Origin of the sequence: Alicyclobacillus fodiniaquatilis (assembly GCF_042678105.1) — a bacterium.
GTDB lineage: Bacteria > Bacillota > Bacilli > Alicyclobacillales > Alicyclobacillaceae > Alicyclobacillus > Alicyclobacillus fodiniaquatilis.
Genome location: NZ_JBHUCX010000013.1, coordinates 26,329 through 82,759 on the forward strand (window position 1 = coordinate 26,329; position 56,431 = coordinate 82,759).

A 56,431-nucleotide genomic window follows, 5' to 3' on the forward strand; every position below is an offset into this window, starting at 1 on the left:
AGAATGAAATTTATGCATGCTTTTCAAGCTAAATAAATTCTTGCGAGGCTTGCACATTTTAAAGTGGATCAAGTATTGGCGCCAGTTGAGCAGAGCATCAATTGCTTCAGAAAAACTGAACATGTCGCATCATTTGGCGATGGAGCCGGGGGTGAACGTGATCAGTCAAAAGATGAAAACCTTTTCGGTGAAAGCGGGTGTTAAATTTGCCAATCAAACAGGAGACACCAATGCGTGAGCTTCTTTTAATATCACAACAAGACAACGTAGCCACAGCGTTGCGCGATTTGAGCGCTGGCGAGGATGCGCGCTTTTTTGTGCAGGGAGAGGAGCAGTGTATTGCGATTCACGAGGCTATCCCATTTGGTCATAAAGTCGCCATCACAGATATCTCGCCCGGTGAACTCATTGTCAAGTACGGGGAAGTCATCGGTCGGTGTACGCAGGCGATTGCTGTAGGGCATCATGTTCACATTCACAATGTCGAAGGCATTCGCGGACGTGGCGATTTATCACAAGGAGATGAAACGAATTGACCGCCAAAACATTTATGGGTTATGTGCGCGCAGATGGATCTGTCGGGACGCGAAATCATGTTTTGGTGTTGCCGTCTGTACTGTGCTCCTCGGTGGTCTGTGAGCGCATCGCCGAAGCGGTAGAAAATTGCATCGCTGTGACGCATCAGCACGGCTGTAGTCAGATTGGCGCTGATTCAGCGCAAACGACACGGATGTTGAAAGGACTTGGCATGAATCCAAATGTTGCTGGCGTGCTTGTGGTCAGCCTGGGCTGTGAAGTGGTCGATGGGGAAGCGATGGCGCAGGTAATTGCGCAGTCAGGCAAGCCCGCGGCATTTATTCGCATTCAGGATGTCGGTGGCTCTGTCAAGGCGATTGAAGCAGGCATCAAGGCGGCCAATGCCATCAGTCAACAAGTCAAAGCGCTACAACGAGAGTCGGTGGGCATCGAACATTTGCGCCTTGCCGTAAAGTGGGGAGACGGACTCGACGGTTTTTCAGGGGCAGCGACAGATTTGGTCGAGCTTGTACGAGACATCTGCAGCGCAGGCGGCGGTGTGTGCATGGGGGAGTTGGAGAAGGTGATGCACAGTGTGGAGGACACCAAGATTCCAGCGCTTGAGCAGCTTCGCCAGCAAATGACGAAAAGACAAGAACTGCTCATCAATGTTGCTGAACCTGCTATGCAGCGTGTGCGCGCCTACGCGCCGACACTTGTTGCCCCAGCCTATCCGGATGTGTTTGACATGCCCATTGCCAGTGTGCGCCAGTACGCGGAACAGATAAGCGGCGGCGGGTTGCAATTCATGGATTCACCGTGCAGTGACGTGGAATGTATTTCTGGGTACGCGGCAGGCGGCGCGAATGTCGCTTTGTTCTTCAGCGATGGCGGTTCGCCGGTGGGCAATCCGGTGATGCCCGTGGTGAAAGTATCAACGGCAAATGTGGATGAAATCTGGCGCGATCACGTCGATTATACAATTTCATCCGTCGACGGACAGGTAGATGGAGCATCTTTGTTTCACCATTTGTTGAAGGTGGCATCTGGTCAACTGACCGCTGCGGAACTGCTTGGCCACGAGGAGTTTGCCATTCATCGGATCGGCATCAGCCTATAAGTGAATGTGTGGCCTTTTGGTGATGTTTGGCTGATGGGATGCAACTGGGGAGGAAAGTATGATGATCGATCACTTTATGGGATACGTTCGCCCAAATGGCGCAGTGGGCATACGAAATCACGTCCTTGTGATTCCGACGAGTGTGAATGCGAATCATGTGGCGATGCGGATTCAGAAACTTGTATCGGGGACTGTGGCATTGACGCATGAACATGGTGGGATACAGGATGCGGTCGATGCAGTGCGGACATTTCGCATTCTCGCGGGCGTTGGATCAAATCCGAATGTCGGCGCCGTTTTGGTTGTTGGTGTGCGCGAGGAGGATACCATTCCTGCTGCGGCATTGTCCTCAGCCATCGCAAGCACAGGGAAACCGATACGCACCATTGTCATGGAAACGTGCGGCGGGACCATTCGCGCCATCGAACAAGGGATTCAATTGGCGCAAGAACTTGTGCGCATGATCAAAGACGAAACGCGCCAAGCAGTTGGTGTGGAGAAATTGATCATCGGCAGTAAATGCGGCGGATCGGACACCACTTCGGGGTTGGCGTGCAATCCGGCGCTCGGTGAAGCGATGGATCTGATGGTGCAGGCTGGCGGGAGCGTTGTTTTCAGCGAGACGACGGAGATCATCGGCGCTGAGCACATTCTCGTACAGCGCGCGAGATCAGAGGCTGTGGCGGACAAATTGCTCTTTTGTGTGAACCGGTTTGAGCAGGCGGTAGCGCATGCAGGCGCTGATATGAGAGGCGGCAACCCATCGCCAGGGAACATCGCAGGTGGGTTGACCACGATTGAAGAAAAATCGCTTGGCTGTATCAGCAAGGCCGGAACGGCCACATTGGAAGGCGTGGTTGAGTACGGCGAGCCGATTACAGGAAAGGGCCTATTTTTCATGGATTCGCCCGGCAATGACATTGAGTGTGTATCGGGGATGTTGGCATTGGGCGCACAACTGGTCTGTTTCACGACAGGGCGCGGCACACCGACAGGCTCCCCCGTTGCGCCGGTCGTCAAGTTGTGTGCCAATCCGAGAACATCGCAGAGAATGAGAGACAACATTGACATTGATTTAGGGGATGTGTTATTAGGGAAGACATCGATTGAACAAGCCGGACAATCGATTTACGAGTACATCATCTCTGTCGCCTCTGGAGACAAAGTGAAGGCCGAGATTCTCGGGCATCGGGAATTCAGCATCAATCGCGTGGCGGTCAGTCATTGACCGCTGCTTCCCAATCGGTCGTGAAATATTTTGATGGCCCATGAATTTCTTTTTCCTGCGTCAAGACAGCGAGCGTAGACTCTTGTTTTACGGTCGTAAACGCATCGCCTGCAATCAGCGCGCCGTCTTGGTCGCAGAACAGGGAAATGTGCCCCGGTGTGTGTCCAAGCGTGTGAATCCAGCGCCATTGGGGCAAGTTTGGCACACAGCCATCCGCAGGCAGAGCTTGGACATGATCACCGAGAGCTATGCTGTGATGTGGATAGAGGGGCGAAATCAGGGCCATCAGTCCGCTCCGCTATTGCAAATTGTTTCTGCAAGCGATATGATGAGATTCGTGCAAAGTTGATTAAATTAGTCATGTATAGATTCAACGCTGTAAGAAGGTGAGCGTTTGTTCGTTCGCAAGCAAGTTGAACAATTGGTGAAGCAAATCGCATTTCCAACAGAGTTAAGCGATAAGGTCATGGCGTTATCTTCGGCGAAGCGGTTCGGGTTGGAGACTTGTGTGAATGAAGTCATGTCTGGCGTTCAGTTTTCTTCTGACGTGATATTTCAGGCAATTTGCAGTCTCGAAGGAGAGCTCTGGATTCGCGCCGATGTATATGTCAGAATAGGGAAGGCGATGCGGCCTGTCGTCTTGTTTGATTCGACAGAACCATGTCAAGACATGAGTTCGAATGACGTTGTCAGCATGTTATGCGCAGTGATCGAAGAAATTGAATTGGAGTTGACCACTTTGCGCAGCGAAGGTCTAGAAATTGCGACATGTGAAGATTTACGCCAAGCATGGTGTGCAGTCGATATAGAACAAGATGTAAGCAAAATTCAACATTAGGAGTCGTGATGGATTCATGTCGAGAAGAACCGGAGCTAAACATAAACTATGTCGTACAGTTGGACAACCATTGTGTGGGTCGCCAAAATGCCCTGTGCACAAGCGTCCTTATCCGCCAGGCCAGCATGGCCCGACGAAACGCACGCGTCGCAGCGAGTATGGCACACAGTTGCTTGAAAAGCAGAAACTGCGCCATATCTATGGCGTACAGGAAAAGCAGTTCCGCAAATACTACGAGGAAGCTGCGCGCCGCACGGGCATCACGGGTGACAACTTGGTCTTCTTGCTGGAGACGCGGTTGGACAACGTCGCATATCGTCTCGGCTTTGCCCAGACATTGGATGGCGCTCGTCAATTGGTCAACCACCGCCATGTGACTGTGAACGGCAAAAAAGTGGACATTGCTTCTTATCATGTTAAGCCTGGTGATGTGATTGGATTGACAGAGCGCGGCCAACAGATCCCGGTCGTGCGCGAAAGCCTTGAAAGTCGTCCAGCATCGGCGCCTTATTTCTCATTTGACGCAAACACGAATACAGGCGTGTTGGAGCGTCTGCCAAATCGGGAAGAGGTTCCGATTGTGGTCAACGAGACGTTGATTGTCGAGTTTTACTCTCGCTAATTGATAGACTGTATCACAATACAACGCAATCGACTGTTGAAGCTGCCGAACGCTGTTTGGCAGCTTTTGTTTTTAGGGCGTATAGATATGCGCTACAATACTAGTTGGACTGTCGGTTGCAGTATTGTCGCTATCGTTTAGACACACAAATCAATCAAAGTGGCGCACCATCAAAGCGCGCCAACGGAAGTTTCATCCACGATGTGGATGAGCGTCTAGAGCGGAAAATGGGAGGATGGCACATGGCACAGGACTGGGGCAATCGAGATGTGGCAAGAAATTGGGATGCGAAGGGGAGCGAACACAATCCGTCTCGCGGCGAACAATTGGATATTTTAGTTACCCTTTTGGAGAAGATGATGCGGCCAAACACATGGATGCTCGACTTGGGATACGGTTCTGGCCAAGTAGAGAAGTTGATCTTCGAGCGTATTCCACAAGCGCGCATTGTCGGAGTGGATGGCTCACGTGAGATGATGAACATCGCCGCTGAACGTTTAACTGCCTATTCGGACCGATTTGAGTCCATACAGTACAACTTGGCGGATTTCCCTTCTCTCATCTTGCCTTCACATCCTTATCAATTTGTCATCGCCATTCAGTCGCTGCACCACTTGGCGCGCGAGGATATGCAAGCCGTCTATCGCCGAATTTACGAATTGCTTGAGCCAGGCGGCGCATTTCTCTTGCTTGATCGGATGCGTGTGGAGAATGCGCATGTCTGGCAGGTCCTGCACCATGTCTGGCAGCGTCAGGATGCTCTGTACCAATCCACCGTGGCAGAGCACGAAGGCGAAAGTTTTGCGGATCATGAGCGGATCGTGCTTGGACGCGGGGATTATCCGGTACTGTTGGATGAGCATTTGGCTTGGTTGAAACAAATCGGCATGGATGCCGTATGTGTCCATTTGCACGGCAACCGTGGGCTGGTTGTCGGCGTGAAGCCTGAGTAACACGAGCGCTGGTGGAGGATGGTCAAATCAAAGCTTGGCCATCTTCTCCGCCAAACGGCCAATGACTGCTTCCGTGGTGAATTCGACTGGTGGCATGAAATGCGCGTCGCGGTTGCTGAGACATTCTAGGATAGCAGAAGCGATGCCTTCCTGATCGTGGGGGCTGACCACGTGATGACCGTATTTGCGCAAGATGTCGGATGCGGTGCCTATGAGGTCTGTGATGCCCAAAATGGGTTTTCCCGCGCCCAAATAGTCAATCAGCTTGGATGCGAGAAACGGATTGATCCCGTTCGCCGAAGGGGCGTCAATCAGCAATAGGACATCTGACTCGGCCATCCGTTGTAAACTCTCGAAATAGGAAACCTTCGCTTGTTGGACGGGTAAGGGAGATTTGGCCAGCATATCGGTGAATTTCTGCTCGACATTGCCGAAAAAACGCACTTGGATTCCATCCGCCAGATGCGGTTGGCGCGCAATGACTTCGCGCAATCCAGCAAGAAACGGAGCTGGTGACCGCTTGCCATAAAAATCGCCAAAGTAGGCAAAGGTGACGGGCGATTTGCCGTCGGCGGGCTTGTTTCTCTTTGCTTGAAATAGTTCTGGTACGTAATGATGAGGTAAGAGCAAACTTTTTCTTGTGATGTCATTTGTTTTGTATGTATCAGTATACATACCCAGTATTTCTTTGGTCGGAAAAATCAGAACATCCGCATGCTGAATGACACGGCGTTCCCAAAGACGATCATACGCTTTGCGGAATGGGCTGTGATGTTGGTGGTATGGGTTGTTGGTCCACGGATCACTAAACTGGGCAACCCAAGGCTTGCGCAATTTCTGCCTGATTTGATATGCAAGAATATGGCTCGCTGCAGGTTGGGAGCGGCTGTAAATCACATCGCAGTGCCGGAACAGCGCAAAATTTGCGCGGGCTTGCATCGTCCACAGATACGTTTCATCAGCAAAGTAGCCCACCCCTTTTGTCAGCGCTTTGCTTGCAAGCGCATTCCAGGGTTTCCACGCCCGGCTTTGGACGACATGGACGTTTGCGGGCAGGGACATTTGCGCATCGGTTCGATCCCGCCTTTGTCCACGGGCTGTCAAGACATCTATGTCATAGTGAAGGCTCAGTTCACGTATGGTTTTCCAGACGAGGATGGACTCTGCATTGAGGACCGGGGGCATATGGTATGAGACGAGCAAGATTTTCTTTTTCATGATTGGAATGTTCCTGATATCCCCCATGCATCGTTTGAGCTGTTCAAACGAAACGGTGAATGCGGAACATCGGGAAACGCTCCCTTCAAAAAAGTTCGATAGACCGCCATGTGTGATGCGTCCCGTACCAACAGCGTCATGAGGATGCCAGTCAGTCAAGGCATCGCGGATGGGCGTTGCACCAGGGTGCTGATTCATTTACAGGGTAGCATAGATTCTATGACATAAAAATATCATGTGTAATTTAGGTGATAATAATCTAATGAACAAAAGAGTCATTTCCATCATGGCTGCGGGCCATCTCATCAATGATTTTTTGAATGGCGTACTGACCGCCATTCTGCCGTTACTTGCTGTTCAATTCAAATTGTCTTATGCCGAGGTTGGTATTTTGACCATGACTTCGAGCGTGTCCTCATCTTTGGTCCAGCCGATATTTGGCTATATTTCAGACAAAAAAGGTAGCCCGTGGTTGCTGGCATTCAGCGCCTTGGCATTGGGCTTGGGGCTGGTGTGGATTCCATTTGCGCCTTCTTTTCTGCTGTTGCTGCCAGCAGTGGTGTTGAGCGGCATCGGTTCAGCCGCGTTTCACCCGGATGCGAGCCGGGCTGTCTATTTTGCAGCAGCGGATAAACGTGGTTTGGCGCAATCTGTCTTTCAGGTTGGCGGCAATTCGGGGATTGCGCTCTCAGCCTTGGCGCTGTTGTTCCTCGGGCATGTGGGGATGAACGGGACCATCTGGTTCATGTTGCCGAGCGTGTTGTCGACAGTGATGATGATCACGCTGGCACGTTGGTTTTCCACACGTTTGTCCGAGTATCGGAAAAATCGGAGTGCGGCGACGTCTGCTGCAGCCAACCAGGGGAAAGCGTCGAAGGGTGGACTCACATTATTGGTTGCCGTTGTGACTGTCCGGTCTTGGATCACCTCTGGCATCACCACATTTGTTCCGTTATACGTCATACATTTCTACGGGGTGCTCACAGCCAATGTTTGGCTGTACACGTTTATTTTCTTGTTGTTCGGCGCTTTTGGCACCATGGCAGGTGGACCGATGGCAGATAAAGTCGGTCAGCGCAATGTCATTCGCATGTCGATGATGGTTTCCACCCCACTCGCTGTGCTGTTGCCCTATCTACCGCAGTCTTTGCTTCTGGTCGATCTCGCCGCGCTTGGCTTTTTCCTGTTGTCGACCTTTGCCGTTACGGTCGTGTACGGCCAGGAGATGTTGCCGGGCAATATCGCCATGGTTTCCGGTCTGTTGATTGGTTTTGCTGGCGGCGTAGGTGGGATTGGCACGATGCTGCTGGGGGATTTGGCAGACAGCATTGGCCTGCGCTTGACGCTGGAATGGGTTGTCTGGATCATGCCTTTGGCGGCGTTGTGCACACTGTTTCTTCCTATGGATAAACACCGTCGTTGGCAGCCGCCTTTGGAGCAACGCCCTACAGTCGCAAAATAAGTCATTTTGAACAAGGTGCTGATGAGCGTGTATGTAACTTGGATAGTAATTGGTCTGTGTTTGCTGCTGGCGGTGTTTTATCTGACCGCCGTCCTGCCGACAAGGTGGCTGAAAGTGGAGCGTGTGCGCATTCCGCTGGGAACTGGACTGAAAATCCTCCAAATCAGCGACTTGCACGTAGAACGCAATCGCATCCGTCCGAGCGCGCTAGCGGCAGTCATCCAGCGCGAGCATCCAAATTTCATCTGTCTCACGGGAGATTACTTGGATAAAGATTCATCTTTTGTCCTGCTGGCGCCTTTCTTGAAAATGATTCAGAGCACACAAGTCCCCGCTTATGCGGTGTTGGGCAATCACGATTATTTCCTGCCGCAGCCATCCAAGTTGAAGCGCCTGCTCAACGAGTTTGGCATCACGGTGCTGGTCAATCAGACGGCGAGATTGGACAAAATCAATCTGGTGGGCATCGACGATTTTGATTCGGACCACAGTGATGAAGCGGCGGCGTTTCAAGCGGTTGAAAAAGGGAAGCCCATTGTCGTGATGACACACGATCCAACCATCACGCTTTATATGAAACAGCGATTTGACTATCTGTTTGCTGGGCATTTGCATGGAAAGCAGTTTAATATCCCTTTTTTGTTTCAACTCAAAAATATGGGGCCTTTAGCCGCTTCAGGCGTTTACAAAGGCGTTCATCAAAATGAATTGGGGACATTTTATATCTCCAAGGGCGTCGGTCAGTCCGGATACAATTTCCGGTTCCTGGTCCGCAGTGAAGTTACCGTGCATGAGCTGTAGATGCTAATCAGGAAATATTGCGATTGAGCAGGAATGAGGAAGACGTACAGTGTTAATCACGAACTACAAAATACTGAACCGCTTTGCGAAGAAAGGGCAGATTCTGTTTGTCGGCTCTTCACTCATGGAGCAGTTCCCAATTCACGAAATGCAGCACACGTTGGCTTTGGAACGCATCATCTACAATCGTGGCATCGGCGGTTTTGTGACAGCGGACTTACTGCAGCACATGGAAGTGTGCATCTTCGAATTGGAGCCTACAAAGATGTTCATCAATATTGGCACGAATGACATCGCTTCAGCTGACGGGGATTACAGTCTATCGCGGCTCGTTTCCAACTATGATAACATCCTGACACAAATCTCGGGGAGATTGTCCAACTGCAAGGTGTACGTGATGGCCTATTATCCCGTGAACGCAGATGCTGACTTCCCGGGTATAGATGTAGCGCAAAAGTCGCTACTCTTTAAGACGCGCACCAATTCAGCCATTCGCGAAGCCAATGAGGCAATCGAGGAACTGGCTTTGCAGCATGGTTGTGAGTTTATCGATGTGAACGAAGGACTGTTTGATGAGCAGGGGAATTTGAGAGCGGAATATTCCGTCGATGGGATTCACATGTGGGCAAATGGGTATGCCGTGATTCTCGGCAATTTGTTGAAGTATTTGTAGAACACGTTGGAATAAGGAGGGTGAGAATTGCCACAGACGCATTCACGTATCATTGCCGGACGCAGGTGCATCTGGTTGACGGAAAGACTTTGGGACCTTGTCAAGGAATTGCCCGTGAAAGAAATTGAAGTCAGTTCGATTAAAGAGTTGGATCAAGATTGCTGGTTCGGAGATAGGCATATTCCAACCGTTCGAAAAGTGGCCGACCATTGTAGGCGTATACTGGAAGCGGATCTTTCTTATCCAATCATCCTAAATGCCGATGGATATTTGATGGACGGTGGACACCGACTTTCGAAGGCCCTCATTCAAGGGGCGATTCGAATAAAAGCGGTACAGTTTGAAACCATGCCTGAACCAGATCACATTGAGCCGTTAAATTCAGGAGAAGTAATATGATTTTTTTTGATGTCGACGAGACGTTATTGGACTTCAAGGCGTCAGAATATCTCGGAGTTAAAGCGCTTTTTGAAATGTATTGCACTCATTTTGATCACAATGAGTCAGCATTTTATTTCCAATGGTGTGAGATCGGAAAACGACATTTTACTAGATATCTGTCAGGCGAGTTAACATTTGAAGAACAGAAAATAGCACGAGTCAAAGCGCTATTCGGGTTGGTCGGCCTCAAACTGAATGACACGGAAGCACTAGCGATTTTCAATGTGTACCTCACTCATTTTCAGGATAACTGGAGACCTTTTGACGATGTGATCCCCTGCCTCAAGGAACTCGAAGGTCTACGCTTAGGGGTCATAAGCAATGGAGATTTCGATCAACAGAACTCGAAGTTAATCAAGATGGGCATCAGAGATTGTTTTGAGTTGGTCGTCACAGCTGGAGATGTAGGCGTAGCGAAACCGGATGTAGCGATTTTTCAAACTGCATGCGGACGTGCAGATGTATCGCCAGATAATTGTGTCTATATCGGCGATAATTACGTCAGTGATATATTGCCTTGTGCGCAGATAGGTATGAAAGGCATATGGCTGAACCGTAAAGGCATTATGGAACATCGCTCTGAAGATGTTCTGCAAATCCAGAATCTTTCAGAATTGGCGAGTTACTTATCATGTTATTATCCATGATCTATGCAGTGGTTCCCAAAGCAGGTATTGGATGAGGGTCTCTGCGGTGAAAAACAGTGTCAAGTGCACATGAATATGATTCTTATTTGATGAATGGTCGTTCAACATTCCTAGTGCCTGTTTCACTACAAGCAACAATCAATCTTGTGAACTTTATATGACTTGGAACGACTTCGCCTGATATTCAATGTTTTTTAAAGGTGCAGGGAATAGGGTGGATTCATGGATCAAATTCCAACATTGCATAGCAAAGGAGCCGAATCATGAAACACTTGGTACGTATGGGGCGAACTTTGATTGCTTACTGTATGGGGAATCCAGTAGCACTTGCGATTGCACAATTTCAACAAACCTTAGAGAAGATTCGCTATTCAGGAAGCGAAATATGGACGATGTCTGATGAGGCAGGAATCGTTCAGAAGGATAATCGATGGTATGTGTGGGTGAAAAAGTACATTAACAACGACAAAATAGAAGGTAAGATCTATGAAAACTCAAGTGTTCTCGATGTTTTTGACACGTTGAATTTCGTCATGCCATGGTTGGAGGCTGCGGAACGCATGAGAATTGTTCGTCAAATGAGACATGTAAATTGTTTCGAATGAAAAAAATAATGACTCAGGGCGACACGATGAATATTCGCGCGCCTGGGGAGTTGGTGATGTACGAATTGGCATGTAGTATTTTGTCTTGAACAACTGGTGAAACTGTTCGTAGCACCACGAGACACAAAAGGAACTAGGGCTGTAAATGCCACTGGTTCCTTTTGTTTTGTTCAATAGCGCGATACCCGCTGTAAGACCGATTGTTCGTAATTGAGAAGAATTCTCGTAATCACCATTGAGAAGAATGGAAATTTTTGAGGAAATATGCGGAGACCTATTGGGCTCGTATTTTTTATGAGCCAAGATAATTGGACGAGTGATACTGCGTTTTACATCCGGAATTTGGATTAGAATATGTTTTTTCACGTCTTGTTAGCGGTACCCTGGTTAAAGCAGATCGGATGTCATTGAGAGGATTTGCTACAATATCGAACAGACATGATTGTATGCGTATGTGTTCACCACGAAGGGTGATATGATTAGTACATTTAAGTAGAATGGGAATTCGGAATGAGCGTTTGGGAAACTTCTACAACACGCTGTTCAATTTATTTCTTCTATGTGGTTTGCACTGACCTCTCGCGTGCATACCATAGTCCATTTTTAAACGAGCATTTAAAATCTATCAAGGATGGTGAAATTGTGAATATTTCAGTAAGCAAAGTAATTCGTGGCTCCTTTGAAACCTCTTTAGGCGTATTGCTGATAACTGCAGGGTTTAGCGTATTCATGCCCACCGCGCTAGCAGGTACATTGGCTGCGCCGCCCGTAGTGAACGGCTGGGTGCAAGTTTCAACACTCAATCAACTGGTGTACATTGACGAGAACCAGAGTAGTGTGATTTCAGCAGGATCGAATACTACATATTTGAATGCCCACATTGAACTCATGAACGATATTGACCTTACGGATTATTCGGGGTGGTTGCCGTTTGGTGGTAATTCCTCCGCTCCGTTCGGCGGCGTGTTCAACGGCCAAGGATTCACCATTCAAAATCTTACAGTCAATAATACTACTGGCAATGAAGCTGGTTTGTTTGGTTCAAACACAGGCACGGTAGAAAATATAGGCTTGGTAAACGTGTCAGTCACAGGCCCCGATTTTCCATCACCGGGTGATGAAGTCGGAGGGCTTGTGGGCTTACAAATAGACGGCGTGATTCAAGACGCATATGTCAATGGGGTGGTACAGAACGATTCTTACAGCGGTGGGAACGATTTCGCCGTATCGGTTGGTGGGTTGGTTGGAGAAGAGGATGGTGGACTCATCCAGAATGCGTATTCCACAGCCACGGTAAGTCAGGGAACGGATGACTATCTTACTGGCGGAACAGAGGATTTTGGTGGGGCGGTCGGGTTGGTTTCCGGAGGAACGATGCGGGATGTGTACGCAACTGGGCAGGTTTCGACCGGCCAAAGAAACAATTATAGTGGTACCGCAGTTCATTTTGGTGGATTGGTGGGGGAACTGGGGAACGGGAGCATCAACAACTCCTATTTCGATACTGACGCGACGGGCCAGAGTCTTGGAGTTGGCAACAACAGCTCCGCATCCGGCGTGACCGGAGAGTCGACACCGGTCATGCAAACGGAATCCACTTATACATCTGCTGGGTGGGATTTTGTCAAAACCTGGGGGATATCATCGAGCATCAACAATGGATATCCATATCTTAAACAACCAACCGCCGTGACCAACGGTGGCGGAGGTCCTGTTCCTCCGTTCATCAACACGGTTTCTTTCATGGAGGATGCAAAGGTCGGTACACCATACTCGGCTCAACTCGTTACAACTGGCGGAACACAACCTTTCACATGGAGCGTGACCAATGGCGCCCTACCTCAAGGATTAACCTTAAGCAATCAAGGGGTCATCTCTGGCTCTCCGATTGGATTAGGCGGTCAGTATACATTTACTGTACAAGTGACGGATGCCAATCATTTAAAGGCAACACGTCAGCTCGTGCTGACGGTGGATGGCCCGACTTCGTACCCTTCAATCGCGACGACGAGCCTCGCGCCGGATACGGTAGGGCAACCGTATGACCAGACGCTTATGGCAACGGGCGGAACTGCGCCGTACGAGTGGCACATTGCACAGGGAACATTGCCGACTGGACTCAGCTTTAATTCGAACACGGGTGAGATCACTGGGGCAGCGACGACGAGTGGAGTATCCAATATCACAGTACAGGTGACAGATGCAGGCGGAATGATTTCAACGCAGACACTTCCGATAGATATTATTAAGTCGGATGAACGTGAAATTGTGTGGAATGGCCAAATTCAAAATGTACCCGCAGTTGTGGGTAACGAGGGTGGAACGCAGACGACGTATATGCCGATCTGGTACGTGATGCAGTGGCTGAAGTCGATGGACATTCAGAGCACGTGGAATGGTCATCAGTGGCAAATGACGAGTTCGTCGCAGGTGGACTTGACGAACGTGCAGGCGGGATCGGGAAACACGAGCATCTACCTGAACGGGACGCTGGTGCAGAATGTAAACACCAAAGCAGTGGTCGATCCGTCATCAGGTAAGCCGACCACATACATGCCGATTTGGTACGTGGAGCAGATTCTGAACCAAGTCGGTCTGACGAGCACATGGGACGGCATGACGTGGACGGTGACTCCGTCGAACAGTTAATGTGTTACGTTTTGAATAGCAGGTCTCGCTTTTGTGAGACCTGCTATTTTATGAGGAAATCCAACAGCAAAGCCACTTGGACAAACGGATAGGAATACTGAATAAGATGCGTTTTGAACTATGGAAGGATGGTGCTTTAATTTTGCAACTTGATGATTCAAAATGGGTGTTTTCAGTAATCATCGAAGAGGGCAATAAATGAGATCCTTACGATCTGATTGCAGGTGGGGCACCTGACGCCATATGTATATAAAGAAGTCAATGCTATTGTGTTTCTTTGAGATCCTTAGCTAAAGTCCCCCATTACCTGTATAGTTCAGCGATGAAACAAGTGCACAACAGCATCAAGCAATATCCATATACCGAGCAATCCAAGGACAATGCCTGCTAAATTGCGAAGTGGCGTTATTAGCTAATCTTAGCATATACTTCATCTTCTACCCTGTAGTCTGCGAGCAGTTGGTCTGTGTTATTTATCTGGTTTTCCAATTCCCAGTCAATGGTTCTTTGTAGACCTTCGAAAAACGACACGGTCTCCTTAAAATCCAATTCGGTTCGTATGCGATCAGAACTAACGACCCAATGTTGTTCCATGCGAAAATCCCGAAGCATGTTTTCCGGCAGGAAGCCTGAATCAACTTCGACGATCTGACCCGTCCAACCCAACAGTTTGCCTAGAGCAACCACCCGCTCCATAGTGGCTTGTCCCCAATCAGACTTTCTACTTGAGGCGTATTAACATCATGGCGACTAAACACAAGGACGTTGTGACCAAGTTCTATCAGTCTTTCGACGATGTAAGTCGCTATAAAACCTGTTCCTCCAATGACTGCGATACGCATTCGCCCACCTCCTATCCCGGAGTATAATTCTAAATAATAAAACATCATAGGAGGCAATATGTCCTTGTTAAACTTAAGGACACGAATCTCCAAGCGTAAGCCCTTCGAAAACAAATACATGCGACAAGGTGTATATATGCTGATCAAACACGGCCTTGTGCCCCGAAATCACTGGAACAGCCAGAGGTAGACGAGTGCAAAAATAGCCAGAACTGTAAGTCTTCAAAGGACAAATGTCCTTCGCCGACTCGCGGCTCTGGCTATGTTATTCAATACACGTTTGTTTAAGAAGCCCTGGATTTCTCTGCCGGGGTTGATCCATCAACATACGCGTTTCGTCCTGCCCCCAAGCCAGCGAGGATGGTGAGCACAACGCAAACGAGCAGAATGATTAAAGGAACGGTCCATGAATTGGTCGCATCAAACACAAAGCCAACCAGTACAGGTCCGACTGCAGCCAGCAGATAGCCGATGGATTGAGCCATGCCCGACAAATCCGCTGCTTGTTTTGCGCTGGTCGTCCGCAGGCCGAGCAGTGTGAGCGCCAGGCTGATGCTTGAGCCTTGACCAATGCCAATCAGGATGGTCCAGACCACAGCGAGCGCGATGCTCCCGCTGACGAGCAGGCCAGTGATACCTATGAGATAAAGGATGCCTAGGCCCAGCACAATGCTTTTTTGGTTCGGCAGACGTCCCGCGAGCAGCGGTGTGATAAACGTTGCAGGCAGACTGACGACTTGCATCAGGCAGAGCATCCAGCCTGCCGCGGAAGCGCTCATGCCATCATGTGTCAGGATATCCGGCAGCCAGGCGATGGTCGAATAAAACAAGAATGATTGCAGCCCCATGAAAAAAGTGACTTTCCAGGCCAATGGTGAACGAAGGATCGACTTTTGCCCATGATTGACGTGTGTGATGAGATTGGCTTTGTCGTGAAAACGCAATTGCGGCAACCAGACGATGGCGGCAATGATGGCAATGGCGGCCCAAACCACAAGCGACTTTTGCCAGCCGAGGTGCAATCCCGAGGCCAACGGAACACTGACGCCAGAAGCAAGCGCAGCAAAGATGCCCATGGAGGTTGAATAAATGCCGGTCATCAGTCCCACCTTGGTCGGAAACTTATGCTTGACCAGGCTGGGGAGAAGGACGTTGCAAATCGCCACACCAAGACCAATCAAAGCGGTGCCGATAAACAAGGTGGCGGCGTCGCCGATGGATCGAACAAAAACGCCGATCATCAGCACGATGATGCCCAGGAGAATGGTGCATTCGTTCCCCAGGCGATGGCCAATGCGGGGGGCGAGTGGTGACAGTACGGCGAATGCAATCAACGGCAGGGTGGTCACCAGGCCTGCGATGCCGTTGGAGATGTCGAGATGAATGCGGATGGAATTGATCAATGGGCCAACAGAAGTAATGGCTGGCCGCAGATTGAATGCGACAAAAATGATACCGAGTAACAGCAGCCAGCCGACATTCGGCCTGTTGGTATCAGAAATGGTTGTTTGTTTTTTCACTTTGTGCAGATCCCTTCTCTTGATGTGCAAGTGCGTTCTGTGTTGTCTGAATCAGATTGTTGACTGCATCCTCTGCAGCTTTGGCATCTTGTGCGGCTATGGCTTCGACGAGCGCGCGATGGTTGCATGTGTGCTGTTCGACAAACTCTATCACGTCAATGGCCGGACGGATGGTCAGGTAGATGTGTTCAGACAAATGTTTGTACAGGTCGATCAAGATGCTGTTGTGCGCTGCTTGTGCGATGGCGAGGTGAAAATCGATGTCTGCCTGCACCCACAACTCGGTGTTGTCGTACCGCTGATTTCGCGCTTCGAAGCGTTTTTGTATGATGGCAAGATCTGCGTCTGTCCGCCGCTGGGCAGCTAGACTGGCAATTTCCCGCTCAAGGCAACTGCGCACTTCCATGATTTCCGCCGTGCTCGAAGCGCCGAGGCGCCGCAGCATGGCTGCCTCAAACGGACTGGATGACCGCACATAGGTTCCGTCTCCTTGTTTGGCTTCCAGTATTCCTGCATGAATGAGTGCTTGCACTGCTTCACGGATGGTATTGCGACTGACACCGAGTTGCTCGACCAACTCCGGCTCTGGCGGAATGCGCTCCCCAACACGCCATTCTCCGGATACAATCAACAACTCCAACTGTTCAATAATCTGCTTGGCCAACGAGGATCGCGTCGTCTTTTGTAGTTTCATATGAACCTCCAAACATCGGATGATTGGACTTGTGCATTGTAGCATGTTATCTCCGGGGTGTCATTCTATCTTGCGTTGGACAAAACGTTTCATCCGTGTTGGCCAGCATACCGATGGTCTCGCATACATCCAAAGTCGTAGAGGATATACGACACTTGGCAGGCGCTGTGGATCTGTTCAATCAGTTAGCCTGAAAACAGAGCAAGCAGCGAATTCAGAGGAGGTTGCTCATAGATGGCCAACAAGCGTGATCGGATGGAAAATGCGCCTGTCATTTTGCTTACGGGTGGGAGTCAGGGACTCGGTTTTGCCTTAACGGCTGAATTGTTGCAGCAGGGAGGAGCAGTCGGCTTTTGTGCGCGTACGGCCACTGCTGTCGAGGCGGCAGAACAAATGCTAAAACCGTTTGGTCCGGTGACTGGGCTAGTCGGGGATATTGCTGATTCAGCTTTCCGACAAGTGTTCGTGGCAGAGACATTGGCCCAATACGGTCGTATTGATGCCATAGTGAATAACGCGTCTACACTTGGTCAAGTGCCTATGCCGCACGTGCTGGAGAGCACTGTGGAAAATGATCGCGATGTATTTGAGGTCAATGTCTTTGCACCGCTCGCTTTGCTCCGCCTGGCGGCGCCGTTGATGCAACGGCAAACGCGAAGTCTGGCGCTCACCATTTCCAGCGATGCGGCCATTGGCGGATATCCTGGCTGGGGAATATACGGTGCTTCCAAAGCAGCTATGGACTTACTCCATCGGACGATGGCAGCAGAGATGCCTGATTTTCAAGTTTACAGTGTCGATCCCGGTGATATGGCTACGGCAATGCACCAAGCGGCTGATCCGGACGCGACTGGACTGAGCGCACCATCGATGGTAGCCAAACAATTGATGCCGTTGTTCGCGCCACTGTTTGGCGAGCAGGTTTGGCCGTTTCCTTCTGGGGCGCGGCTGCAAGTGCAAGATGGCAATCTCGTGGAGGTGAGTCGCTGATGACGATGCATGTGAAATCCGGGGGAACAACAGCTTGGAATTTGTCGCTCGATTTGCCACAGCCGCCCAATGTGGCGACACATACGCCTGAAACACGTGGGTTGTCGCGAGATGAAGTGAAATTGATGGTGCTGGACAAAGTGTCTGGCGAGCGACAACATGCCACTTTTTATCAATTGCCGCAGTGGCTTGATGCAGATGATGTGGTCGTAGTCAATCATTCACGCACCTTGCCAGCCAGTTTGCCGGTCAGACTGGCCACAGACGGACAGGGCATTCGCATTCATCTGGCTGGTCGTATCACGAAAAACCTGTACATTGTGGAGCGGCGAACTGTCGCGGGCGCACCAGATGACACACGATTTGCAACGGGGGAGCAGTTGGTGATTGATGATGAAGCGTTACAGATGCTCCATCATCAATCACTTGAGCAGTCTACAAAGCCACAGGGCAGCGTTGTCTGCACCGTAATCGGCCATTTTCATCCACATAGCCGCTTGTGGTATGTCGAATGTGCATTCGATTTATGGCGCGTGGCGGAAATCATCGGGCAGCCTATCCGCTATGGATATTTGCGAGAAGCACCTGACATTGAGGCGTTTCAAACGATTTTTGCCCGTGAGTTGGGTTCAGCTGAGATGCCCTCTGCAGCCCGACCTTTCAGTGAGCGGGTGGTCGCGTCATTGCAGGCGCGCGGCGTCAAACTGGCTGGGATCACGCTGCATACGGGAACATCGAGTCACGAGGTGACGGGTAGGCTCACAGATCATCCGTTTTTGCCGGAATGGTATCATGTCAGTGCAGAAACGGCAGCGCTTATCAATGAGGCAAACGCCAACCATCGGCGGGTTATCGCCGTTGGGACGACGGTCGTGCGCGCGGTGGAAAGCGCGACATTGGCCAATGGCGAGGTTGTGCCAAAAGCGGGCTGGACATCGCTTATCATCACGCCGGAATCACCGCCACGGGCTGTGACGGGGTTAATGACAGGTTTGCACGACAGTGATACAAGTCACTTAGCGATGTTATATGCTTTTACGACGCAGGAAAATTTGCGCAGCGCCTATGCAGAGGCAGTTGCAAAGGGGTATCTTTGGCACGAATTTGGCGACGCGAATTTAATTTTGTAATGATATGCTGGTGAGACAATGGGATGAAGGGAGTGGCATGGCGTCATGGAAGAACGCGGCTTGTCCAATGAGGCAAATCGGCTGATGGTGTTCAAGGAAATTGCCGAGGCGCTCAATGAGGCGAACGATGTGTCTGCCGCAATGGAGGCGATATTGCCGAAACTTGGGGAAGCGTTGGGGTTGAAGACCGCTTGGGCGTTTCGCTATGACGCCTGCCGCAAATCATTTGTCGAGGTGGGCGCAAGCAAATTGCCGCCTGCGCTTGCCTGCTGCAACGAGCAGCCTTTGCGCACAGGTTGGTGTGAGTGTCAGGAGCGGTTTGTCCATGGGAACCTCAATGAGGCTGTGAATATCGTGCGCTGCAGTCGTCTGCGCGATGCGCAGGGAGACACATTCGATTTGCGGTTTCACGCCAGCATTCCACTCTGCAGCAAAGATGAGCCGTTGGGGATTCTGAACGTAGCTGCGCCGGGAAGAACGGTATTCACCGCCGAGGCGCTTTCCTTTTTGGAAACCGTGGGACAACAAGTCGCTGTGGCGGTCGATCGCGCCCGCATTCTACAAAGTGAGCGCGCCAGGGCTTCAAGTTTGCACAAACTGGCTTCCGTCGCCTCAGCCTGGACACTTCATGCCGCGCCGAAGAAATTGTTGCAGCAAGCCGTTGAAGCGTTTGTGGAAGCGTTCCATTATCCTGCTTGCGGCATCGTCACGATGCTGGGGACGGAAGGGGACAATCAGGACATAGAGGTCATCTCAGTAGCTGAATGTTCAGACTCAGCGCAGGCGCACGCCTATGTCTACGAAACGGCCGAGATCGATAAGGCGCTTTCTTCCGTGTTGCTGGCAGAGGCGAAAAGCGTGGTGTCCATGCCGTTGCCCCTGACCCACTTTCACGTTCGTATGGAAAGTCCGCTAGCGCATGCGTTTGATTGGGTGGATGAAGAAGTTCTGCAGACATTTGCCTGGCACTTGGCTGCTGCCTATGTGAATGCCCAATTGTATGCGCAGGGAATGCATGACGCCCATTGGCGTGAACGGCGCAGAATCGCGGCAGATTTGCATGATGCGGTCAGTCAACGGCTTTTTTCCGCGCAACTTCTGCTGAGAACGGCTACAACGCAAATGCCTGGCATCGAGCAATCAGAGGCAGTGACGCACACGCTTGCGCGAGTGACGACGCTCTTGGCAGAAAGCCAGGCCGAAATGCGCGATTTGATTCGTACGTTGCGCCCATTGGCAGAAGGCGCAACGTTGCTTCAAGCCTTGCGCAAACGGGTGAGGACGCTGGAAATGCAAACCGATGTGCGCATTTTGCTTGATGCACCGGATGAATTGGCGCATGAGCCCAACGCCAAATTGCGCGCTGCCTTGCTTGCCATCGCGGATGAGGCATTGCATAATGCATTCAAGCACGCTGCTGCCACGACGATTGTGGTGGCGGTAAGGCTAGACGGGTTGCGGCTTTCCTTACAGATACAGGACGACGGGATAGGTTTTGTGCAAGTGCGCGCGCAGCGCGGATTGGGTCTGCGGACCATGGCCGAACGGGCGGAAAGTGTCGGCGCGCGTATGAATCTCTCATGCACACCAGGTGTCGGGACAAGTGTGTGTGTGGACGCCTTATTGATGGACGGCGATACGTGATGGGCGTCTCGCGTCCATAAGATATGCCAGTCGAAGCATCATCACAGTGCACCGAGGGACTGCTATTTAGGCTAAATTCGAGTAAACAAGTGGGTGAATTGGATGCCGGAAACCACGATTCGCGTTGCGATTGTTGACGATCACCCTGTCGTCCGCGAAGGGCTGCGCGCTTTTCTGCAATTGGCGGAGGACATCGAAATTGTCTGGGAAGCAGAGAATGGTGACCATGCCGTGGCGATGGCTGAGCGGGCGCAGACAGATATCGTCATCATGGATTTGGTCATGCCTGGCGCCTGTGACGGCGTTGAGGCCATCCGCAGGATTCATGGGCAAAGACCGGATGTGCGCATTTTGGCGTTGACCTCGTTTCAGCAGGAACAAGCGGCTTTGGATGCGTTGTCTGCGGGGGCGATTGGCTATTTGCACAAAGATGTCTCGCCAGATTTGTTGCTAGGCGGCATTCGTCAAGCTGCAGCTGGACATATGGTGATAGAGGAGAACATTTGGGCTGCGGCGCAAAAAGCGGAATATGCCCGTGGTGAAGCAACATTGCCGATGGATGTCGCCAGTGAGCAGAGCAAACAAACCCATGTCGAATCGCTGACGCAGCGCGAGCGTCAGGTGCTTGCCGCGATGGCGGAGGGGCATTCGAACAAAGAAATTGGCGCGAAGCTCGGCATCAGCGAAAAAACCGTCAAGGTGCACGTCAGTCATATTATCGCGAAATTAAACGTGTTTGACCGGACCCAAGCCGTGCTGGTCGCCGTCAAGCTGGGCCTGGTCGATTTGTAATCTCTGGTCTCGCCATGCTGACATACCTTGGGGCGTAGATTAAAGAATCGAAAGTGCGGTTTACTTCATGCTAGCCCGTGCTGTAACAAAAGCTTGAATTCGATTACCTGAATTTGTCGCAACGCTTCGCCAAATGGATGATTTTCCTCTCCGAATGTGACGGCTTCGGTGACCGCATCGACAAAGGCGTTGGGCGACCATTTTGCCCATGACTTGCACGCTGGCCACAGTTGCGCTGCTTGTTGGTGCAGCGATGGGAAAATGGGGTGTTGGCCAACGCGGGCAAACCAATACTTGGCGTTGTCGCCATCCCCCTCGCGGCGATGCAGAATGGCGTGCCAGTAACTGCCGATGACCTGATGCATGTCTTGGACAATTTCGTGTGCTGCATCGAGATCGTCGTTCCAGAGTAACAGACCGGCGCGGGTCGCTTGGGCAACTTGTTCAGACGGGTTGCCTTCACCGATGAGTTCTTTTGACGAGATGTTGCAGAGCTTCTCGCTCAACGTTTCGTTCCAAATGCTTTCAGGATGCAGAGGAGGAGACGGGGTTCGCTGATTTAGCTCATCTGATATGTCTTGCCAAAGGCTCAACTTCGTTCACTCCATTCTTCAATATATAATACTAAAGGAAGCCAAAGAGGGAGCCAAGCCCATCCTCTGAATTTTCCGTGCGCAATCAAGTGTACATATGAAGGGAACTTGCCAAAGGGAGCTGGATGGAATGAGGTCAAGTTAAATGAAGAAAATGCGCAAACTGACCAAAACGCTCATGGTGATCGGCATCATCATCGGCATTTTTCTTGTCGTGAGCATCGTCACCATCATGGTTGTCGGGTTTATCCAGGGTTATCATCAGTCCAGTTGAACACATATGCTGAATCAGAATCACAGTGGGACTACCCAGCAGTGTACGGGCAGTCCCACTATCCGGGGGACATGTGAAAAATGCATCAGATTGAATGACGAATAGAAGATTTTTTCACAAGTCTCCTTAGGTCAAGCATCTTTACAGTCGAGTGTCGGCAGTTCAGCTTGTCCCCACTTTGCGCCCCAGCGCTTCATCTCTTTGAGCACACTGTGAAAGTCGACGCCTTTTTCGGTCAGTGAGTATTCAACGGTCACAGGCACCGTCGGATAAACCTGGCGCGCCAAAATACCGTTTGCCTCTAAGTGCCGCAGGGTGTCCGTGAGTGATTTGGGACTGATTCCGACGACGGATTTTTGCAGCGCGCTGAATCTTTTCGTGCCTGTATACAGCTCTTTCAGCACCAAAAAAGACCATTTGCCACCGATGATATTTAAAACGGTTTCGATTGAACAAGGGATGTATGCAGATTGAGTCTTCGAGTCCGTCACAGGTTCTTTCACCAGATCACCTCTCGAATTTTGTCCTTGCGCTGTGCTAGATACATAAGTGATGGGAATATAGTCAGTATACTACAAGAAACTATCTACAAACCAAGCGATTTCTTCACGTGCTAAATCAGCTTATATAGAATAACGATTGGCGTGATCAAGCGCCCTCGCCTTTTGCCGGTGAGGGCGACATTCTTGTGGAGGTGCATACGGTGGTACAGAGTATTCGTGAAACCACAACATTGAACAACGGCGTGGAAATGCCTTGGTTCGGTCTGGGTGTATTTCAGGCAAAACCGGAGGCGGTTGTGCAGGCCGTGCGTGACGATATTAATCCATGATTCCGAGGCTTCGTTTATACGCAAAGATCTCCTGGACAGCTTGCTGGTATCCACCCGCAGCGCGGAAGGAATCGCCAATCTCAACGCATGCCTGTCGCACGGACGCATCCTTGAGTACGCGCTCCACCGCCGCTCTGAGCTGATCCACGGTTAACCCTTCTTGGTTGAGGTGGATGCCTGCACCGATTTCAGCCACACGTCGCGCAATCAGCGGTTGATCGGCGTTTTGGGGAAGCACAATCAGTGGCACACCGTAGTAAAGGCCTTCACTCGTGCTGTTCATCCCACCATGTGTGATAAACAACTTGGCGTGTTGCAGCACTTCGAGTTGCGGAACGTAGTTGTGGACAGTGAAATTCGGAGGAATGTCGCCCAATTCTGCTATTTGGGTCTGTCTGCCAACGGATAGCATGACCGTGTACTTTGTGTTCGCAAATGCCGCAAAGCAGAGCTTGTAAAAATCCACTGCTTGATTGAACACTGTGCCGAGTGATATGTAAATCAGGTTGCCCGTGTCTATATGAGAGAAATCAAATTGACCATGTGCGCGTGGGGCGATGGATGGTCCAACAAACTTGTACGAGTCGTCGAAGTTTTCCCCACCGGGTTGGAACTGTTTCGATGTGTAGACGATGGTTAGGGGTGCGGGATTGCAGAAAACCTCGTAGGACGATCCGATTTGCACATTGTATTTCGCTTGTACGCTCATGACCAACTGCTGAAACTCCTGCTGCGCACGTTCATTCATGTCTGCGGGAATATGGCGCGAGAGATGATCTCTCAGACTGTCAAAGTTATCTTGTTGAAAGGCAAAGCTCGTACATGAATTGATGGCCGGCAAGCCGAGTATTTGGGCAAGCAAACGTCCACAGCCGAACATCGAGTCATGAATGATGTAATCAAAGTGCTTTCCTTTTGTCTGTTCCAGGACACTGGGAATGACGATGTCGGCAGTGCGCAAAAGTCCTCCCATTCGAGCCCAAAGCGTGCGACCTCCAGCAAGGAATGCCTGCAAAAATTTGTCCATATCATACGTGATCACTTCTGCCCCTGCCGCCTCGACGCGATCGCGAAATGCTTCTCCTGTAACGTAAACCACCTGTTCGCCACGACGGGTAAGCTCTTGCACCACGCCGAGCGTTGGATTGATATGTCCTTCGGAACCTGCGTTGATCAGCAAAACACGCGCCATCGCCATCACCTTTCATTTCTGTGATTTCATATTTGCAAAAATCGACCAACCTGCGGAAGCGCAAATCGATTTGTCTTCGTGTGTTTAGAATATCATATGGAATGAAACGAGTTGCGCAATGTACACGTCTAATAGATACGAGGGGGGAGTTCAATGAAGCGTCTTTTGCTTGGAATGAGTACGGCTTTGATTTTGTCGTTAGCAGGTTGTGAAACGAGTGGAACTGATGAATTCGATAAGGCCGTTACAAATAAAGGAGGTTCAAGTGATTTACCATCGTGGATGTTAATTTCGTCCAATGATGTATCTTCCATTGGCGTTCAAGGATGGGGACCGGGGGCAGATGGAAGTTTTGTAGTCAATCCATCTGCTGGACTATCAGCAACGCTTATCAATTCATTGGTCAATCAGCTTCCAAAAGATAAAGCTATCAAACCGCATGTGGTCGGGGAATCACAAGGTGGGGCTGACTGGTTACAAGTGAAATTGAACAATGGATCATCACTTACATTTGAAGGCGCTCCAAATGAGTCAAGACCGTTTCAGTACGGTATCACTTTCACGAACGCATCTGGTAAACAAGAAAAAAGTGCCATGATTAGTGACGTTACAGGTGTGGTTACATCGACAATTCAAAAGATTAGTAGCAAAGGTGTCATGGCGAGAGAGAAGAAACATTGAAAGACCTTGCGTGAGGAGTGTGGTCCTCCTTCAATTTCCTCATTGGCGTTCTCCTCGTATCGCAGACATGACATATTCGTATTCTACAAAAGTGCTGATTGGTGCCTTATAGACTCAAGAATGAGTAATAATTCACGTCAATATTGGGAAAATAACAATCAGCGGAGGTGAGGTCTATGAAAAAGCTGATAAAGCGGCTTAGAATCGCACATCACGATGTTGATGGTACAGATGCACAACAGTTGAGTGGTGTACAAAATGAGCCAATATACACGGACCTCACTGAAGTTGAGCGTTCCCTTCGGAAGCACTTTGACATGTGTTCAGACGTGTCTTTTCGCACGATTGAAACACCACAGAGAAATGCGAAATTTCTGCTCGTTTTTGTAAACGGCATGGTGGATACTAAAACGCTTGACGACGAGTTATTAAAACCGCTGATTTTCTCTTATTCTCCCCATTCGAGAGATCGGATTTACAGCCTTAAAGAGATTGTCGAAAAGGAACTTGTTCCAGTTGCTCAAGTAAAAACTGTTCGAACCGTGGATGAAGCGATTGAGCACATCCTGAAATCAAGTGTAGCCGTTTTTCTAGATGGTGAAAGTGTTGCTTTAACAGTGGACATGAGCGCGGGGAAAGAACGCGCCATTGAAGAGCCAAAAACGGAAGGAAATATCCGTGGTCCAAGGGATGGGTTTAATGAAAACCTACAGACAAACACAGTTTTGATAAGGCAAAGGATCAGTAGCCCTAAGCTCAAAGTGGAGTCGAGGAAAGTTGGAGAAATCACGAATACCAACATCGTGATCGTTTATATCATGGGATTGGTAAACGAATCGATTCTCAAGGAAGTCCGCCGCCGCCTTGATGGCATTAAAATTGACGGAGTTCTTGAGTCTGGATATATTGAGGAATTCATTGAGGACACCTCTTTTTCCCCCTTCCCTCAAGTGCAGAATACAGAGAGACCTGACGTTGTTGCAGCTGCATTACTCGAGGGGAAAATTGCAATCGTGAGCGATGGGACCCCTTTTGTTCTGATTGTGCCAATGACTTTCTGGTCTGCATTACAGGCGGCGGATGACCATTATGAACGGTTCCTCTATACCACAGCAATTCGATGGATCCGGCTCGCTTTGCTGATCATTTCGCTGACATTTCCGTCTTTTTATGTTGCGGCCACGACGTTTCATCCCGAAATGGTTCCGTATCGCCTCATTCTGAGTATCGCAAAGGCTCGTGAAATCATTCCATTTCCAGTGGTCCTTGAGGTGTTTGTCATGGAATGTATGTTTGAAGGCCTTCGAGAGGCAGGTGTTCGACTGCCCAAAGAAATTGGTTCAGCCGTCAGTATTGTGGGCTCGTTAGTTATCGGACAAGCGGCTGTGGAGGCCAGTATTTTATCCGCACCCGTGGTGATTGTTGTGGCTTCTACTGGAATCGCTTCTTTTGCCATACCTAGATATAACTTCGGGACATCAATACGGTTGTTGCGTTTTGGGGTTCTATTCATGGCCGGATGGTTAGGGTTTTTTGGAATCGCTGTTGCACTCATTGCAATTCTATCCCATATGGTTACCTTGCGCTCATTTGGCATTCCATATATGAGTCCGACTGCTCCAATCAGTGTAAGTAATTTAAAGGACACCGTGATCCGAGCGCCATGGTGGAACATGAAGTTTCGCCCGGCTTTAATATCAAATAATCGTCAAAGAGCTTCCACAAAAGGACGAGGCAAAAATGAAATATAGCAAAAGGTCACTTGGTTGTATGTTACGATGAAAAATCGCAGACATATTTCCTTCAGCGTATTCATGATAATGACGTGTTTGCTCGGTACAACAGGGTGTTGGGATAGCAGGGAACTCAATGATGTCGTTTTCATCATTGGCACAGGACTGGACAAAGTAGGTAAGGGGGCGTTCTCCGCCAGTGTACAACTTGCTGACTCGACGGTGCAGGCAGGTGAGGCTGGAGGAGAAGCAAGCGGTTCAACAGGATACAAAGTTGAAATGGCGAGTGGAAAGGATTTATCAGATGCATTAACAAACTTACAGAGCAAATTACCTCGACATTTAATTACAGGTCACAGACAAGCAATTGTGATTGGTGAAGCACTTGCACGCGATGGGATTGGCTCCTATTTAGATGAGTTCATACGGAATCCAGACAATTCCTTGCGTACAGATCTGTTCATTATTAAGGGAGATACCGCACAGGATTTTTTGCAAAATAAATACGCATTTGAAACCTTTTCTGCGCTAGCGGCAGGGAAAGAGCAAAAATTGGTTAGTACTTACGAAACTTCATTGCGCAATTTGCTGTTCGACGCAATGAATAATGCGACAAGTGGCACCTTACCTGTGATTGATACGGGTTCAGATTTGAATTCGATGGCAAGTAACAGTCGGGATCAAAGTAAGCCATCACCTGCATTTGCAGTAAACGGTACGGCACTTTTTAATCGTAAGCTCCAATTAGTTGGATACCTTCAGCATGAACAATCACTTTTGTATTTATGGGGTGTCAATAGATTACAACACATCACTTTGTCCGAACCTGTGGACTCATCGGGAAACCTTATCAGTCTGCAAATGAGTCACCTACATTCAAAGATTCACATCATGCCACACAAAGGGCATATGGTTGCTCAAATGACTTTGAGTGGAATTGGTCGAATTGTCGAGAATCATACGAAATGGAGACCATCTGAATTAAGGGATATCGCAGTCGTACAACAAAGACTCGATAAAACCGTGTCGAACAAGATGCAACGTCTAATCATCAAAACACAGGAACAATACCAAGCAGATGTTTTTGGCTTTGGTGAAAAAATTCATCAAACGTATCCTTCAGAATGGAAGCATATAAAGATGAACTGGCAACAGGAGTTCCCCAAAATCGAAATTGAGGTAAAAACACAGCTTACGATTCTGCATGAAGGGGAATTAAAGACTGGGGATATTTTTGTTGGTTAAATGACTGAATCAAGTGATGAGGAGACACGCCGTGAAAATCTCTGCTCCCCAACTGTTCTGGCTCATGTTTATAGGACTGTCGTCATTGAGTATTTGGCTTGTTATCTCGCCGACGATAGAGATTGCAAAACAAGACGCGTGGGTATCCATCCTGATTGCCATCCTGGTTGGAATGTTCTGCAGTGTTGTGATGTTAACGCTAAGTCTGCTGTTTCCAAATCAGACGATGATTGAATACAGTCGTGACATTGTTGGCTCGACATTTGGCACAATCATTTCCATACTGTACCTGCTCTCTTGGTGTATCACTGACGCAATTACATTACGCGGGATTTTGGATTTAATCCATCGGATTCTTTTTAATAGAACGCCAGTGTTCATGCTCGTCATTTTAATTATGGTACTTGTAGCCTATCTGACCTTTAGAGGCGGTATCGAGGGAATTGCTCGATTTAGTGAAGTGGTTGGTCCAATTATTTTGTTCGCCTTTTTCATTACATTTGTATTAGATTTGCCCAGCACGAAATGGGGCGCTTTGCTGCCAGTGATGACTGATAATGGACTTCCTGCGATACTAAAAGGCGCGAGTTCTTTTACTTCTGCTTTCGGGGTATCATTTGGATTATTGGCCCTTGTTCCCTTTATGGGTGAACAGAAAAAGGTTGTTAAACCCGCAATATCCGGACTATCTCTTGCATCCGTTGTCATATTGCTATCCACGTTCATGGTCATCGCCACATTTGGTCCTCATCTCGCTGCCGTCTTACTGGATCCGTATTTTTCAATGGTCCGCTTTATATCCCTCTACACGTGTATCCGAAACATCGACTCGGTCATTGTGTTTATTGCGATATTCGGCGCGTTTATATTGGTATCGCTTTATTTTTTCTTAACGTGTTATGGCATAGGTCAATTGTTTCGGATTCAGTCATGGAGAAGGACAATATGGTTCCTTGGCCCCATTGAATGTATCATTGCAATTCTCCCATCCAGTGATACTTTTTCATGGTTTTGGTATCCACAACACGTATGGTTAAATTATATGTTTCCGGTCGACATACTCGTTCTTCCGCTGTTGTTGTTGCTCATTGCTAAAATAAAGCTTTGGCGAAAGGTTCGACCATCTTCGTAAGCCGCGGGTTTACTTACGCTCGGATCGTTGCAAGGCGTTTGAGGGGATTCATTCTACATGTTTTGACTGGACATTTCACATCTATATAATTAGAATTATGTCTAATTAGAATGTTGTTAAAGGAAGGTAAGCGTGCAACTCGATAAATTGGTGAATTACCATAAAGCATTGGCCGATCCGACGCGCATTCGAATTCTTTTTTTGCTCAAAAAGGGGCCGTTGCATGGTCAAGCGCTGGCAGGGAAACTGGGTGTCTCTGCGCCGACCATTACACATCACATTGCCAAATTGCGAGCGGCCGGCGTCATCGACGAAAGACGGGACAAAAACACAATTTTCTTCTCCTTAAATGAAACATTGTTTAAGCAAAACGCTTTGGCCGTTTATGAGCGCTTTTTTAAATCATCGCAAGAGGGAGAGACCAATATGGAGGAACAGGAAAAGTTGCGCCATGCAGTCATTCGAAATTTCTTTACTCTGGAGGGCAGGCTGGTTCAAATTCCTTCACAGCGCAAGAAAAAATTGATTGTGTTTGAACATTTGCTGCGCGAATTGCAAGTGGGAAAGAAATACCCGGAAGCGGAAATCAATCAGTACATCGAACGATTTCACAGTGATTATTGCACCATTCGCCGCGAGTTTATCATTAATCACTATATGTATAGGGAAAACGGGATCTATGAATTAAACCCACCGGAAATGTGGGTGGATTGGCGGAAACTCTAGCAAAGCCGTTTGTATTACCCACCTGACAGGCACTGCTGTATGGATAGAAAGATGTTATAATTCATGGCGAGCTTGACAATTCCATGTCAAGAAACGCCAAATGAACTACGAGGCGGATTATTTCAAGGTGGGGAGCTAACTACTATCGTGGCGATGGACAACAATGGCACGCATTTGAGTGACCGGAGTGTGATTGAACGTTGGATATCACAGTTGTACCAAGCGACACAAACCTTAACGCGCGCGGATTCTCTGGCGGAACTACAAGTTGCGTTCCTGCGCACGTTGCCTTTTGAGGCTTCAAGTTACTATCGGATGGAGGAAAGTTTAGGATTGGCATTCAGAGAGGCTGTTCATATCGCTTCTCTCAATTCGTTGGAAGATACATATGCGGTAAATCAATCGTCCTATGCTGAAATATTGCTAGAGCGCGTTGGGTTGGATGATGCATCGCACATCATCTCTCAGGGCTGGGCACAGGCAAAAGTCAATTTTGAAATTGCGATACAGACACAGGTATTCGCCTGTAGTGCAGACGGTTGGTATACCGTTCCCATCATTCATCAGCAAGCGGTTACAGGGATGGTTTGTGTCTACACAGCCCGTCACTTTTTTGATGATGCGCAGTTTATCGATGCCTTTGCGTCCTATATTTCGCTGTTTGTGCGATTGCTGATGAAACATCAGTTGATTCAAACGGTGGAACGGGAAAATCAAGTGCTGGTCTGGATGCATGATTTGTCCCAGTTTGTGTTGCATGTCGAAAATGAGCAGCAGCTTTGGCTCCATTTTCGGGATATGCTGGCCGACATTGGCCAGTCCGTCGGCGGCGTGTACGTGCTTCGCAGCGAAGATCATTGGACGGTGGCGGATGTCTTTGGTATTCTGGCGCCATACAAGGAACAAATTGCAGTGGATATGATCCCGTGGATTGAGCAGCGGATCGGTGATCATTGGCGATCCCGCCGTTTGATATGGACACCACCAAACAAACGAATTTTGCCGCCGTATGTTCGGGAAGAATCATCGGCAGGTGCTGGTTTGTGCTATTACGTCGGGGATGAAACCACACTGTTTGCTGTGCTGACGCTGTATTTCGAATCTTCCGATGTCGTGATTAAACGATTGATTCCCAATCTCTTGGAAACGCTTTCTATGGCCCATCAAGTGGTTGCTCAAAGGCGGCGTTTGAAATATTGGGTCAATCATGATCCGCTGACAGGTATTTGGAATCGTCGTGCGCTTCATCATTTCATGGAAGTGTATTTCAGTCAGCCTTCTCCGCAGAGGATGTTGTTCATGTTGTGTGATCTAGATGGCTTCAAGGCGCTCAATGATTCTGCGGGACATGAAGCTGGAGATCAACTGCTCTGTCAGTTTGCTCATCATCTGCAAAGCGCTTTGACGGCCAAGGAACATGCGACGCGTTTAGGCGGTGACGAATTTGTTCTGGTTTTAGAACATGACAGATGGGACGTTGCAGCGAACGCGCGCATAGACGCCATTCTGCAAGCGTCGCCCTTAGCGGCATCTGGTGTGTCCTCCTCCGTGGGCGTGATCCTCTTACCAGATGAGGCGCATGATTTTTTCGCTTGCTACAAATTGGCAGATGCACGTCAGTATATGAGCAAGCGCAGTGGAAAAAATAAAATCACAGGCCCAGAATAAAAACAGGACATGTGACAGTCTTTCCATCACATGTCCTGTGGATGCTGTATTCAGCTGTATGCACAATGGTGTTTGAGCTTTAGAACATTCGGCGTACGGCCGAGATGTGCTTGTACCAATAGGAGCCAGGCTTCAACGACAAGTAGCCGACTTTGCCCAAACCGCCGCCGCATTGGATCATTTCACCGTTGCCGATGTAAATTCCGACGTGCTTCCCTTTTTCAAATATGACCAAATCGCCTGGTTGCATGTTGGAGCGTGCGATTTTCCAACCGACGGAATGATATTGCACCTGTGATGCACCGCTCATCTTGTAACCGAGCGCGTGATTGTAGACGTAAGCTGTATAGTTGGAGCAATCAAAACCGTATTGACCGCGGTCTTCATTGTGGCCCCATTCATATCGTGTGCCCAATTTGCTTTGCGCGACACTCAGGACGGCACGGAATTTTTGCTTTGCTGTAGCTGTGCGCGCCGCTTTGGGTTTGATGTTTTTATTGTACGTTACACCAGGTGGCAACGCCGTGGACGTCGTATGAGTCACCTGGGCGACGTCTGACGCTGTAGTGGCAGGCGCAGCAAAGGCAATGGACATGCCAAATACGGCTGTGATCGAGAAAGAAATCACCGCTGAAGCTATATGTTTAATTTTCATTATATCCTCCTAAGTGCCTCCGAGGTTAGTTGACGGGTTCGGACTGGAGAGCGCCCGTGTGGAATCCACATTCACCCCAAAAAAATAAAATATCCCCCGTACCTGCCATGCAGGATTCGGCTGTTTTGTTGTTGTCTACATAGCGTAACATGTCTATGCAGATTTTCATTATGAGAATGGAGGGCGAGATTACATTTTGTGGATGTTGCGGTGGTGGAGTCTTTTGATTACGTCATCGTGGATCCGTGTCTTGATCCCGTGAGGCTCAATCATGATTTCAAGGCTTCCTCGTTGAAGCGTATTCGGTTTGTGAATTTACCAATATTGGGTGAGGTGAATAGTCCGACACCATAGCCGCACTGCGCAAGCACGTGGGCCAAATATGCGCAAGTGGACCCTTTGCCATTCGTGCCGGCGACGTGGATGAACTTTACTTCCGTTTCGGGGTTGCCTAGCTCTTTTAACAAAAAGCGAATTCTCTGTAATTCTGGCACGACGCCGAAACGCTCCAAATTAGAAATCCATTCTATGGCTTGCGTGTAGTTCGTCAAATGTTGGTTCAATTGTGTTTTCGTCATCGGTAAAACGCCTCCCGCCGTGGAGCAGTTGTGCCACTCAGCGGCACAGTATCTTTAACTTAGATTACCATGCATGAACTGCTTACCTTTAAAATTCAAAAGAGTCGAGTCGTTTATCACAAAAGGTTCGTCTATAATGGAAATAGTTTTGGGAAGCGAAATATTTTGAGCCTTCAACAAAGCAGGACGGAAAGGGCTTTGTACAAATTCTCCACAGGGCTGATGGTGATTTATGTTGAAAGGGGCATATTTTTGATGGGAACACGTTTCACGCGTTCGGAAGTGCCGGTTGAAATGACTTGGAATTTGGCGGATTTGTTTCCTTCGGTGGAAGCATGGGAAACGGCGCTTGCGGAGGTGGCCGAACAGGCCTCCACGGTGACCGCATACAAAGGACGGCTTGGCGAAGGCGCGTCAGCGCTTCTCGACTGCCTATCTGCTCATGAAGCTTTGCAGATGCGCATTGTGCGCGTTGCGACATACGCGTCGCTGCGTGCGAATGAAGATGGGACAAATCCGTTGAATCAGGCCAATTCTATGCGCCTGGGCGCGACCATTTCGCAGGTGCGCGAGGCATTGTCCTTTATGGACTCCGAAATTTTGGCGCTGCCCGATGGCACGGTGGAGCGGTACTTGGCAGAGGAACCGTCTCTTCAGGCATTCGGCCGCTTCTTGGACGATTTGCTGGCATACAAGCCGCACATGCTCTCCGAGGAGACAGAGCGCGCGCTTGCCGCGCTCGGTGAAGTATTCGGCGCGCCACACACCATTTATCAGCGGAGCAAGCTGTCGGACATGCAGTTTGCGCCGATTGAAGATCCCGAATCTGGCGATATGCTGCCAGTCTCCTTTGCGCTGTATGAAGATCAATATGAACTGACAGCCAATACGGAGATTCGCCATAAGGCGTACGATTCATTTGTCAATACGTTGCGTCAGTATCAGCATGGCATCGCTGCGACATATGCCACAGAGGTCAAAAAGCAAGTCGTGCAAGCGCGGCTGCGCAAGTATGAATCGGTCACGCATATGCTCCTGCAACCGCAACATGTGACTATTGAGATGTACAACAACCAGTTGGATATCATTCAGAATGAGTTGGCCGTTCACATGCGCAAATTCGCGCAGTTGAAACAACGTTTGCTGGGACTTCCACAAATGAGGCACTGTGATTTAAAGGTGCCCATCGACGGCGGCTTTAATCCGGCCACCACATTTGCCGAGGCGTCGAACGTCATTCTCGAAGCGTTGTCGATTTTGGGGCCTGAATACACGGCCATCATCGAAACGGCGCTTGCGGAGCGCTGGGTCGATCTCGCTGATAATGTTGGCAAGGCGACAGGCGCGTTTTGTTCCAGTCCGTATGGCGTTCATCCTTATATATTGATGACCTGGACCGATAACATGCGCGGCGCGTTCATTCTGGCGCACGAATTGGGCCACGCTGGCCATTTCGGTCTGGCAAATCGCTATCAGCGCATCATGAATACACGCCCGTCTACGTATTTCATTGAAGCGCCCTCCACCATGAACGAACTGATCCTCGGTCAGCACATTCTGGATAAATCGGAAGATCCACAGATGCGTCGCTGGGTGATAACTCAGTTCCTGAATACGTATTACCACAATTTTGTCACACATTTATTGGAAGGCGAACTGCAACGCCGCGTCTACAGCTTGGCAGAGGCTGGAAAGCCGATCACGGCGAATGTGCTCTGTGAACAAAAAGGTGAGCTATTGCGCAATTTCTGGGGAGATACGGTCGAGATCGACGAGGGTGCAACATTGACTTGGATGCGCCAACCGCATTATTACATGGGCTTGTACCCCTACACCTATTCAGCTGGCCTGACGGCGTCTACGGCGATTGCGCAGTTGATTCGGGAAGAGGGACAACCGGCTGTGGATCGGTGGCTTGATGTTTTGAAGGCGGGTGGCACGCTTGAACCGCTGGAATTGATGAAGATGGCGGGCGTGGATATGACGACGCCTGATCCGATTCGCAAAGCGGTCGCTTATGTCGGTTCATTGGTGGACGAGTTGGTGCAAAGTTTTGCCTGATAAGGTGACAGGGCGCGTGGGGAACGCGCCCTGTTTCCAAATGAGCAACCATGGCTGCGGCCTCCTTACTCATTTGGCTGTTGGCTTGTGAATCAATCCCATCGCGTCATAATCCTCCATGCTGACTTCACCGTCCATCGGCAATTGGTGCGTCAACTCGTAGAATATCAACGCAAACTCCGTACTTTGCTCAAACCGCCCATCACACGTATCGCGCAGGTAGCCAGCGCGCTGCAACTGTTTTTGCACGAGTTGAACGTCTGCGCCGATGTCGCCATACTCCAATTTGCGGATGTGGTTGAGCGGGTTGCCTGTGATGATGACGGGTGTGCCGATCGGAATCATTTTGTACAACTGTTCTACATCTCCATTGCGCATGCGCACGCAACCGTGGCTGCTGTAGTGGCCAATTGATGCGGGACGGTTGGTGCCATGGATGCCGTAGGTCCCCCATGAGACATCAAGACCGAGCCAACGTGTGCCAAACCCTTTGCCCCAATTTTCGGCTTTTTGCACGATATGCCATGTGCCAATTGGTGTTTGGGTTTCTGGTTTGCCGAGGGCCACGGCAAACGTGCGATACAGTTTGCCGTCTTGATAAACCTTTAACATAGGAGATGAGAGATCAATGCGAAGTTCGAATCGCGACGGCTGGGTTGTATGGAGAGTGGTTTGAGCCTGCACGGGCAGCGCCCATGAGATGAGCGCGATGAATGTAAAGATGCACCAAATAGCGCGTAGATGTTTCGGCAGCGACTGTATCATCAGTGCCATCCCCCCAGATACAAACTAGGGTGGACTGGAACTTGTTTTTACATGCGTAGGGCACTCATTGTCGCTGGTTCAATGTTTGATAAAACTGGGTTCTTTTGTCCTTCACGTCTTGGGCCAGCGCATCGCGCAGATGCTTGGCCAACGCTGGGGATTTTCCACCGGTGGAGACCGCCAATTGGATCCCTTCATGCTGATGGACCGCTGGCAGGATGAAATCACACTCGTCTGGCGCATCGGCGATGTTGGCGAGGATGCCAGCCGCCTTCGCCGCTTCGCTGACCGCTTGATTGACGGATCTGTCATTGGTGGCGGCAAAGACCAGTTTTGCCCCTGCCAAATCCCCAGCTTGATATGTGCGGGGAATGTGGCGTATGACACCTTCTTGAACCCATTTGGTCAAGGTCTCGGTCAGCGTTGGGCTAATGACAGTGACGATGGCGTCGGCCCGCAAGAGACCTTGTACTTTTCGGGTTGCCACTTTGCCGCCGCCAACGACGGTGCAGGTGCTATCGACCAGATTGAGGAATGCTGCATAGTACACAAAAATTCTCCTCACTTTTAGCTAAAACATTGACAACTGATGTCTACAGTATTATATTCAGCGCAAGGTTAAAACCCAAAATGTTTATCGGAATTTGAGGTGAAGGTACAATGGCAACGTCTTTAGCAACGAAAGATCTGGTGCCGATTCTTGCAGAACAATTTGAAAATGCTACCCCACAAGAGATTTTGCGCGAAGCGTTAGATCGCATCCCGAATTTGACGCTGGCATGCAGCTTTGGTTCGGAAGATATGGTACTTCTTGATATGTTAATGAAACTCGACGTGAATGCCAACGTTTTTTACTTAGATACCAATGTGTTGTTTCAAGAAACGTATGATCTCATAGCAAAAGCGGTTGCCAAATACGGACTTCCGAACTTGCGTCAAGTGTTGCCGAAATTGACGCTGGACGAACAAAAAGAGCAGTATGGCGACCAACTTTGGGCGCGGGAACCGAATCAATGCTGCAATATCCGCAAGGTACAACCCCTGACACAGGTATTGACCGAGTATGACGGCTGGATTACAGGCATCCGACGCGATCAAGCGCCGACAAGAGCGAACTCCAAAGTGTTTGAGTGGGATGAGAAATTTGGTTTGATAAAAGTGAATCCGCTCGTTCGCTGGACCGAAGGTCAAGTTTGGAGATATATTAAGCAAAACGAAGTGCCGTATAATGTTCTGCATGATCAGAACTATCCGAGCATTGGTTGCTTGCATTGCACGCGTCCGGTGAACCCGGGTGAAGATCCCCGAAGCGGACGTTGGGCTGGTTTTGACAAAACCGAATGCGGGTTGCATCCTACAGGTTGATTGAACTGTCTAAATTGGGAGAGGTGAAACTGGTTGGCCGACGATAAGAAGTTGTCAAAAGTTGAACAAATCAAACTGGAAAGCGATTATTTGCGCGGCAGTTTGCCCGAAGCACTACAAGATGAGACAAGTCACTTTGCAGAAGAAAATATACAAGTGCTCAAATTTCATGGCGTCTACCAGCAGGACGACAGAGATTTGCGGCGGCAACTGGTCAAGGAAGGCAAAGAGCGCCATTACATGATGATGATACGCGCTCGGATTCCTGGCGGCGTGATGGACGCTGACCAGTATTTGCAATTCGATAAATTGTCCGAAACATATGGCAATAATACCATGCGCATTACGACGCGCCAGACATTTCAACTTCATGGCATTCTCAAGTCGAATTTAAAAGAGACCATCAAATCCATCAACGACGTGTTGATCACCACCCTAGGCGGCTGTGGCGATCAGGTTCGTAACATTGTCACCAGTGGCGCGCCGCATGAGGGGCCGTTTTATGACAAGGTCCGCAAGGATTTGTTGGCGGTGGTCGATGGCACATCAGCCAAGACAAACGCATATCACGAAATTTGGCTGGATGGGGAAAAACTCGACTTGAATGAGGAAGAAACGGTCGAGCCGATGTACGGCAAAACATATTTGCCACGCAAGTTCAAGATTGCCTTTACCTATGAAGGGGACAATAGCGCGGATATTTATTCCAATGATATCGGCATTGTGGCTCACCGCGACGGAGACGATGTGGCCGGGTACACGTTGGTGATTGGCGGCGGCATGGGACGTATCGCCAGCGATAAGAAGACGCACCCGCAATTGGCGCTGCCGCTGTGCTTTGTCCGGCCGGATGAACTGGTGAAGACATGCCAAACCATCGTCACTGTTCAACGCGATCACGGCAATCGTGAAGTGCGCAAGTTTGCTCGCATGAAGTATTTGATTGAAGCACGCGGCATTGAGTGGTTCCGTGAACAGGTTGAAGAACGGTTGGGATATAAACTGACGCCACCGCGCGAGTTGAAATGGGAAACTTCTCACGACCCACTTGGTCGTATTGAAGGCGTAAATGGCAAAGTCCATTTGGGCTTGTTTATCGAGAATGGACGTATTCGAGATACGGAAGAATTGCCTTTGAAGTCATTGTTGCGAGACATCGTGACAACATATCGACCTGGTGTGCGGATGACGACGCAGCAGAACCTGATTTTGACTGGGTTGACTGCGGAACAAGTCAGCGAGATCGAACAAAAGCTGCGCGGGGCGGGCTTCCCACTGGCTGGTGAACACAGTCCGGTTCTGTTGAACTCGATGGCTTGCCCGGCGATGCCGACATGCGGCTTGGCGATTGCGGAGTCGGAGCGTGCGCTGCCGTCGGTGGTTCGTGAGTTGGAAGGCGCGCTCAAAGAAATTGGCTTGGCGGATGAGCCCATCAGTGTGCGGATGACTGGTTGCGCAAATGGTTGCGCGCGCCCATATATCGCGCAGATTGGCTTTGTCGGCCGGATCATCGGCAAGTATGACGTGTTCCTTGGCGCAAACGTCGCTGGCACACGGCTGAATCAGTTGTATAAAGAAATGGTGCCTGTGGCAGAATTGGTGCCTACGCTGGTGCCGGTGCTGAAAATGTTCAAAGCGGAGCGGCAGCATGGCGAGTCGTTTGGCGATTTTTGCGCCCGTGTGGGCATTGAGGCATTGCAGGAGCGCTTTACACCAGTTTCATAAGTATCAGGAGGTGAGACGATGGCAAACGGTACAGTTTACTTGGTCGGCGCTGGTCCGGGGGACGCGGGGCTGATCACGCTGAAAGGCAGGCGTTGCCTCGAACGGGCGGATGCCATCGTCTACGATAGATTGGCTTCACCGCGCCTTTTGAGCATGGCCAGGCCGGATGTTGAACTGCATTATGTGGGGAAGGCGGCAGAGGATCACACCATGCCGCAAGAGGATATCGAGCGATTGCTCATCCGCTTGGCGCGCCGCGGGTTGAACGTCGTGCGCCTCAAAGGCGGGGATCCGTTTGTGTTTGGGCGCGGTGGGGAAGAAGCGAAGGTGCTGACCGAAGCGGGTATTGCTTGGGAAGTGGTGCCGGGCATCACTTCGGCGGTCAGTGTGCCAGCTTATGCGGGGATTCCCGTCACCTATCGCAATGTTTCACCTGGTTTTACGGTTGTCACTGGCCATCGATGTGTTGGACAAGATGATGTCGAGTGGGAAACCTTGGCGGCGACGGGCGAAACGCTGGTCGTCCTGATGGGCGTGCGTCAACTTGATGGTATCGTCCAAAGCCTTGTGCGCGCTGGCAAGCGATTGGACACGCCAGTCGCGCTCATCCGCTGGGGAACGCGCGCGGCGCAGGCGACATTGGTGGGAACGTTGGAAAATATCGTCGAACAGGCCGAGCAGGCGCGTTTTCGCGCGCCGGCCGTCATTGTCATTGGTGACGTGGTCAAAGCGCGTGAGGCGCTGTCCTGGTATGAATGCCTGCCATTGATGGGGCGGCGCATCTTGGTCGCCGCAAGCACGCGAGCGCAAGCCGAAGAGATGGCGCAAAGTGTGGAGGCCCAAGGTGCAGAAGCGTTGGCCATCAGTGTCGAGCAACTGGCTGCGCCGGACAATCTACAGTTGGATGCGTTGTTGCAGCAACTTGTGACATCCAATGGCCCGACGGGTCTGTACTTTCAGAGTGCGCTCGGACTGTCTTACTTTTTCCGTCGGATGAAGACGCAAAGACTGGACGTGCGCAAACTTCACGCGGTGTCTTTTGCGGTGGCCAATGAACGATTGGGCGAACAACTGCAGACATACGGACTGTTTGCGGACGCCATCGGTGCTAAGGCGCTGCAAGTGCAGGATGGAATACCGTGGTGGGTGGAAGCAAACACGTTTCAAGCTGATACTGCCAAAATTGGGCGTGTGCAAACGTTCGCGGCATATGAATTGGCTTCCAGCTCGTCTTGGCTTGCGCTTGCGCAAGCCTGGCTGGATGAGGGGCCAGTCGAAGCGGCTTGGTCGACCGCTGATGCCGCGCCATTGCTCACGGATCTGCTTGGTTTAAAGTTGCCGTCTGATACACGCCGCATTTCGTTTGACGAGGATGAGGGGCATAGCAGCCGTGCGCAGACGGCGATCGAGGTTGCGGCCCAGCTTTCGTCACAAAAGAGTACGGTGGTGCACGCCAAATGACCATCGGTTTACTGTTTATTGGCCACGGCACGCGCCGCCAGGCGGGAATTGATGAGTTTTTGTCATTTGTCAGCGCCGTGCGATCTCGTTTATCCAGGTCGATCCCGTGCGCGCACGCATTTCTCGAACTGCAAAAGCCTGATATTGCATCTGGCGTGGACGAGTTGATCCGGCAAGGTGTGACGTTTGTTGTTTGTGTGCCCTTTTTTCTGTTTGCAGCGGGGCATATGAAGGAGGATATCCCGTCAGAGTTGGCGACCGTCCAAAACAAGCATCCACATTTGTCGTTTTCGCTTTTACCGCCCTTCGGTGAGGCGACAGCGCTGGTCGATGTGGCGCTCGCTCGGTTGCAGGAACAGGGCGTCGAGGATCTGGGACACACCACAGCAGTTGTGCTGGTTGGTCGAGGAAATAAAGACGAAGAGGCGCAACGCGCCAATCAGGGCGTTGCACAGGCCATTCGCGCGCGCCTGCAGGGCGGTTTGGTCGAAGTCGGCTATCTGGCTGGTACGGGAGAATCCCTGGAAAATGTGCTCACCCGTCTCCGTGCAGACGGTTGGGGCCAAATTATGCTTTTGCCCTATCTCTGGTTTCAAGGCTGGTTGACAGACACCTTGCCGGATAGAGTGGAAGCTTGGCGCGACAACGCAGATATAGAGATTCACATTGCAAGCCATCTCGGCCTCCACCCGCTTTTTCTTGACCTCGTAACCCAGCGCGTGTCTTCGGCGCTTGTGCAGCTTTGCGATCCGGTCGTATCAGAGTAGGTCTGTCGGAAGTATACCTGCATGTCTCTTCCCCTCATGGAGATGGGGGGTTTTTTACGTCCCGTATTTTGCAGTGGCATATTTGTCCCCAAAACACCATTGGTGTTCTACAACGGCAATTGAAAAAATTCAATCTAGTTTCAATCTCCGTCCATTAGAATTTGCCTAAAGATTGGCGTTGGAGGTGGACGAAATTATGCCGATGGCAATGAACACAAAAGCGCTTACGTTGCCTCAAAGGCCGGAAAAAAGTCGTGATCACGGGTGGACTGTTTTGATTGACAATGGTGTCCCACTCCACCATTTTGAAGATATTATCGAAAGTCATCATCAATTGATTGACATCATCAAATTTGGTTGGGGCACATCCGTCATTTCGTCTACATTAAACGCGAAAATCTCTTGCCTGCAATCCCACCAAGTGGATTATTTTTTTGGCGGTACACTGTTCGAGAAATTTTATGTGCAAGGAAAAACAAAAGATTATCGGGCATATTGTCTTGATTACGGTTGTAAATACGTGGAGATTTCCAATGGGACAATCCCAATGCCGAACACAGAGAAGGCGCGGTTTGTCAACTTGTTTGCCAAGGATTTTCAGGTGCTGAGTGAAGTTGGGTTCAAGGACCAGGAAAAGTCGTTGGGACTGACGACAAAGCGGTGGATCGAAGCCATACAAGAGGATCTGCGATTTGGCGCGACGAAGGTGATATTGGAAGCGCGCGAATCTGGGACAAGCGGTATCTGTTTGAACGACGGTAGCATGCGCATGGATGTGCTGGAAGCGATTCTTGCCACGGATATTGATCACAACCACCTAATTTTTGAAGCCCCGAACAAAGACATGCAGACAAATCTCATTGAACTCGTTGGCGCAAATGTAAATCTTGCAAATATTTCCTTCGCGGATGTCATTGCCTTGGAGACCCTTCGTTTGGGGCTCCGGTCGGACACGCTGATGTTATTTGAAGAGGAGGAGGAAAACAGCTATGCGCGACGCCAACACGGTGTTCCATTTAGCCATTCCAGCTAGAGATCTGGATGAGGCTTTTGATTTTTATGTGAAAAAATTGGGGTGTAAACTGGCGCGTCGATACCATGACCGGATTACGTTGGATTTTTTCGGAGATCAAGTGGTTTGTCATTTGTCTGATCAGTTCGATGAAGAACCGCAGATGTATCCTCGGCATTTTGGCATTACTTTTTCAGAAAAGTCCCAATTTGACAATTTGTACAAGCTTGCCAAACAGCGAGAGGTCACTTTCTTTCGTGACTTGAGCACGCGATTTGAAGGGCTGATAGAGGAGCATTTGACGTACTTCTTGCAGGATCCCTCCAATAATCTGCTGGAGTTTAAATACTATTATGATCCACGTATGATGTACTAAAGACGGATTGCGAGTTCAACACACAGGCGCCAGTGGACACCTTAGCAGGTGTACGTGGCGCCTGTGATCTGTATATGTCTGTTTATCTTGGCGTGCCGAGTGAGTGAAAGTTGATTATTTGACGTCGAGGGAAAGATGGTCATTGTTTTTATCGTAACTGACGTACAGGTCGTGATCATCAAAATACCAGGCATCTTGTTCTTTGACAAACAATTCAATGCCGTCTTGCTTCGCGGCAAATGCCACATCATGAGGACGTTCAACAGACAAGGTGAGCGCAAAGCCAGGGTGCGCAGTGGAATCGCCATATCGCGTCATAATGCGCACGGCATCCCCTTGTTCGAGTCCGAATTCCTCTTTGAGCCACTGTATCGCCGAATCATTGATAATGATGTCCATGCGATTTCCCTCCAGTTGTTGACGATATCGCCTTTTTCTAAACGATAGCACAAGTTGTGCTGGTGTTACACGATGTGCGGCGATGATTTTTCTAGCGATGAATCGCGTTTCATCGTCATATTCTTCGGATTGGTCAAGCACCATTGCGTATACAGAAGATAGATGACTATACTAAAAAAACATGAATAGAGGGGGAACATAAAAAGGGCCATACGGTACGCGAACACCGAATGACCCCGTCTTATGTACCAAGCAGCAGTCGCCCGTTAAGGGGCTGTGCCTCGCCTGGGGAGATAGACCGCCGATCTTGTTACGGGAAAGGGCGGTCTATTTGTTTATCGTCAACATGTTTCCGTGGCCACATGATATACGTTGGCCTACTGCAATGATGAAAATAGAAGATGCCATGTCGGCATCTTCCGTCTTGGAATATAAATCGGCCTTCTTGGTGCCGCTCTGATTAACTTTATCTTCATGTATCTGCTCAGCTGGTGCGGCATTCTGCGCCGTGGTTCATTGTGCAGTTTTGTTACCACATATACGGTCCGCCGTACCCGCCATATCCACCATATCCGTAGCCACCATAATATCCTCCATATCCATAGTACGGAGGGCGTGATGCAAGTGCGCCCAAGGTCAGACCTGTCAGCGCGCCGAAGGCGAAGTAACCTGCAGGAAAATAGACCGTGTCCAAATCGCCCTCATTGGCTTGATTCAGTGTTCGAACATCGGCTTCTGCGCCTTGTGTGGAAGCATGACCTGTTTGCATCAAGTAGATGCCGCGACTGTTGACATTGTGCAGATAGCCCTGATATATGCGGCCGCTGACATGGTGCGCATGGACATGCTTTCCAACCAGTTTTTTCGCAACAGGGTACAAAGGATGTGCCATGCTGCATTCCCCCTTCCTTCATCCCAACATATGTCCGATGAAGTCTGGGGGAAAGGGCGTATGCCCTGGTGCGGGGCATCCCAAGCAAGCCAAATTAGGCGAAGACGATGGTCTTGTTTTCGTGGACAATGACTTTGTCGTCCAAATGCCATTTGACGGCGCGCGCCAATGCGGCGCGTTCCACTTGACGCCCCGTAATCCGCAGCGCGTGTGCGTCGTAGTGGTGGTTGACACGATGTACCTCCTGCTCGATGATTGGACCTTCGTCCAATTCGGCGGTGACATAATGGGCCGTGGCGCCAATCAACTTCACGCCTCTGTCGTAAGCCCGTTGATATGGGTTGCGCCCAATGAAGGCAGGGAGGAACGAGTGGTGGATATTGATCATCTTGTAGGGATAGTGCTCCAGAAAAGCAGGCGACAAAATCTGCATGTAGCGCGCCAGGACGATCACGTCGATATCTTGGCCCAAAAGCGCCAATTGGGCGGATTCGGCGGCCGCTTTATCATCTTTTGTCACGGGCACGTGATGAAAAGGCACCCCGAGCGGCTCGACGAGCGACCGCGCGTCGTCGTGATTGCTGATGACCATGGCCACGTCCGTATGTAATTGGCCACTTTGCCATTCCCACAAAAGTTCCTGCAGACAGTGCGTCTCTTTGGAAACAAAAATGGCCATGCGTTTGCGGCGACTCGCCGGGGCGTATTGCCATTTCATCTGGTACTGTTCCGCCACAAGCGCAAATTTGTCACAGAGCTCGTTTTCTCGATCCGGCAAGTTCGCCATGTCAAATTCGATCCGCATAAACAGAGTGCCGCCTTCGACATTGGTGGAATATTGATCTGAAGCGGCGATGTTTGCATCGAGATCGAACAGAAATTTGGCGACTGCTGCGACAATCCCTTTTTGATCCGGACAGGCTATCAACAGCCGGCCCCTTGTTACCTGTGTCATGAATGAAGCCCTCCACTTTGTCTGTTTGCTAAGATGCTAGCTAACCGAGTGCTACACGTCAATCGGTATGTGGTGCTAAAATGAAAATACGTAGGCCAAATCCACTTGAGTTTGCAAAACGTTCAGCTATTTTGAGCGGCGATGCGCAAGCGCTGCCATAGGAGGAATGCATTCTGCAACAGAATCCAGTCCAACTCGATATGCAGGCGTTGATGACTTCCATTCAGCAAGACAGATATCCTGTTTATGACCAATTGCGCAGCAATACACCGGTGTTGGCGGAACCGAGCGCGACTTCGCTGCGAACGTATACGACTTGGCATTTGACACGGTATGACGACTGCTTAACTGCGTTGCGGGACCCTCGTTTTGTGCATGAAGAGCGAAAATATCTGGCCCCTGAAGTATGCGAGGAGCCCGGCGAGAACATCTCATCGCTGACAAGTTCACAAAGAAATTGGATGTTGTTTAAGGATCCGCCGGATCACACGCGCTTGCGCAGTCTGGTTCAACGCGCCTTCACGCCGAAAATTGTCCAAAATCTTCAACCGCGCATGGAGCACATCACGACGATGTTGCTCGACGAGATGGAAGCGCAAACTGAGGTGGATTTGGTGCAGGCGTACGCGTTTCCGCTGCCTGTGATGATCATCGCCACACTGTTGGGTGTCCCGATGCAGGACCGGGAACAGTTTCGCGCGTGGTCAAACATTCTCTTTCAATCACTGGACTTCCTCGTCAGCGACACAACTTGGGAACAGGCGAGCCAGGCTGTGGACGCGTTGCGCGCGTATCTGCGCGATATCGTGCACGAGCGGGTCAAACAGCCGCAAGATGATCTCATTTCTGGCATGGTGCGGGCGCGTGATGAACATGGCAAGTTGAGTGAGGATGAGCTGCTGGATAACTGTATCTTAATGCTGGCCGCAGGGCATGAGACCACGGTTAATCTGATAGCCAACGGCGTCTATCTGCTCCTGCGAGAGCCAGAAGCGCTGGTGCAGTTGCAGCGTGACTGGACGCTGCTGCCTAGCGCAGTGGAGGAGATTTTGCGCTACGAATCGCCGATTCAAGTGACGACCAGATTTGTCAGTGAGGATGTCCAACTCGGCGATGTCACTTTGAAAAAAGGGGATTATGTCTCGCCGTGGTTGGGGGCAGCCAATCGGGATCCTGCCAAGTTCACCGAGCCAGACAGATTTGATATCACGCGAGATCCCAATCGTCACTTGGCTTTTGGCCAAGGGATTCACTTTTGTTTGGGCGCGCCGCTTGCGCGCCTTGAAGGGCAAGTCGCCATCAAAGCATACTTTCAGCGCTTTCCTAAATCCACTTTTGTTGGCGATCAGGCCTGGGCTTTTAAACCTTCTGTACTGACGAGATCTCTGGCGCATTTAAAGTTGAAAGTGGCGCCGTAAGCAATGCATCTGTAGCATAGGCGGGCCGAAATTTGTCAGATGGCCCGCCGCTTGTGATGCGAGGCGCTTCGTTTTACGCCTGTGTTTCTATCCCCATTGCGGCTTGTTGCGTTTTCGAGAGCACAAGCATTTTTGCCTGCGCGGATGCTTTCAGTTCGCCTGCCTGGTTGACCATGGTAGCCTCGACTAAAATCAAGCGCTTGTTGACTTTGGTTGGATGCGCTTCAATGCGGACGGTCTCGCCGACTTGCACTGGCGTTTTGAACGAAATGTTCAATTCCGCAGTCACTGTGACCAAATCCATGTTCAAGGGGACATAAGCGCAAGCTTCATCTAACAGGGCGCTAGTGATGCCGCCATGTTGCACGTTGGGCCAGCCAATATGGCGCTCTTCACAATGAAAACTTGCCCAAACCGAATCGCCGTCCGCGTTGAATTTTGCTTTTAAGCCATGCGGATTCTTGTCGCCGCAGACAAAACAATAATCATACCCCAAGTCATTCAACCTTCCTTTTGCCTAATGTTCGTCAATCTTGAAAATGAGGCGATACTTTGCCTACCGTCACAGGTACTGCCTTCGCTGGCGGTTTTTTGTGGCGAGGTGGAATAGGGGCCGAGATGGTTACCCCACAGGTTGTCCATCATGCAGTGGACGAGTCGTGTACGTGCTTCGCCATGACGGCTCCGCGGTAAACGTGAACGCGTGCTCGACAGGACGCGAATCTGTCAATATGTGTGGCAGGATGCGGGGGACCACTTCGGCAATGCCGAAATTGTGCTGTTCCGCAATCCATGCAATCGGCTTCCAGTCAAGAATGCCCTCGGTCACTTTGATGGGGGTTGGATAGACAAAGTCCGACGCCACCTTTGCCACATAGATGTGCATCCCGCCTGGATCACCTGTGAACGAACGCCAAGTGACAATGCCGCGATAAGAGAGTGTGTACGCTTCATCTGCAATGCCTGTTTCTTCATATATTTCACGGCGGGCGCATGCCAGAGGGGACTCGTTTGGTTCAATTTTACCGCCGACGCCGTTCCACAGCCCCAAATTTGGTGCTTTGATTCGATTGAGCATGAGCAGATGCTGATCCCTTTGCACGAAGCACAAGGTGTATCGCAGCACGACATTCATGTGCCAGCCTCCTGGATTTTTGTTTCAGAAGCAATCTTGCAATCATCCATCTCAACCCTAGCGCAAATGAAAGCAAAATGCCAACTTGAAAGTGCGGTAAAACGTGAGATGTGCAAGCGCGGGCATCTAGTTGATGAATGTGAGATAATAGCGTTAGAGGTTGGCGATGGGCCAGTTCAGAGGAACCGCAACCACTCACAAAGAACTGATAGTTCAGTGACTTTGTGCAACGTCCATTCGAAAAATTCAAAAACGAGGAGCATGTGACATGGAGTATCGCGTTTTTGGCAAGACGGATATGAAGGTGAGTGCGCTCGGGTTTGGTGGCGCAGAAATCGGCGGTTCGACAGACAGCGGGGCAGTCGAACAGCTTTTGGGCAGCGCGCTTGACGCGGGTCTAAACCTGATTGACACGGCAGCTTGTTATGGCAACAGCGAAGAATTGATCGGACAGGCAGTGGCGCATCGACGCAAGGACTATTATTTATTCAGCAAATGTGGTCACGCGTCAGGTTTGGCGACACAGGATTGGGACCCCAAGACCCTTGTAGACAGCATTGACCGCAGTCTCAAGCGCTTGCGCACGGACTACCTCGATTTGATTCAGTTACATAGTTGCAGTCTCGACATATTGAAGCAAGGCGACGTCATCGAGGTGGTGCAAAAGGCGAAGGAAGCTGGAAAAGTGCGTTATATCGGCTACAGCGGCGACAATGAAGCCGCACTGTACGCTGTGCAAAGCGGTGCGTTTGACAGTCTGCAAACGTCTATCAATGTGGCGGATCAAAGTGTGTTGGACAAAGTGCTGCCGGAAGCCAAGGCAAGGCAGATGGGTGTCATCGCCAAAAGGCCGATTGCAAACGTCGCATGGCAGCACCAAACGATCGATGAAAATGCGTATTATGCGCCATATTGGCACAGGCTGCAAGCGCTGAAATACGGTTTCACAAATCAAAGCGCCGCACAGAGCGTGGCGACTGCGCTTCGTTTCACGCTTTCTTCCCCAGGTGTCACGACGGCCATTGTTGGCACAACCAATCCGAATCGCTGGCAGCAAAACGCAAGTTTGCTGGATGAAGGCAACTTGTCGGATGCGGAATATCAAACCATCCGATCCCGCTGGCACGAAATCGCCCAACCAGACTGGGTGGGTCAAACCTGATTGATGCGTGGGCGTCTACGATTGCGTGGACGCCCTTTCGTAGAGAAAATCGAAAAACAACTGTGTCGCCCGCGTGTGAAATGAGGTTTTTCGCAGCACGGTGGAGAACTTTCTGTGAAAGGGAGCGGCCAACGCTGGCAATGTTGTCAAAGTGCCAAGGGATATTTCCTTGCGAATCACCGATTCCGACAACACGGCAATGCCAAGGCCGGCTTCCACACTCTCCTTGATGGCCTGGGTACTCCCGATTTCAATGATGGCCGTAGGGTGGATGTCAAGCGCTTCAAACATCTGATCGGCGATTTCCCGCGTTCCGGAGCCTTGTTCGCGCAAAAGCCATGTCTCGCGTTCGAGTGCTGCTTGGTTGAACGCGCCGCGGTTTGCGCTGAGTGGGTGTTCTGCGGCGGCGACAATGACCATGGTGTCCTCCGCCAAATCTTTGACCATTACATGCGGGTTGATATGTCCGCCTTCGATGACGCCCATATCCAGATGCCCAGCGCCCACCTGTTCGACCACTTCTCGCGTGTTATTGATGGAAATGGATGGCGTGATGTTCGGATATGTGGCGACGAAATCCGCCAAAATTTGCGGCAGCACGTATTCGCCATATGTAAAACTGGCGCCGATATGAAGTGTGCCGCTGGCGCTGTTCGTCAGATCGGCCACCAAGCGCTCCATTTGACCGTAGAGCTGTATCATTTGCTTCGCATATTCGTAGACAATTTCTCCGGCGCGATTCAATTGCACCTGTTTGTTCGAGCGCTCTAACAACTTGGTTCCCAGCCGTGTCTCCAGTGTTTGAATTTGTTGGCTGATGGCGGGTTGGGTCGCATGCAACAGCTCGGCAGCGCGCGTGAAATTTCGTTGTTCGGCGACGACGACGAAAGTCATCAATTGAGCATTCACAGGATGGTCCCTCCTCTATCCGATCATAAGAATACATTATCGTCATCATCGAAAACATGTATTTCGATGATGGCATATTGTCCATATGAACTGTAAACATGCGCCGACAGATACTCGCACCATCGTTTGCGCTTTCGATCACGCTCATTTTTCGATCATCTTGTAGTGTCATCATGATAAGCTGAAATGACGGTCATCGCAATGACTTTTGCGCTGGTGCTCCAGATGAATTAGCGTTTTGCATCACTTGTTGTATGGATTTTTTTTCAAATAAAAAGACCGTTCAGGCAAGGACGCAACAGGCCCAGCCAGAACGGCCGCTCGTTGATTCGGTTCAATCAATGAAATCTGCATTTTGCCAAATGAGCACGCCATTTTGCCCACCAAAGCCAAATGAATTGCTCAATGCGCGCGTGATGTGCTGCGAACGACTGTGGTTGGGCACCACATCCTGTGGCGCACCCGCTTCCTTGTCGTCGCAGTTGAGCGTTGGCGGCAAGGTATTGGTGTATAACGCTTGAGCGCAGGCGATGCTTTCAATGGCCCCAGCGGTGCCCAACATGTGCCCAACCGCGCCCTTGATGGAACTGACAGGGATCTTGTCCAGATGTGCGCCAAACGTTTCGCGGAGCGCAGCTGTTTCAGCCAAGTCGCCAGCAGGTGTGGCCGTGGCGTGTGCGTTGATGTAATCGATGTCTTCTGCCTGTAGGCCAGCGCTTTTCAGGGCCCGTTGCATCGCCAGATGCGCGCCGCGCCCTTTGGGATCCGGCGAGGTCTCGTGGTACGCGTCGTTCGACGTGCCGTAGCCAATGAGCTCGGCATAGATGCGCGCGCCGCGGGCCCTGGCGTGATCGAGCGTTTCCAATACGAGCATGGCGGCGCCTTCGCCCATGATCATGCCTGTGCGGCCTTTGTCAAAGGGGCGCGACCATTTGCCATAGTCTTCTGGTCCTTCCGTCGCGAGCGCGCCAGCCGCGCGCAGCCCTGCGAGAATGGCTGGGCTGAACAGGCACTCGGTGCCGCCAGCCAGCACCATTTCCGCTTCGCCCAGGCGCAGCCAATAAGACGCTTCGCCAATGGAGTTGGCAGAAGAGGCGCAGGCGGTCGAGTAGGTCAGAACTGGCCCATGAATGTCGAATTGGGTTGCAATGCTGGCGCCGGCCGCATTGGGAATTGATTTTGGCACGAGACGGGGGCCTACCCGGCTGGAACGGCCCGTAGACAGGCGCGCTGAACCGTCCTCAAGTGTTTGAACCCCGCCAAAAGCACAACCAATCGAGATGCCGATTTGGTCGCTCGCATAACTCGCGTGCAAGGATTCCACATCCGGCCAACCAGCGTCGCGCAAAGCTTCCATCGCCGCGACAATGCCCATTTGGGTGAACCGATCCGTATTTTGCACCTGCTTTTTGTCAAGGTATAAATAGGGATCAAAATCTACGACTTGGGCAATGACTGGCGCCCACTGGCGTAGATATTCATCTTCTGTTTCACGAATCGCCGAGCGACCGGAAACGATTCCGTCCCAAAATAAAGGCATCCCGACACCAAATGGGGTTACTGCACCAAGCCCGGTGACGACGATGCGCGTACGTTCGGTCATGCTTGTGCTCCTCTCATATCTATTTCAACCGTTCACGAGCTGGTCCAAAGCGATGTGATAGGGCGATTCGACATCGAATTTTCACAGACTTTGGACATGCACTTACACGGAATGAAACTTGTCCATTATTTAACACAGGATGAAAGAAATCGTTCATCCATTCTATGATAACAAATCCCCGCCCTGCCTGCGATATAGAATGATTTACAACTAGGTGATAACTGCAGGTCCTAATTGTCATGGGATTGTGACGTGCAAATCCATTCTAGGTGTCCACATCTGTCTAGGATGTTTGCTATGATGGTGGGGTTGGTTCTTTCGTTCCATCGTTGTATACAAACTGAAATGTACGCTTGGCTGATTGCGGACATTCGTTATATAGGGAACGGAAAGTATGAGGAACGTTTCCAAAAAGGGAGGCACATTTTAAGTGGGACAAACAGCTGTTCAGCGTTATGCCGACAAGGTCGTCTGTGTGACCGGCAGTTCGCGGGGGATTGGCCGTCAACTGGCGCTGCGCTTCGCGCAAGAAGGTGCAGACATCGTCATCAACTATTTCCGCAACGGGGATGCAGCGCGTGAAGTTGCAGAGGAAATCGAGGCGCTCGGACAAAAGGCGTTGCTCGTGCGGGCCAATATGGCGCAGGAAGAAAAAATCGTCGGCATGTTTGAGGAAATCAAGTCGGCGTTTGGCCATCTCGACGTGTTTGTGCACAATGCCGCTTCAGGCCGGAATCGATCCGCCATGGAAGTGGATGCCAAGGGCTGGGACTGGACGCTCAATGTCAACACGCGCGCGTTCTTGCTCGGCGCGCAGCAGGCGGCGGCGTTGATGCCCGAAACGGGCGGTGCGATGCTTGCGTTGTCTTCGTTCGGATCGGACAGGGTGTTTCCCTACTACACGACAGTTGGCGCCAGCAAGGCGGCGCTGGAGTCGTTGGTTCGCTATTTTGCCATTGAATTGGCGCCGCGCAAAATCAATGTCAATGCCATTTCAGCTGGCGCTGTCCTGACTGATGCGCTGGGGCATTTTCCGGAAATGGACAAGACACTAGCCGCGGTTGAGGAAAAAATGCCCTATCACCGCATGGTCACGCCAGACGACATCGCAAATGTGGCGCTGTTTCTGTGTTCGCAAGAAGCGGAAATGCTTCGCGGTCAAACGATCCGCTTGGATGGCGGCATGACATTGATGGTGCCATGAGGCGGTCGGGTCGTGTGACGCACTGCGCGTCACCATCTACAAATGGCAAGACGGATAAGGGGTTTCAAAGTGGATAATTTTCGGTTTCATCACGAACTGCGCGTGCGTTGGTCGGAAGTAGACGGACAGCAGATTGTCTTTAACGCCAATTATCTGATGTACATGGACATCGCGTATGCGGAATATTTGCGGCGGGAATTGGTCTTGTCAAATGGGTTACCCACGACCGTCCTGGCGAAGAGTACGTTGCAATTTCGTCAGTCTGCGGTGTTTGACGACATCTTGCAAATCTGGGTGAAGACCAGCCATATTGGGCGTTCCAGTATGCAGGTGGACTTTCTCATCACGCGTGATGGCGAAGTGTTGTTTGAAGCAGAGAGCATCTATGTCTATATCGACACCGAGACGGGGCGACCAGCCACCGTGCCGGATGCGTGGCGTGAAAAGATTGAAGCATACGAACAGGAGCGATAAGGATGCGGTTTACAGGACAAGTTGCCATCGTCACAGGCGGGGCTGGCGGCATTGGTCAAGCAAGCGCCAAGCTGTTGGCCAGTCAAGGCGCCAAGGTGATTGTGGCGGACATCAATCCACAGGCTGGTGAGCAAGTTGCGGCGGACATCCGGGCAGAGGGCCATGAGGCGCAGTTTCATGCGGTGGATGTATCCAACTTCGAGCGCGTTGAAGCGCTTGTGCAGTTTGCCATCGAGACATATGGGCAACTGGATATCATGTTCAACAACGCCGGGATATTTGGGGACGGAACTGAAAACGTGATCGACATGCCCGTCGAGACGTATAAGCGGACGATTGGCATCAACCAGGATGGTGTCTTCTATGGCATCAAGGCCGCTGCGGCCCAAATGAAGGACAAGGGCGGCGTCATCATCAACACGGCCTCCATCTACGCCTACATCGCGGACAAAAACCAGTTTCCGTATCACGCCAGCAAAGCGGCGGTGGTCGGCATGACGAAAGCGGCGGCGCTGGAATTGGCGCGGTATAACATTCGCGTGGTGGCCATTGCGCCGGGGATGATTGACACTGGACTGGTGGATGCCTGGCGGGCTGACGAGCGCGTATGGAACACCATCCAAAAAGCGCATATGCGCCGCCAACTGGGCACCGCCGAGCAGGTCGCGCAGGTCGTCGCCTTTTTGGCCAGCGATGAGGCATCCTTCATGAATGGTCACGCCTATTTTGTCGATGATGGCGCAGCGTCGTTCAAACGTTGATGCCACCTGTCATGCGCTTTTTTGGCGCCAGTATGCAGAATGCAGCCGAATGAACCGTGCAAATGACCCGTACAGCTCGGAAGCACCTCGCGTATTGTAGACCATCTCAACCAAGGAGGGCTTCCACTTATGTATGGAACATTTGGCGGTTACACGCAATGGGCAGTTGTCTTCTTGATCATCTTCGTGTTGTTCTTCTTACTGGTACCAGCTGGTCTCGGCGCAGGTGCAGCTGGTTATTAAGTCAGAGTGACCAGGTAACGAACGGGGCATCTACTGTGATGCCCCTTTTTGGCTGTGTCAGGGTTTGACAGGGTGAGGTAGGACGATTTTTGCATCGTGGGTGACGGCGACATAGGGCTGTTTATTTATAGCGCAACCCAAGAATTTTTGTTTGTATTGACGGCTGAGTAGATGTTGTGTATATTTACTGCAGTTCCAATCATTTTATTTGTATGGAGGTATCTGTCAGATATGATCGCAATTCGCTTGCAAAATGTAACCAATTGAATATAGGTTACGACTTCGAGAGTCTTTGACTTGAGGAAGTTTGGGCGATGCGATGTCTGATGAGATATTTTTGTATAGCGTGATGTACAATCAAACATATTTGCATAAGCCATTTTTGCGACTTGTCTGGTGAGGAGCAATGGCTTTTTCTGTGTTTAGCGGTTTCTTCGCACGCAGAACGCCCTACTTCCTCAGGTGATGTGACAAAATCATCAAGTGAATGAGGAGTAGGTGGCAACATGAATTATTTCGTGAATGAATCGATGATGACGTGTAAACAACAGCAGGTTGAAACCAAAGCGACAAGATATTGGATGATTGCAGATCTGCTGCGTTCCCTGAAGAAAAAGCAATGGCAAAGTGCATCTGACAAACAGGGGGAGCGCCATGCGATCGCGTTTAAGACCTAGTGTGGTGGTTGTGTAATGACGAATACAGGTGTATAGCTTTTCGTTTTCGATATGGTGAACAACATCGCCTTGGTCAGATTGATCAAGGCGATTGTTTTGTTGTAGCTGTTTGAACATCTACCAAACATGTAAAGTGGATATTGGGAAAAAGGTTTTTTTAAGGAGAGTGCGTATGAAGTTTATGACGCCACAGGTCAATCTTTATGTTGACAATCTGGAAGTATCTAGAAAGTTCTATGAGAAGATTGGTTTCAAGGTGAATTTTACTGCAGAAATTGCGGGTACGGCGGTACATCATGAGTTGATACTCGATGATTTTACTTTGGGGATCGCTACGAAAGAGTCTGCACGAGCGGTTCATGGCTTAAATCCAGGTACAAATTCTGGTTGCGAAATTGTATTGTGGACAGACGATACGGATACAGCAATGCTACACTTATTAGAAAATGGCGCGACAATGCTGTCACAGCCCCATGATTTTCTGGATGGAAGGTTGCGATCCGGTTGGGTACAAGATCCCGATGGGAATCCGATTCAGATTGTATCTAGGGATGCGAAACGTTGAGATTGACGAAATCTACGTCCATCCGCATTATCGTACAGATGGTATCGGTCACAAGCTTGTTGATCAGTTGCTGGACGAGGCAAGTGCCCATGGCATTACACGTTCCATGGTTTATTCGGCGAGTAAAGAGTGGGAGACAATTGTTGGATTCTATGAGAAACATGGGTTTAAGATGTGGTTTGTCGAGATGTATAGGTAGCAAGTGTGTGTCTAGGTGAAAAGGGCTTATGTTAATTCAATCACTGATAGTGGCGGTGTCTGTAGTGAAAGGGCGAAATAAGAGTGAGCAAAAGAAATCCTTTTGTAATCGAATTTGATCAAAAAGGGGCTTCAATCAAGGGCGCGTAGCTCGGTTTTGTTTCGGGCTTGATTTAGCAATAGCAGATGTGAATCTGTCCTTGGCCTGACGTGGCATTAGTAGTAACAGTTCAAAAATACCGCGAAATTTCTTTTCGGATAGGGAGGTATGCGCCGAAAAAGATAGAATATAGTGAAAATTATAAATATCGAAAGCGGTTTCGAAATGGGTATGAACCATTTCAACACCGTAATGAGAGGTCTTGAACGTTGATAACCATCTACGACATTGCCAAAAGAGCTGGAGTTTCGGTGACCACTGTGTCACGTGTGCTCAACGGATATGCAGATGTAAGCCCTAGCACCCGGAGGAAAGTTCAACACATCGTGCATGAACTTGGCTATCGTCCGAACGCGATGGCACGAGGATTGACCACCAAGCGGTCCATGTCCGTTGGCGTTTTTTTTCACGACAATGTCAACACCGGACTCAGCCACCCATTTTTTTTGGAGGTGATAAATGGCTTTAAAGAAACGATTGGGGCAGAAGGATATGATTTGTTGTTTTTCGCGAACGACACATTGGATAACGAATTGAAAACCTTTGAGGCGCGCGCCAAGCATCGCAACGTGGACGGATTGTTGTTGTGGGCAATTCCAGAGGATGATCCCTCATTGGCGGCACTTGTTATGAGTTCGATTCCCAGCATTATACTGGATTTGGACCTCACCGGTCCCTGTATGGGCAATATTTCCTGTGATAACTTTGGCGGAGCGGTACAGGCAATGAACTTCTTGCTGGAGAATGGACATCGAAATATCGCCTTTGTCTCTGGTTTGCTAAGCACTCATTCCGCGCGCGAACGGCTGCTTGGCTACCAACATGCGCTGCAACTGCATGGAATTCCGTACCGTCCAGAGTGGATGTTGGAGGGGGATTATACTGAAAAATCGGGTTATGCTGCGGCAAAAAGACTGCTTAAATCAGGAGATCTTCCAACTGCCGTGTTCTGTTCGAGTGACATGATGGCAATTGGTGTCATGAAGGCCCTTGAGGAAGGCGGGATGCTCGTTGGGGAAGAACTGTCGCTAATTGGTTTCGATGATATCATGATGGCTTCGTACATCACTCCAGGATTAACTACGATTCGGCAAAAGAAACATGAAATGGGGGTCATCGCTGCACGTGCTTTGCTTGAATTGATTGAAAACTCAGATAAAGTACCCGAGGCATTGACGATGGACACTGAACTTGTCGTTCGCGGCACGGTTCGGCCGTTAGCTTTGTAAATTCCAAGAAATGATTGATTTTCGTTTTATAACACAAACGATATTCATGAAGCAGACTCTTGGGGAGGTCAAATCAGGATGAGAAAAGCTAAATCCTCTGCGCTTATGCTTGTAACCGCTTTCAGCATCGTTGCTCTGGCAGGTTGCTCACAAAACACCGGATCCAGCAACAATAACAAAACGCCTTCAGGTACAGGTGACGCTTCCGCAACGACGACATC

The 56,431-nt window shown here is 50.1% G+C and carries 61 protein-coding genes, 1 pseudogene and 1 riboswitch (1 of these 63 cut by a window edge); of the genes and pseudogenes, 42 read left to right on the forward strand and 20 right to left on the reverse strand.

Annotated elements, in window-relative coordinates:
- Positions 1-230: 230 nt before the first annotated feature.
- The 3 genes from ACFSB2_RS03205 (at position 231) to ACFSB2_RS03215 (ending at position 2,864) form a co-directional block, all read left to right on the forward strand.
- The gene (locus ACFSB2_RS03205; protein WP_377941206.1) at positions 231-536 is read left to right on the forward strand and encodes a UxaA family hydrolase; all 306 of its coding nucleotides are present in this window, start codon (positions 231-233) and stop codon (positions 534-536) included.
- Complete coding sequence (locus ACFSB2_RS03210) at positions 533-1,636, forward strand: UxaA family hydrolase (protein WP_377941207.1); 1,104 nt, start codon at positions 533-535, stop codon at positions 1,634-1,636. The genes ACFSB2_RS03205 and ACFSB2_RS03210 overlap by 4 nt, the downstream gene beginning before the upstream one ends.
- Positions 1,637-1,697: 61 nt before the next feature.
- Positions 1,698-2,864, forward strand: coding sequence for a UxaA family hydrolase (locus tag ACFSB2_RS03215; RefSeq protein ID WP_377941208.1), 1,167 nt, complete (start codon positions 1,698-1,700; stop codon positions 2,862-2,864).
- A 1-nt stretch (position 2,865) separates the two neighbouring features.
- Here the strand turns inward: ACFSB2_RS03215 and ACFSB2_RS03220 are convergent.
- Positions 2,866-3,156 (reverse strand): annotated as a pseudogene (locus ACFSB2_RS03220) (MBL fold metallo-hydrolase); the annotation flags it as partial.
- Positions 3,157-3,258: 102 nt separating this feature from the next.
- Here ACFSB2_RS03220 and ACFSB2_RS03225 point away from each other — a divergent pair.
- The 3 genes from ACFSB2_RS03225 (at position 3,259) to ACFSB2_RS03235 (ending at position 5,277) form a co-directional block, all read left to right on the forward strand.
- Entirely contained in the window at positions 3,259-3,702 is a 444-nt protein-coding gene (locus ACFSB2_RS03225) for a hypothetical protein (RefSeq protein WP_377941211.1), read from the forward strand.
- A gap of 16 nt (positions 3,703-3,718) precedes the next feature.
- Positions 3,719-4,324 carry a 30S ribosomal protein S4 gene (gene rpsD / locus ACFSB2_RS03230; protein WP_377941213.1) on the forward strand — a complete coding sequence of 202 codons (606 nt, stop codon included), beginning with the start codon at positions 3,719-3,721 and terminating at the stop codon, positions 4,322-4,324.
- A 242-nt stretch (positions 4,325-4,566) separates the two neighbouring features.
- Positions 4,567-5,277, forward strand: coding sequence for a class I SAM-dependent methyltransferase (locus ACFSB2_RS03235; RefSeq protein WP_377941214.1), 711 nt, complete (start codon positions 4,567-4,569; stop codon positions 5,275-5,277).
- Positions 5,278-5,304: 27 nt separating this feature from the next.
- Here the strand turns inward: ACFSB2_RS03235 and ACFSB2_RS03240 are convergent, their stop codons facing one another.
- Positions 5,305-6,495, reverse strand: a complete 1,191-nt coding sequence (locus ACFSB2_RS03240; protein WP_377941215.1) for a glycosyltransferase — start codon at positions 6,493-6,495, stop codon at positions 5,305-5,307.
- Between the two features lie 262 nt (positions 6,496-6,757).
- Here ACFSB2_RS03240 and ACFSB2_RS03245 point away from each other — a divergent pair, with 262 nt between their 5' ends.
- From ACFSB2_RS03245 to ACFSB2_RS03275, 7 genes are all read left to right on the forward strand, one after another.
- Positions 6,758-7,957: an MFS transporter gene (locus ACFSB2_RS03245; protein ID WP_377941217.1), complete on the forward strand. Its 1,200-nt coding sequence runs from the start codon at positions 6,758-6,760 to the stop codon at positions 7,955-7,957.
- A gap of 27 nt (positions 7,958-7,984) precedes the next feature.
- Positions 7,985-8,758 carry a metallophosphoesterase gene (locus tag ACFSB2_RS03250; RefSeq protein ID WP_377941218.1) on the forward strand — a complete coding sequence of 258 codons (774 nt, stop codon included), beginning with the start codon at positions 7,985-7,987 and terminating at the stop codon, positions 8,756-8,758.
- Positions 8,759-8,807: 49 nt separating this feature from the next.
- On the forward strand, positions 8,808-9,431 hold the full coding sequence (locus ACFSB2_RS03255; protein ID WP_377941221.1) for a GDSL-type esterase/lipase family protein: 624 nt from the start codon (positions 8,808-8,810) through the stop codon (positions 9,429-9,431).
- A 27-nt stretch (positions 9,432-9,458) separates the two neighbouring features.
- Complete coding sequence (locus ACFSB2_RS03260) at positions 9,459-9,830, forward strand: hypothetical protein (protein ID WP_377941222.1); 372 nt, start codon at positions 9,459-9,461, stop codon at positions 9,828-9,830.
- The gene (locus ACFSB2_RS03265) at positions 9,827-10,519 is read left to right on the forward strand and encodes an HAD family hydrolase (RefSeq protein WP_377941224.1); all 693 of its coding nucleotides are present in this window, start codon (positions 9,827-9,829) and stop codon (positions 10,517-10,519) included. Before ACFSB2_RS03260 ends, ACFSB2_RS03265 begins: the two co-directional genes overlap by 4 nt.
- A gap of 263 nt (positions 10,520-10,782) precedes the next feature.
- Complete coding sequence (locus ACFSB2_RS03270; RefSeq protein WP_377941225.1) at positions 10,783-11,124, forward strand: hypothetical protein; 342 nt, start codon at positions 10,783-10,785, stop codon at positions 11,122-11,124.
- A gap of 642 nt (positions 11,125-11,766) precedes the next feature.
- Positions 11,767-13,773, forward strand: a complete 2,007-nt coding sequence (locus tag ACFSB2_RS03275; RefSeq protein ID WP_377941226.1) for a putative Ig domain-containing protein — start codon at positions 11,767-11,769, stop codon at positions 13,771-13,773.
- 408 nt (positions 13,774-14,181) lie between these two features.
- On the opposite strand, the gene ACFSB2_RS03280 is transcribed toward ACFSB2_RS03275, so the two are convergent.
- The 4 genes from ACFSB2_RS03280 to ACFSB2_RS03295 form a co-directional block, all read right to left on the reverse strand.
- A complete protein-coding gene (locus ACFSB2_RS03280) occupies positions 14,182-14,469 on the reverse strand; it encodes a hypothetical protein (RefSeq protein WP_377941227.1) in 288 nt (95 codons plus the stop codon).
- The gene (locus tag ACFSB2_RS03285) at positions 14,448-14,735 is read right to left on the reverse strand and encodes an NAD-dependent epimerase/dehydratase family protein (RefSeq protein WP_377941524.1); all 288 of its coding nucleotides are present in this window, start codon (positions 14,733-14,735) and stop codon (positions 14,448-14,450) included. Before ACFSB2_RS03285 ends, ACFSB2_RS03280 begins: the two co-directional genes overlap by 22 nt.
- Positions 14,736-14,899: 164 nt before the next feature.
- Positions 14,900-16,135: a CynX/NimT family MFS transporter gene (locus ACFSB2_RS03290; protein WP_377941228.1), complete on the reverse strand. Its 1,236-nt coding sequence runs from the start codon at positions 16,133-16,135 to the stop codon at positions 14,900-14,902.
- Positions 16,110-16,829 (reverse strand): FadR/GntR family transcriptional regulator, encoded by a 720-nt coding sequence (locus ACFSB2_RS03295; protein ID WP_377941230.1) that lies wholly within the window; start codon positions 16,827-16,829, stop codon positions 16,110-16,112. Before ACFSB2_RS03295 ends, ACFSB2_RS03290 begins: the two co-directional genes overlap by 26 nt.
- Before the next feature lie 234 nt (positions 16,830-17,063).
- Here ACFSB2_RS03295 and ACFSB2_RS03300 point away from each other — a divergent pair, with 234 nt between their 5' ends.
- The 4 genes from ACFSB2_RS03300 to ACFSB2_RS03315 all read left to right on the forward strand — a co-directional run bounded on the left by ACFSB2_RS03300 (position 17,064) and on the right by ACFSB2_RS03315 (position 21,385).
- The gene (locus ACFSB2_RS03300; RefSeq protein WP_377941233.1) at positions 17,064-17,819 is read left to right on the forward strand and encodes an SDR family NAD(P)-dependent oxidoreductase; all 756 of its coding nucleotides are present in this window, start codon (positions 17,064-17,066) and stop codon (positions 17,817-17,819) included.
- Positions 17,819-18,949 carry an S-adenosylmethionine:tRNA ribosyltransferase-isomerase gene (locus tag ACFSB2_RS03305; RefSeq protein ID WP_377941234.1) on the forward strand — a complete coding sequence of 377 codons (1,131 nt, stop codon included), beginning with the start codon at positions 17,819-17,821 and terminating at the stop codon, positions 18,947-18,949. The genes ACFSB2_RS03300 and ACFSB2_RS03305 overlap by 1 nt, the downstream gene beginning before the upstream one ends.
- Before the next feature lie 45 nt (positions 18,950-18,994).
- Positions 18,995-20,593, forward strand: coding sequence for a GAF domain-containing sensor histidine kinase (locus tag ACFSB2_RS03310; RefSeq protein WP_377941236.1), 1,599 nt, complete (start codon positions 18,995-18,997; stop codon positions 20,591-20,593).
- A 102-nt stretch (positions 20,594-20,695) separates the two neighbouring features.
- The gene (locus ACFSB2_RS03315) at positions 20,696-21,385 is read left to right on the forward strand and encodes a response regulator (protein ID WP_377941237.1); all 690 of its coding nucleotides are present in this window, start codon (positions 20,696-20,698) and stop codon (positions 21,383-21,385) included.
- Between the two features lie 65 nt (positions 21,386-21,450).
- Here ACFSB2_RS03315 and ACFSB2_RS03320 read toward each other — a convergent pair whose 3' ends face one another.
- Positions 21,451-21,978 (reverse strand): hypothetical protein, encoded by a 528-nt coding sequence (locus ACFSB2_RS03320; RefSeq protein WP_377941238.1) that lies wholly within the window; start codon positions 21,976-21,978, stop codon positions 21,451-21,453.
- A gap of 145 nt (positions 21,979-22,123) precedes the next feature.
- Here ACFSB2_RS03320 and ACFSB2_RS03325 point away from each other — a divergent pair, with 145 nt between their 5' ends.
- Positions 22,124-22,252 (forward strand): hypothetical protein, encoded by a 129-nt coding sequence (locus ACFSB2_RS03325; RefSeq protein ID WP_377941240.1) that lies wholly within the window; start codon positions 22,124-22,126, stop codon positions 22,250-22,252.
- 131 nt (positions 22,253-22,383) lie between these two features.
- Here the strand turns inward: ACFSB2_RS03325 and ACFSB2_RS03330 are convergent, their stop codons facing one another.
- Positions 22,384-22,755, reverse strand: a complete 372-nt coding sequence (locus tag ACFSB2_RS03330) for a winged helix-turn-helix transcriptional regulator (RefSeq protein WP_377941242.1) — start codon at positions 22,753-22,755, stop codon at positions 22,384-22,386.
- A gap of 200 nt (positions 22,756-22,955) precedes the next feature.
- Between ACFSB2_RS03330 and ACFSB2_RS03335 the strand changes: the two genes are divergently transcribed.
- Positions 22,956-23,084: a hypothetical protein gene (locus ACFSB2_RS03335; protein ID WP_377941244.1), complete on the forward strand. Its 129-nt coding sequence runs from the start codon at positions 22,956-22,958 to the stop codon at positions 23,082-23,084.
- On the opposite strand, the gene ACFSB2_RS03340 is transcribed toward ACFSB2_RS03335, so the two are convergent.
- On the reverse strand, positions 23,074-24,276 hold the full coding sequence (locus ACFSB2_RS03340) for a macrolide family glycosyltransferase (protein ID WP_377941245.1): 1,203 nt from the start codon (positions 24,274-24,276) through the stop codon (positions 23,074-23,076). The genes ACFSB2_RS03335 and ACFSB2_RS03340 overlap by 11 nt on opposite strands.
- 153 nt (positions 24,277-24,429) lie before the next feature.
- Here ACFSB2_RS03340 and ACFSB2_RS03345 point away from each other — a divergent pair, with 153 nt between their 5' ends.
- From ACFSB2_RS03345 to ACFSB2_RS03370, 6 genes are all read left to right on the forward strand, one after another.
- The gene (locus ACFSB2_RS03345) at positions 24,430-24,957 is read left to right on the forward strand and encodes a hypothetical protein (RefSeq protein ID WP_377941247.1); all 528 of its coding nucleotides are present in this window, start codon (positions 24,430-24,432) and stop codon (positions 24,955-24,957) included.
- 176 nt (positions 24,958-25,133) lie between these two features.
- Positions 25,134-26,708 carry a spore germination protein gene (locus ACFSB2_RS03350; RefSeq protein WP_377941249.1) on the forward strand — a complete coding sequence of 525 codons (1,575 nt, stop codon included), beginning with the start codon at positions 25,134-25,136 and terminating at the stop codon, positions 26,706-26,708.
- A 27-nt stretch (positions 26,709-26,735) separates the two neighbouring features.
- The gene (locus ACFSB2_RS03355; protein ID WP_377941250.1) at positions 26,736-27,935 is read left to right on the forward strand and encodes a Ger(x)C family spore germination protein; all 1,200 of its coding nucleotides are present in this window, start codon (positions 26,736-26,738) and stop codon (positions 27,933-27,935) included.
- A gap of 31 nt (positions 27,936-27,966) precedes the next feature.
- Complete coding sequence (locus tag ACFSB2_RS03360) at positions 27,967-29,067, forward strand: GerAB/ArcD/ProY family transporter (RefSeq protein WP_377941252.1); 1,101 nt, start codon at positions 27,967-27,969, stop codon at positions 29,065-29,067.
- Positions 29,068-29,199: 132 nt separating this feature from the next.
- Positions 29,200-29,793 carry a DUF2087 domain-containing protein gene (locus ACFSB2_RS03365; protein ID WP_377941253.1) on the forward strand — a complete coding sequence of 198 codons (594 nt, stop codon included), beginning with the start codon at positions 29,200-29,202 and terminating at the stop codon, positions 29,791-29,793.
- A gap of 63 nt (positions 29,794-29,856) precedes the next feature.
- Complete coding sequence (locus ACFSB2_RS03370) at positions 29,857-31,461, forward strand: GGDEF domain-containing protein (RefSeq protein ID WP_377941256.1); 1,605 nt, start codon at positions 29,857-29,859, stop codon at positions 31,459-31,461.
- 79 nt (positions 31,462-31,540) lie between these two features.
- Here ACFSB2_RS03370 and ACFSB2_RS03375 read toward each other — a convergent pair whose 3' ends face one another.
- Complete coding sequence (locus tag ACFSB2_RS03375) at positions 31,541-32,116, reverse strand: C40 family peptidase (protein WP_377941259.1); 576 nt, start codon at positions 32,114-32,116, stop codon at positions 31,541-31,543.
- Positions 32,116-32,248: riboswitch (cyclic di-AMP (ydaO/yuaA leader) on the reverse strand. It overlaps the preceding gene by 1 nt.
- Positions 32,249-32,385: 137 nt before the next feature.
- Positions 32,386-32,694 (reverse strand): folylpolyglutamate synthase/dihydrofolate synthase family protein, encoded by a 309-nt coding sequence (locus ACFSB2_RS03380; RefSeq protein WP_377941261.1) that lies wholly within the window; start codon positions 32,692-32,694, stop codon positions 32,386-32,388.
- Positions 32,695-32,949: 255 nt separating this feature from the next.
- On the opposite strand from ACFSB2_RS03380, the gene pepF reads away from it, so the two are divergent.
- Positions 32,950-34,755, forward strand: a complete 1,806-nt coding sequence (gene pepF, locus ACFSB2_RS03385; RefSeq protein WP_377941265.1) for an oligoendopeptidase F — start codon at positions 32,950-32,952, stop codon at positions 34,753-34,755.
- Positions 34,756-34,824: 69 nt separating this feature from the next.
- Here the strand turns inward: pepF and ACFSB2_RS03390 are convergent, their stop codons facing one another.
- Positions 34,825-35,520 carry a L,D-transpeptidase family protein gene (locus ACFSB2_RS03390; RefSeq protein WP_377941267.1) on the reverse strand — a complete coding sequence of 232 codons (696 nt, stop codon included), beginning with the start codon at positions 35,518-35,520 and terminating at the stop codon, positions 34,825-34,827.
- Between the two features lie 64 nt (positions 35,521-35,584).
- The gene (locus tag ACFSB2_RS03395; protein WP_377941269.1) at positions 35,585-36,070 is read right to left on the reverse strand and encodes a precorrin-2 dehydrogenase/sirohydrochlorin ferrochelatase family protein; all 486 of its coding nucleotides are present in this window, start codon (positions 36,068-36,070) and stop codon (positions 35,585-35,587) included.
- Positions 36,071-36,180: 110 nt separating this feature from the next.
- On the opposite strand from ACFSB2_RS03395, the gene ACFSB2_RS03400 reads away from it, so the two are divergent.
- The 6 genes from ACFSB2_RS03400 to ACFSB2_RS03425 all read left to right on the forward strand — a co-directional run bounded on the left by ACFSB2_RS03400 (position 36,181) and on the right by ACFSB2_RS03425 (position 42,226).
- Positions 36,181-36,885 (forward strand): phosphoadenylyl-sulfate reductase, encoded by a 705-nt coding sequence (locus ACFSB2_RS03400; protein ID WP_377941271.1) that lies wholly within the window; start codon positions 36,181-36,183, stop codon positions 36,883-36,885.
- Between the two features lie 33 nt (positions 36,886-36,918).
- Positions 36,919-38,610, forward strand: a complete 1,692-nt coding sequence (locus tag ACFSB2_RS03405; RefSeq protein ID WP_377941273.1) for an NADPH-dependent assimilatory sulfite reductase hemoprotein subunit — start codon at positions 36,919-36,921, stop codon at positions 38,608-38,610.
- 18 nt (positions 38,611-38,628) lie between these two features.
- Positions 38,629-40,071, forward strand: coding sequence for a uroporphyrinogen-III C-methyltransferase (gene cobA, locus ACFSB2_RS03410; RefSeq protein ID WP_377941275.1), 1,443 nt, complete (start codon positions 38,629-38,631; stop codon positions 40,069-40,071).
- On the forward strand, positions 40,068-40,838 hold the full coding sequence (locus tag ACFSB2_RS03415) for a sirohydrochlorin chelatase (RefSeq protein ID WP_377941276.1): 771 nt from the start codon (positions 40,068-40,070) through the stop codon (positions 40,836-40,838). Before cobA ends, ACFSB2_RS03415 begins: the two co-directional genes overlap by 4 nt.
- Before the next feature lie 208 nt (positions 40,839-41,046).
- Positions 41,047-41,871, forward strand: coding sequence for a phosphosulfolactate synthase (locus ACFSB2_RS03420; protein WP_377941526.1), 825 nt, complete (start codon positions 41,047-41,049; stop codon positions 41,869-41,871).
- Positions 41,828-42,226, forward strand: a complete 399-nt coding sequence (locus tag ACFSB2_RS03425) for a VOC family protein (protein WP_377941278.1) — start codon at positions 41,828-41,830, stop codon at positions 42,224-42,226. Before ACFSB2_RS03420 ends, ACFSB2_RS03425 begins: the two co-directional genes overlap by 44 nt.
- Positions 42,227-42,340: 114 nt before the next feature.
- Here the strand turns inward: ACFSB2_RS03425 and ACFSB2_RS03430 are convergent, their stop codons facing one another.
- The 3 genes from ACFSB2_RS03430 to purU form a co-directional block, all read right to left on the reverse strand.
- On the reverse strand, positions 42,341-42,625 hold the full coding sequence (locus tag ACFSB2_RS03430; protein WP_377941281.1) for a HesB/YadR/YfhF family protein: 285 nt from the start codon (positions 42,623-42,625) through the stop codon (positions 42,341-42,343).
- A gap of 529 nt (positions 42,626-43,154) precedes the next feature.
- Entirely contained in the window at positions 43,155-43,517 is a 363-nt protein-coding gene (locus ACFSB2_RS03435) for a hypothetical protein (protein WP_377941283.1), read from the reverse strand.
- A 94-nt stretch (positions 43,518-43,611) separates the two neighbouring features.
- Positions 43,612-44,472, reverse strand: a complete 861-nt coding sequence (gene purU / locus ACFSB2_RS03440; protein WP_377941284.1) for a formyltetrahydrofolate deformylase — start codon at positions 44,470-44,472, stop codon at positions 43,612-43,614.
- A gap of 212 nt (positions 44,473-44,684) precedes the next feature.
- Here purU and ACFSB2_RS03445 point away from each other — a divergent pair, with 212 nt between their 5' ends.
- The gene (locus tag ACFSB2_RS03445) at positions 44,685-45,890 is read left to right on the forward strand and encodes a cytochrome P450 (RefSeq protein WP_377941285.1); all 1,206 of its coding nucleotides are present in this window, start codon (positions 44,685-44,687) and stop codon (positions 45,888-45,890) included.
- A gap of 73 nt (positions 45,891-45,963) precedes the next feature.
- Here the strand turns inward: ACFSB2_RS03445 and ACFSB2_RS03450 are convergent, their stop codons facing one another.
- Both ACFSB2_RS03450 and ACFSB2_RS03455 read right to left on the reverse strand, forming a co-directional pair.
- Positions 45,964-46,386 (reverse strand): PaaI family thioesterase, encoded by a 423-nt coding sequence (locus tag ACFSB2_RS03450; protein ID WP_377941286.1) that lies wholly within the window; start codon positions 46,384-46,386, stop codon positions 45,964-45,966.
- A 126-nt stretch (positions 46,387-46,512) separates the two neighbouring features.
- A complete protein-coding gene (locus tag ACFSB2_RS03455) occupies positions 46,513-47,025 on the reverse strand; it encodes an NUDIX hydrolase (protein WP_377941287.1) in 513 nt (170 codons plus the stop codon).
- Between the two features lie 268 nt (positions 47,026-47,293).
- Here ACFSB2_RS03455 and ACFSB2_RS03460 point away from each other — a divergent pair, with 268 nt between their 5' ends.
- Entirely contained in the window at positions 47,294-48,187 is an 894-nt protein-coding gene (locus ACFSB2_RS03460; protein WP_377941288.1) for an aldo/keto reductase, read from the forward strand.
- 15 nt (positions 48,188-48,202) lie between these two features.
- Here the strand turns inward: ACFSB2_RS03460 and ACFSB2_RS03465 are convergent, their stop codons facing one another.
- On the reverse strand, positions 48,203-49,096 hold the full coding sequence (locus ACFSB2_RS03465; protein WP_377941289.1) for a LysR family transcriptional regulator: 894 nt from the start codon (positions 49,094-49,096) through the stop codon (positions 48,203-48,205).
- Positions 49,097-49,430: 334 nt separating this feature from the next.
- On the reverse strand, positions 49,431-50,699 hold the full coding sequence (locus ACFSB2_RS03470; protein ID WP_377941290.1) for a beta-ketoacyl-[acyl-carrier-protein] synthase family protein: 1,269 nt from the start codon (positions 50,697-50,699) through the stop codon (positions 49,431-49,433).
- A 430-nt stretch (positions 50,700-51,129) separates the two neighbouring features.
- Between ACFSB2_RS03470 and fabL the strand changes: the two genes are divergently transcribed.
- The 8 genes from fabL to ACFSB2_RS03510 all read left to right on the forward strand — a co-directional run.
- On the forward strand, positions 51,130-51,903 hold the full coding sequence (gene fabL, locus ACFSB2_RS03475; RefSeq protein WP_377941291.1) for an enoyl-[acyl-carrier-protein] reductase FabL: 774 nt from the start codon (positions 51,130-51,132) through the stop codon (positions 51,901-51,903).
- Positions 51,904-51,972: 69 nt separating this feature from the next.
- Positions 51,973-52,377: an acyl-CoA thioesterase gene (locus ACFSB2_RS03480; protein ID WP_377941293.1), complete on the forward strand. Its 405-nt coding sequence runs from the start codon at positions 51,973-51,975 to the stop codon at positions 52,375-52,377.
- A gap of 2 nt (positions 52,378-52,379) precedes the next feature.
- Positions 52,380-53,138: an SDR family NAD(P)-dependent oxidoreductase gene (locus tag ACFSB2_RS03485; protein WP_377941295.1), complete on the forward strand. Its 759-nt coding sequence runs from the start codon at positions 52,380-52,382 to the stop codon at positions 53,136-53,138.
- Between the two features lie 749 nt (positions 53,139-53,887).
- Complete coding sequence (locus ACFSB2_RS03490; RefSeq protein ID WP_377941296.1) at positions 53,888-54,058, forward strand: hypothetical protein; 171 nt, start codon at positions 53,888-53,890, stop codon at positions 54,056-54,058.
- Positions 54,059-54,230: 172 nt separating this feature from the next.
- On the forward strand, positions 54,231-54,623 hold the full coding sequence (locus tag ACFSB2_RS03495) for a VOC family protein (RefSeq protein WP_377941297.1): 393 nt from the start codon (positions 54,231-54,233) through the stop codon (positions 54,621-54,623).
- Complete coding sequence (locus ACFSB2_RS03500; RefSeq protein ID WP_377941298.1) at positions 54,610-54,822, forward strand: GNAT family N-acetyltransferase; 213 nt, start codon at positions 54,610-54,612, stop codon at positions 54,820-54,822. The genes ACFSB2_RS03495 and ACFSB2_RS03500 overlap by 14 nt, the downstream gene beginning before the upstream one ends.
- A 368-nt stretch (positions 54,823-55,190) precedes the next feature.
- Positions 55,191-56,210: a LacI family DNA-binding transcriptional regulator gene (locus ACFSB2_RS03505; protein ID WP_377941300.1), complete on the forward strand. Its 1,020-nt coding sequence runs from the start codon at positions 55,191-55,193 to the stop codon at positions 56,208-56,210.
- A gap of 78 nt (positions 56,211-56,288) precedes the next feature.
- Positions 56,289-56,431 carry the start of a peptide ABC transporter substrate-binding protein gene (locus tag ACFSB2_RS03510; RefSeq protein WP_377941302.1) on the forward strand. Its footprint extends 1,939 nt past the window's final position, so the window shows 143 of its 2,082 coding nt (coding positions 1-143); the start codon lies at positions 56,289-56,291; its stop codon lies off the right edge, out of view.

Excerpts from the sequence above, each read along its gene's own strand:
- ACFSB2_RS03295 (WP_377941230.1), bottom strand. The coding sequence starts at position 16,829 with ATGAAACTACAAAAGACGACGCGATCCTCGTTGGCCAAGCAGATTATT.
- rpsD (WP_377941213.1), top strand. The coding sequence starts at position 3,719 with ATGTCGAGAAGAACCGGAGCTAAACATAAACTATGTCGTACAGTTGGA.
- ACFSB2_RS03305 (WP_377941234.1), top strand. The coding sequence starts at position 17,819 with ATGACGATGCATGTGAAATCCGGGGGAACAACAGCTTGGAATTTGTCG.
- ACFSB2_RS03265 (WP_377941224.1), top strand. The coding sequence starts at position 9,827 with ATGATTTTTTTTGATGTCGACGAGACGTTATTGGACTTCAAGGCGTCA.
- ACFSB2_RS03390 (WP_377941267.1), bottom strand. The coding sequence starts at position 35,520 with ATGATACAGTCGCTGCCGAAACATCTACGCGCTATTTGGTGCATCTTT.
- ACFSB2_RS03310 (WP_377941236.1), top strand. The coding sequence starts at position 18,995 with ATGGAAGAACGCGGCTTGTCCAATGAGGCAAATCGGCTGATGGTGTTC.
- ACFSB2_RS03345 (WP_377941247.1), top strand. The coding sequence starts at position 24,430 with ATGAAGCGTCTTTTGCTTGGAATGAGTACGGCTTTGATTTTGTCGTTA.
- cobA (WP_377941275.1), top strand. The coding sequence starts at position 38,629 with ATGGCAAACGGTACAGTTTACTTGGTCGGCGCTGGTCCGGGGGACGCG.
- ACFSB2_RS03240 (WP_377941215.1), bottom strand. The coding sequence starts at position 6,495 with ATGAAAAAGAAAATCTTGCTCGTCTCATACCATATGCCCCCGGTCCTC.
- ACFSB2_RS03490 (WP_377941296.1), top strand. The coding sequence starts at position 53,888 with ATGAATTATTTCGTGAATGAATCGATGATGACGTGTAAACAACAGCAG.
- ACFSB2_RS03400 (WP_377941271.1), top strand. The coding sequence starts at position 36,181 with ATGGCAACGTCTTTAGCAACGAAAGATCTGGTGCCGATTCTTGCAGAA.
- ACFSB2_RS03235 (WP_377941214.1), top strand. The coding sequence starts at position 4,567 with ATGGCACAGGACTGGGGCAATCGAGATGTGGCAAGAAATTGGGATGCG.
- ACFSB2_RS03280 (WP_377941227.1), bottom strand. The coding sequence starts at position 14,469 with ATGGAGCGGGTGGTTGCTCTAGGCAAACTGTTGGGTTGGACGGGTCAG.
- ACFSB2_RS03500 (WP_377941298.1), top strand. The coding sequence starts at position 54,610 with ATGCGAAACGTTGAGATTGACGAAATCTACGTCCATCCGCATTATCGT.
- ACFSB2_RS03205 (WP_377941206.1), top strand. The coding sequence starts at position 231 with ATGCGTGAGCTTCTTTTAATATCACAACAAGACAACGTAGCCACAGCG.
- ACFSB2_RS03340 (WP_377941245.1), bottom strand. The coding sequence starts at position 24,276 with ATGGCGCGTGTTTTGCTGATCAACGCAGGTTCCGAAGGACATATCAAT.
- ACFSB2_RS03425 (WP_377941278.1), top strand. The coding sequence starts at position 41,828 with ATGCGCGACGCCAACACGGTGTTCCATTTAGCCATTCCAGCTAGAGAT.
- ACFSB2_RS03495 (WP_377941297.1), top strand. The coding sequence starts at position 54,231 with ATGAAGTTTATGACGCCACAGGTCAATCTTTATGTTGACAATCTGGAA.
- ACFSB2_RS03315 (WP_377941237.1), top strand. The coding sequence starts at position 20,696 with ATGCCGGAAACCACGATTCGCGTTGCGATTGTTGACGATCACCCTGTC.
- purU (WP_377941284.1), bottom strand. The coding sequence starts at position 44,472 with ATGACACAGGTAACAAGGGGCCGGCTGTTGATAGCCTGTCCGGATCAA.
- ACFSB2_RS03380 (WP_377941261.1), bottom strand. The coding sequence starts at position 32,694 with ATGACGAAAACACAATTGAACCAACATTTGACGAACTACACGCAAGCC.
- ACFSB2_RS03245 (WP_377941217.1), top strand. The coding sequence starts at position 6,758 with ATGAACAAAAGAGTCATTTCCATCATGGCTGCGGGCCATCTCATCAAT.
- ACFSB2_RS03415 (WP_377941276.1), top strand. The coding sequence starts at position 40,068 with ATGACCATCGGTTTACTGTTTATTGGCCACGGCACGCGCCGCCAGGCG.
- ACFSB2_RS03355 (WP_377941250.1), top strand. The coding sequence starts at position 26,736 with ATGAAAAATCGCAGACATATTTCCTTCAGCGTATTCATGATAATGACG.
- ACFSB2_RS03300 (WP_377941233.1), top strand. The coding sequence starts at position 17,064 with ATGGCCAACAAGCGTGATCGGATGGAAAATGCGCCTGTCATTTTGCTT.
- ACFSB2_RS03470 (WP_377941290.1), bottom strand. The coding sequence starts at position 50,699 with ATGACCGAACGTACGCGCATCGTCGTCACCGGGCTTGGTGCAGTAACC.
- pepF (WP_377941265.1), top strand. The coding sequence starts at position 32,950 with ATGGGAACACGTTTCACGCGTTCGGAAGTGCCGGTTGAAATGACTTGG.
- ACFSB2_RS03350 (WP_377941249.1), top strand. The coding sequence starts at position 25,134 with ATGAAAAAGCTGATAAAGCGGCTTAGAATCGCACATCACGATGTTGAT.
- ACFSB2_RS03420 (WP_377941526.1), top strand. The coding sequence starts at position 41,047 with ATGAACACAAAAGCGCTTACGTTGCCTCAAAGGCCGGAAAAAAGTCGT.
- ACFSB2_RS03285 (WP_377941524.1), bottom strand. The coding sequence starts at position 14,735 with ATGTATTTGTTTTCGAAGGGCTTACGCTTGGAGATTCGTGTCCTTAAG.
- ACFSB2_RS03460 (WP_377941288.1), top strand. The coding sequence starts at position 47,294 with ATGGAGTATCGCGTTTTTGGCAAGACGGATATGAAGGTGAGTGCGCTC.
- ACFSB2_RS03270 (WP_377941225.1), top strand. The coding sequence starts at position 10,783 with ATGAAACACTTGGTACGTATGGGGCGAACTTTGATTGCTTACTGTATG.
- ACFSB2_RS03215 (WP_377941208.1), top strand. The coding sequence starts at position 1,698 with ATGATCGATCACTTTATGGGATACGTTCGCCCAAATGGCGCAGTGGGC.
- ACFSB2_RS03455 (WP_377941287.1), bottom strand. The coding sequence starts at position 47,025 with ATGAATGTCGTGCTGCGATACACCTTGTGCTTCGTGCAAAGGGATCAG.
- ACFSB2_RS03435 (WP_377941283.1), bottom strand. The coding sequence starts at position 43,517 with ATGGCACATCCTTTGTACCCTGTTGCGAAAAAACTGGTTGGAAAGCAT.
- ACFSB2_RS03445 (WP_377941285.1), top strand. The coding sequence starts at position 44,685 with ATGACTTCCATTCAGCAAGACAGATATCCTGTTTATGACCAATTGCGC.
- ACFSB2_RS03375 (WP_377941259.1), bottom strand. The coding sequence starts at position 32,116 with ATGAAAATTAAACATATAGCTTCAGCGGTGATTTCTTTCTCGATCACA.
- ACFSB2_RS03370 (WP_377941256.1), top strand. The coding sequence starts at position 29,857 with ATGGCGAGCTTGACAATTCCATGTCAAGAAACGCCAAATGAACTACGA.
- ACFSB2_RS03430 (WP_377941281.1), bottom strand. The coding sequence starts at position 42,625 with ATGGACATCATTATCAATGATTCGGCGATACAGTGGCTCAAAGAGGAA.
- ACFSB2_RS03325 (WP_377941240.1), top strand. The coding sequence starts at position 22,124 with ATGAAGAAAATGCGCAAACTGACCAAAACGCTCATGGTGATCGGCATC.
- ACFSB2_RS03485 (WP_377941295.1), top strand. The coding sequence starts at position 52,380 with ATGCGGTTTACAGGACAAGTTGCCATCGTCACAGGCGGGGCTGGCGGC.